Origin of the sequence: Halocatena halophila (assembly GCA_027563145.1) — an archaeon.
In the GTDB taxonomy this organism is placed as follows: Archaea; Halobacteriota; Halobacteria; order Halobacteriales; family Haloarculaceae; genus Halocatena; species Halocatena halophila.
On the sequence record CP071306.1, the window covers coordinates 1 to 56196 of the forward strand.

The 56196-nt window shown below is 57.7% G+C and carries 60 protein-coding genes and 1 tRNA gene (1 of these 61 only partly in view); 39 read left to right on the forward strand and 22 right to left on the reverse strand.

What is annotated here, in order from left to right; genetic code table 11:
- Positions 1 to 285 precede the first annotated feature (285 nt).
- The 4 genes from JXQ78_RS00005 to JXQ78_RS00020 all read right to left on the reverse strand — a co-directional run bounded on the left by JXQ78_RS00005 (position 286) and on the right by JXQ78_RS00020 (position 4113).
- Positions 286 to 1122 carry a carbohydrate ABC transporter permease gene (locus JXQ78_RS00005; protein ID WP_330631420.1) on the reverse strand — a complete coding sequence of 279 codons (837 nt, stop codon included), beginning with the start codon at positions 1120 to 1122 and terminating at the stop codon, positions 286 to 288.
- Entirely contained in the window at positions 1119 to 2021 is a 903-nt protein-coding gene (locus tag JXQ78_RS00010) for a carbohydrate ABC transporter permease (RefSeq protein WP_330631421.1), read from the reverse strand. Before JXQ78_RS00010 ends, JXQ78_RS00005 begins: the two co-directional genes overlap by 4 nt.
- Positions 2022 to 2026: 5 nt before the next feature.
- The gene (locus JXQ78_RS00015; RefSeq protein WP_330631422.1) at positions 2027 to 3313 is read right to left on the reverse strand and encodes an ABC transporter substrate-binding protein; all 1287 of its coding nucleotides are present in this window, start codon (positions 3311 to 3313) and stop codon (positions 2027 to 2029) included.
- Positions 3314 to 3480: 167 nt separating this feature from the next.
- Positions 3481 to 4113: an alpha/beta hydrolase gene (locus JXQ78_RS00020; RefSeq protein WP_330631423.1), complete on the reverse strand. Its 633-nt coding sequence runs from the start codon at positions 4111 to 4113 to the stop codon at positions 3481 to 3483.
- A gap of 273 nt (positions 4114 to 4386) precedes the next feature.
- On the opposite strand from JXQ78_RS00020, the gene JXQ78_RS00025 reads away from it, so the two are divergent.
- From JXQ78_RS00025 to JXQ78_RS00035, 3 genes are all read left to right on the forward strand, one after another.
- The gene (locus tag JXQ78_RS00025) at positions 4387 to 4662 is read left to right on the forward strand and encodes a hypothetical protein (protein WP_330631424.1); all 276 of its coding nucleotides are present in this window, start codon (positions 4387 to 4389) and stop codon (positions 4660 to 4662) included.
- Positions 4659 to 5096, forward strand: coding sequence for a type II toxin-antitoxin system VapC family toxin (locus JXQ78_RS00030; RefSeq protein ID WP_330631425.1), 438 nt, complete (start codon positions 4659 to 4661; stop codon positions 5094 to 5096). The genes JXQ78_RS00025 and JXQ78_RS00030 overlap by 4 nt, the downstream gene beginning before the upstream one ends.
- A 188-nt stretch (positions 5097 to 5284) precedes the next feature.
- Entirely contained in the window at positions 5285 to 5725 is a 441-nt protein-coding gene (locus JXQ78_RS00035) for a UPF0179 family protein (protein WP_330631426.1), read from the forward strand.
- Here JXQ78_RS00035 and JXQ78_RS00040 read toward each other — a convergent pair whose 3' ends face one another.
- The 3 genes from JXQ78_RS00040 to nikR form a co-directional block, all read right to left on the reverse strand.
- Positions 5726 to 6514, reverse strand: a complete 789-nt coding sequence (locus tag JXQ78_RS00040) for a M14 family metallopeptidase (RefSeq protein WP_330631427.1) — start codon at positions 6512 to 6514, stop codon at positions 5726 to 5728.
- Between the two features lie 128 nt (positions 6515 to 6642).
- A complete protein-coding gene (locus JXQ78_RS00045; RefSeq protein WP_330631428.1) occupies positions 6643 to 7122 on the reverse strand; it encodes a DUF309 domain-containing protein in 480 nt (159 codons plus the stop codon).
- Positions 7123 to 7124: 2 nt separating this feature from the next.
- The gene (gene nikR, locus JXQ78_RS00050) at positions 7125 to 7553 is read right to left on the reverse strand and encodes a nickel-responsive transcriptional regulator NikR (protein WP_330631429.1); all 429 of its coding nucleotides are present in this window, start codon (positions 7551 to 7553) and stop codon (positions 7125 to 7127) included.
- Positions 7554 to 7654: 101 nt separating this feature from the next.
- Here nikR and JXQ78_RS00055 point away from each other — a divergent pair.
- The 4 genes from JXQ78_RS00055 (at position 7655) to JXQ78_RS00070 (ending at position 10751) form a co-directional block, all read left to right on the forward strand.
- A tRNA-Leu gene (locus JXQ78_RS00055) sits at positions 7655 to 7738 on the forward strand.
- A gap of 105 nt (positions 7739 to 7843) precedes the next feature.
- A complete protein-coding gene (locus JXQ78_RS00060) occupies positions 7844 to 8680 on the forward strand; it encodes an MOSC domain-containing protein (protein ID WP_330631430.1) in 837 nt (278 codons plus the stop codon).
- A 43-nt stretch (positions 8681 to 8723) separates the two neighbouring features.
- A complete protein-coding gene (locus tag JXQ78_RS00065) occupies positions 8724 to 9518 on the forward strand; it encodes an inositol monophosphatase family protein (RefSeq protein ID WP_330631431.1) in 795 nt (264 codons plus the stop codon).
- A gap of 69 nt (positions 9519 to 9587) precedes the next feature.
- A complete protein-coding gene (locus JXQ78_RS00070; protein ID WP_330631432.1) occupies positions 9588 to 10751 on the forward strand; it encodes a DUF63 family protein in 1164 nt (387 codons plus the stop codon).
- Here the strand turns inward: JXQ78_RS00070 and JXQ78_RS00075 are convergent.
- The 3 genes from JXQ78_RS00075 to JXQ78_RS00085 form a co-directional block, all read right to left on the reverse strand.
- Positions 10748 to 12442 carry a YcaO-like family protein gene (locus JXQ78_RS00075; protein WP_330631433.1) on the reverse strand — a complete coding sequence of 565 codons (1695 nt, stop codon included), beginning with the start codon at positions 12440 to 12442 and terminating at the stop codon, positions 10748 to 10750. The genes JXQ78_RS00070 and JXQ78_RS00075 overlap by 4 nt on opposite strands.
- 103 nt (positions 12443 to 12545) lie before the next feature.
- On the reverse strand, positions 12546 to 13358 hold the full coding sequence (gene tbsP, locus JXQ78_RS00080; RefSeq protein ID WP_330631434.1) for a transcriptional regulator TbsP: 813 nt from the start codon (positions 13356 to 13358) through the stop codon (positions 12546 to 12548).
- Between the two features lie 79 nt (positions 13359 to 13437).
- Positions 13438 to 15087, reverse strand: coding sequence for a hypothetical protein (locus JXQ78_RS00085; protein WP_330631435.1), 1650 nt, complete (start codon positions 15085 to 15087; stop codon positions 13438 to 13440).
- 157 nt (positions 15088 to 15244) lie between these two features.
- Between JXQ78_RS00085 and glyA the strand changes: the two genes are divergently transcribed.
- The 4 genes from glyA (at position 15245) to JXQ78_RS00105 (ending at position 19160) form a co-directional block, all read left to right on the forward strand.
- Positions 15245 to 16492, forward strand: coding sequence for a serine hydroxymethyltransferase (glyA, locus tag JXQ78_RS00090; RefSeq protein WP_330631436.1), 1248 nt, complete (start codon positions 15245 to 15247; stop codon positions 16490 to 16492).
- Between the two features lie 101 nt (positions 16493 to 16593).
- Entirely contained in the window at positions 16594 to 17487 is an 894-nt protein-coding gene (locus JXQ78_RS00095; protein ID WP_330631437.1) for a tetrahydrofolate dehydrogenase/cyclohydrolase catalytic domain-containing protein, read from the forward strand.
- Position 17488: 1 nt separating this feature from the next.
- Positions 17489 to 18016 (forward strand): NUDIX hydrolase, encoded by a 528-nt coding sequence (locus tag JXQ78_RS00100; protein WP_330631438.1) that lies wholly within the window; start codon positions 17489 to 17491, stop codon positions 18014 to 18016.
- Between the two features lie 43 nt (positions 18017 to 18059).
- The gene (locus JXQ78_RS00105) at positions 18060 to 19160 is read left to right on the forward strand and encodes a hypothetical protein (protein WP_330631439.1); all 1101 of its coding nucleotides are present in this window, start codon (positions 18060 to 18062) and stop codon (positions 19158 to 19160) included.
- A gap of 239 nt (positions 19161 to 19399) precedes the next feature.
- Here JXQ78_RS00105 and JXQ78_RS00110 read toward each other — a convergent pair whose 3' ends face one another.
- The gene (locus JXQ78_RS00110; RefSeq protein WP_330631440.1) at positions 19400 to 20107 is read right to left on the reverse strand and encodes a DUF7117 family protein; all 708 of its coding nucleotides are present in this window, start codon (positions 20105 to 20107) and stop codon (positions 19400 to 19402) included.
- Positions 20108 to 20249: 142 nt separating this feature from the next.
- Here JXQ78_RS00110 and JXQ78_RS19165 point away from each other — a divergent pair, with 142 nt between their 5' ends.
- Both JXQ78_RS19165 and JXQ78_RS00120 read left to right on the forward strand, forming a co-directional pair.
- Positions 20250 to 20696 (forward strand): DUF7528 family protein, encoded by a 447-nt coding sequence (locus JXQ78_RS19165; protein ID WP_456237575.1) that lies wholly within the window; start codon positions 20250 to 20252, stop codon positions 20694 to 20696.
- A gap of 258 nt (positions 20697 to 20954) precedes the next feature.
- Positions 20955 to 21101: a hypothetical protein gene (locus tag JXQ78_RS00120; RefSeq protein ID WP_330631442.1), complete on the forward strand. Its 147-nt coding sequence runs from the start codon at positions 20955 to 20957 to the stop codon at positions 21099 to 21101.
- A 195-nt stretch (positions 21102 to 21296) separates the two neighbouring features.
- On the opposite strand, the gene JXQ78_RS00125 is transcribed toward JXQ78_RS00120, so the two are convergent.
- Positions 21297 to 21512, reverse strand: a complete 216-nt coding sequence (locus JXQ78_RS00125) for a hypothetical protein (RefSeq protein WP_330631443.1) — start codon at positions 21510 to 21512, stop codon at positions 21297 to 21299.
- 116 nt (positions 21513 to 21628) lie between these two features.
- Here JXQ78_RS00125 and JXQ78_RS00130 point away from each other — a divergent pair, with 116 nt between their 5' ends.
- Positions 21629 to 22576, forward strand: coding sequence for a beta propeller repeat protein (locus JXQ78_RS00130; protein ID WP_330631444.1), 948 nt, complete (start codon positions 21629 to 21631; stop codon positions 22574 to 22576).
- Between the two features lie 5 nt (positions 22577 to 22581).
- On the opposite strand, the gene JXQ78_RS00135 is transcribed toward JXQ78_RS00130, so the two are convergent.
- Positions 22582 to 22848 carry an amphi-Trp domain-containing protein gene (locus tag JXQ78_RS00135; RefSeq protein WP_330631445.1) on the reverse strand — a complete coding sequence of 89 codons (267 nt, stop codon included), beginning with the start codon at positions 22846 to 22848 and terminating at the stop codon, positions 22582 to 22584.
- Between the two features lie 209 nt (positions 22849 to 23057).
- Between JXQ78_RS00135 and JXQ78_RS00140 the strand changes: the two genes are divergently transcribed.
- On the forward strand, positions 23058 to 23345 hold the full coding sequence (locus JXQ78_RS00140) for a PadR family transcriptional regulator (protein WP_330631446.1): 288 nt from the start codon (positions 23058 to 23060) through the stop codon (positions 23343 to 23345).
- 43 nt (positions 23346 to 23388) lie between these two features.
- Here JXQ78_RS00140 and JXQ78_RS00145 read toward each other — a convergent pair whose 3' ends face one another.
- Complete coding sequence (locus JXQ78_RS00145; RefSeq protein ID WP_330631447.1) at positions 23389 to 24750, reverse strand: putative ATP-dependent zinc protease; 1362 nt, start codon at positions 24748 to 24750, stop codon at positions 23389 to 23391.
- Between the two features lie 121 nt (positions 24751 to 24871).
- Here JXQ78_RS00145 and JXQ78_RS00150 point away from each other — a divergent pair, with 121 nt between their 5' ends.
- Positions 24872 to 25900, forward strand: a complete 1029-nt coding sequence (locus JXQ78_RS00150) for a succinylglutamate desuccinylase/aspartoacylase family protein (RefSeq protein ID WP_330632836.1) — start codon at positions 24872 to 24874, stop codon at positions 25898 to 25900.
- Between the two features lie 188 nt (positions 25901 to 26088).
- On the opposite strand, the gene JXQ78_RS00155 is transcribed toward JXQ78_RS00150, so the two are convergent.
- Positions 26089 to 26523, reverse strand: coding sequence for a YdbT family protein (locus JXQ78_RS00155; RefSeq protein WP_330631448.1), 435 nt, complete (start codon positions 26521 to 26523; stop codon positions 26089 to 26091).
- Between the two features lie 196 nt (positions 26524 to 26719).
- Here JXQ78_RS00155 and sdhC point away from each other — a divergent pair, with 196 nt between their 5' ends.
- From sdhC to JXQ78_RS00190, 7 genes are read left to right on the forward strand one after another with little or no spacing between them, the layout of a single operon-like run.
- Positions 26720 to 27109 (forward strand): succinate dehydrogenase, cytochrome b556 subunit, encoded by a 390-nt coding sequence (sdhC, locus tag JXQ78_RS00160; RefSeq protein WP_330631449.1) that lies wholly within the window; start codon positions 26720 to 26722, stop codon positions 27107 to 27109.
- A gap of 1 nt (position 27110) precedes the next feature.
- Positions 27111 to 27482 carry a succinate dehydrogenase hydrophobic membrane anchor subunit gene (locus JXQ78_RS00165; protein WP_330631450.1) on the forward strand — a complete coding sequence of 124 codons (372 nt, stop codon included), beginning with the start codon at positions 27111 to 27113 and terminating at the stop codon, positions 27480 to 27482.
- Between the two features lie 3 nt (positions 27483 to 27485).
- Positions 27486 to 28349: a succinate dehydrogenase/fumarate reductase iron-sulfur subunit gene (locus JXQ78_RS00170; protein WP_330631451.1), complete on the forward strand. Its 864-nt coding sequence runs from the start codon at positions 27486 to 27488 to the stop codon at positions 28347 to 28349.
- 8 nt (positions 28350 to 28357) lie between these two features.
- Positions 28358 to 30184 (forward strand): FAD-binding protein, encoded by a 1827-nt coding sequence (locus tag JXQ78_RS00175; RefSeq protein WP_330632837.1) that lies wholly within the window; start codon positions 28358 to 28360, stop codon positions 30182 to 30184.
- A gap of 45 nt (positions 30185 to 30229) precedes the next feature.
- Positions 30230 to 31411 carry a bifunctional sugar-1-phosphate nucleotidylyltransferase/acetyltransferase gene (gene glmU / locus JXQ78_RS00180; RefSeq protein ID WP_330631452.1) on the forward strand — a complete coding sequence of 394 codons (1182 nt, stop codon included), beginning with the start codon at positions 30230 to 30232 and terminating at the stop codon, positions 31409 to 31411.
- Between the two features lie 53 nt (positions 31412 to 31464).
- Positions 31465 to 31737 carry a DUF7576 family protein gene (locus tag JXQ78_RS00185; protein WP_330631453.1) on the forward strand — a complete coding sequence of 91 codons (273 nt, stop codon included), beginning with the start codon at positions 31465 to 31467 and terminating at the stop codon, positions 31735 to 31737.
- A gap of 34 nt (positions 31738 to 31771) precedes the next feature.
- Positions 31772 to 32419, forward strand: a complete 648-nt coding sequence (locus JXQ78_RS00190) for a VOC family protein (RefSeq protein WP_330631454.1) — start codon at positions 31772 to 31774, stop codon at positions 32417 to 32419.
- Here JXQ78_RS00190 and JXQ78_RS00195 read toward each other — a convergent pair.
- Entirely contained in the window at positions 32405 to 32758 is a 354-nt protein-coding gene (locus JXQ78_RS00195; protein ID WP_330631455.1) for a hypothetical protein, read from the reverse strand. The two genes, JXQ78_RS00190 and JXQ78_RS00195, sit on opposite strands and share 15 nt — an antisense overlap.
- Positions 32759 to 33034: 276 nt before the next feature.
- On the opposite strand from JXQ78_RS00195, the gene JXQ78_RS00200 reads away from it, so the two are divergent.
- Genes JXQ78_RS00200 through JXQ78_RS00210 form a run of 3 tightly spaced genes read left to right on the forward strand, consistent with a single transcriptional unit; the run spans position 33035 to position 35826 of the window.
- Positions 33035 to 33451: a plastocyanin/azurin family copper-binding protein gene (locus JXQ78_RS00200; protein WP_330631456.1), complete on the forward strand. Its 417-nt coding sequence runs from the start codon at positions 33035 to 33037 to the stop codon at positions 33449 to 33451.
- A gap of 55 nt (positions 33452 to 33506) precedes the next feature.
- Positions 33507 to 34919: a sulfite oxidase gene (locus tag JXQ78_RS00205; protein WP_330631457.1), complete on the forward strand. Its 1413-nt coding sequence runs from the start codon at positions 33507 to 33509 to the stop codon at positions 34917 to 34919.
- A 28-nt stretch (positions 34920 to 34947) separates the two neighbouring features.
- Entirely contained in the window at positions 34948 to 35826 is an 879-nt protein-coding gene (locus JXQ78_RS00210) for an enoyl-CoA hydratase/isomerase family protein (RefSeq protein ID WP_330631458.1), read from the forward strand.
- On the opposite strand, the gene JXQ78_RS00215 is transcribed toward JXQ78_RS00210, so the two are convergent.
- The gene (locus tag JXQ78_RS00215) at positions 35740 to 36462 is read right to left on the reverse strand and encodes a hypothetical protein (protein WP_330631459.1); all 723 of its coding nucleotides are present in this window, start codon (positions 36460 to 36462) and stop codon (positions 35740 to 35742) included. The two genes, JXQ78_RS00210 and JXQ78_RS00215, sit on opposite strands and share 87 nt — an antisense overlap.
- 103 nt (positions 36463 to 36565) lie before the next feature.
- Here JXQ78_RS00215 and JXQ78_RS00220 point away from each other — a divergent pair, with 103 nt between their 5' ends.
- The 7 genes from JXQ78_RS00220 (at position 36566) to JXQ78_RS00250 (ending at position 43328) form a co-directional block, all read left to right on the forward strand.
- Positions 36566 to 37228, forward strand: a complete 663-nt coding sequence (locus JXQ78_RS00220; protein ID WP_330631460.1) for a V-type ATP synthase subunit D — start codon at positions 36566 to 36568, stop codon at positions 37226 to 37228.
- A 45-nt stretch (positions 37229 to 37273) separates the two neighbouring features.
- The gene (locus tag JXQ78_RS00225) at positions 37274 to 37684 is read left to right on the forward strand and encodes a DUF6276 family protein (RefSeq protein WP_330631461.1); all 411 of its coding nucleotides are present in this window, start codon (positions 37274 to 37276) and stop codon (positions 37682 to 37684) included.
- A gap of 24 nt (positions 37685 to 37708) precedes the next feature.
- Entirely contained in the window at positions 37709 to 38653 is a 945-nt protein-coding gene (locus JXQ78_RS00230; RefSeq protein WP_330631462.1) for an A24 family peptidase, read from the forward strand.
- 10 nt (positions 38654 to 38663) lie between these two features.
- Complete coding sequence (locus JXQ78_RS00235) at positions 38664 to 41825, forward strand: cell division protein (RefSeq protein ID WP_330631463.1); 3162 nt, start codon at positions 38664 to 38666, stop codon at positions 41823 to 41825.
- On the forward strand, positions 41825 to 42103 hold the full coding sequence (locus tag JXQ78_RS00240; RefSeq protein WP_330631464.1) for a DUF7854 family protein: 279 nt from the start codon (positions 41825 to 41827) through the stop codon (positions 42101 to 42103). The genes JXQ78_RS00235 and JXQ78_RS00240 overlap by 1 nt, the downstream gene beginning before the upstream one ends.
- Positions 42104 to 42180: 77 nt before the next feature.
- Complete coding sequence (locus JXQ78_RS00245; protein ID WP_330631465.1) at positions 42181 to 42519, forward strand: DUF7855 family protein; 339 nt, start codon at positions 42181 to 42183, stop codon at positions 42517 to 42519.
- On the forward strand, positions 42516 to 43328 hold the full coding sequence (locus JXQ78_RS00250; RefSeq protein WP_330631466.1) for a DUF7856 family protein: 813 nt from the start codon (positions 42516 to 42518) through the stop codon (positions 43326 to 43328). The genes JXQ78_RS00245 and JXQ78_RS00250 overlap by 4 nt, the downstream gene beginning before the upstream one ends.
- Here JXQ78_RS00250 and JXQ78_RS00255 read toward each other — a convergent pair.
- A complete protein-coding gene (locus JXQ78_RS00255; protein WP_330631467.1) occupies positions 43319 to 44194 on the reverse strand; it encodes a transcription initiation factor IIB in 876 nt (291 codons plus the stop codon). The genes JXQ78_RS00250 and JXQ78_RS00255 overlap by 10 nt on opposite strands.
- Positions 44195 to 44367: 173 nt before the next feature.
- Here JXQ78_RS00255 and JXQ78_RS00260 point away from each other — a divergent pair, with 173 nt between their 5' ends.
- Positions 44368 to 44886, forward strand: a complete 519-nt coding sequence (locus JXQ78_RS00260) for a DUF7858 family protein (RefSeq protein ID WP_330631468.1) — start codon at positions 44368 to 44370, stop codon at positions 44884 to 44886.
- Positions 44887 to 44912: 26 nt separating this feature from the next.
- Here the strand turns inward: JXQ78_RS00260 and JXQ78_RS00265 are convergent, their stop codons facing one another.
- Positions 44913 to 45575 carry an AAA family ATPase gene (locus JXQ78_RS00265; RefSeq protein WP_330631469.1) on the reverse strand — a complete coding sequence of 221 codons (663 nt, stop codon included), beginning with the start codon at positions 45573 to 45575 and terminating at the stop codon, positions 44913 to 44915.
- A 102-nt stretch (positions 45576 to 45677) separates the two neighbouring features.
- Between JXQ78_RS00265 and mutS the strand changes: the two genes are divergently transcribed.
- Positions 45678 to 48308, forward strand: a complete 2631-nt coding sequence (gene mutS / locus JXQ78_RS00270) for a DNA mismatch repair protein MutS (protein ID WP_330631470.1) — start codon at positions 45678 to 45680, stop codon at positions 48306 to 48308.
- Positions 48309 to 48313: 5 nt separating this feature from the next.
- Here the strand turns inward: mutS and JXQ78_RS00275 are convergent, their stop codons facing one another.
- Positions 48314 to 49498, reverse strand: coding sequence for an ABC transporter substrate-binding protein (locus JXQ78_RS00275; RefSeq protein ID WP_330631471.1), 1185 nt, complete (start codon positions 49496 to 49498; stop codon positions 48314 to 48316).
- Between the two features lie 178 nt (positions 49499 to 49676).
- Here JXQ78_RS00275 and mutL point away from each other — a divergent pair, with 178 nt between their 5' ends.
- A complete protein-coding gene (gene mutL / locus JXQ78_RS00280) occupies positions 49677 to 51653 on the forward strand; it encodes a DNA mismatch repair endonuclease MutL (RefSeq protein ID WP_330631472.1) in 1977 nt (658 codons plus the stop codon).
- Between the two features lie 6 nt (positions 51654 to 51659).
- On the opposite strand, the gene JXQ78_RS00285 is transcribed toward mutL, so the two are convergent.
- Positions 51660 to 52418: an SDR family NAD(P)-dependent oxidoreductase gene (locus JXQ78_RS00285; protein ID WP_330631473.1), complete on the reverse strand. Its 759-nt coding sequence runs from the start codon at positions 52416 to 52418 to the stop codon at positions 51660 to 51662.
- Between the two features lie 65 nt (positions 52419 to 52483).
- A complete protein-coding gene (locus JXQ78_RS00290; RefSeq protein ID WP_330631474.1) occupies positions 52484 to 53848 on the reverse strand; it encodes a hemolysin family protein in 1365 nt (454 codons plus the stop codon).
- Positions 53849 to 54380: 532 nt separating this feature from the next.
- Here JXQ78_RS00290 and JXQ78_RS00295 point away from each other — a divergent pair.
- The 3 genes in view from JXQ78_RS00295 to tatC are tightly spaced (at most 42 nt apart) and all read left to right on the forward strand, a layout consistent with a single transcriptional unit that may run on beyond the window.
- Positions 54381 to 54512, forward strand: a complete 132-nt coding sequence (locus JXQ78_RS00295; RefSeq protein ID WP_330631475.1) for a hypothetical protein — start codon at positions 54381 to 54383, stop codon at positions 54510 to 54512.
- 42 nt (positions 54513 to 54554) lie between these two features.
- Positions 54555 to 55295, forward strand: a complete 741-nt coding sequence (locus JXQ78_RS00300; protein WP_330631476.1) for a hypothetical protein — start codon at positions 54555 to 54557, stop codon at positions 55293 to 55295.
- A protein-coding gene (gene tatC, locus JXQ78_RS00305; RefSeq protein ID WP_330631477.1) for a twin-arginine translocase subunit TatC crosses the window boundary here: on the forward strand, positions 55292 to 56196 show its 5' portion. Its footprint extends 256 nt past the window's final position; the window shows 905 of its 1161 coding nt (coding positions 1-905); its start codon is at positions 55292 to 55294; its stop codon lies beyond the right edge, outside the window. Before JXQ78_RS00300 ends, tatC begins: the two co-directional genes overlap by 4 nt.

The following is a 56196-nucleotide window of genomic DNA, read 5'->3' on the forward strand; positions in this document are numbered from 1 at the left end:
CTGATGAATTCTCAACTGACCGACCGTGATTCAACATGAGATACCAACAGCTGTTTGCTAGATGCGGTTAGTCAGTTCTGTGAAGCTCGACCAACCAAGTGGGTTCTACAATACTAGAGCTACTAGTTTCATCCGTGCACTCCGGCTAGCCTCACGACGGATTTTTGAATCCGAATATGACTACGATAACCACCGCGAGCGGCCTTTTTCATCAACGTTTTTTCCGGGAAGGGTGAGCTATGCTCACCCCTCCAGCAAAAAAGGTTGGAATAAAAGGTTTTGGCCTTATTGCTTCACAGCCCCAGCCGTCATCCCGGACGCAATGTGCTCTTCGAGCACCGCAAACAACAGGAGAATCGGAAGAATCCCGAGTACCGACACCGTCAGCATCATCCGCCAGTCCGTCTGTAACGCGCCAACCATCGAGAAGACGCCCCGGGGGATATTGTACTTTGCACTGTCGGTGAGAAACGTGAGAACGAACAACAGCCGATTCCAGGCGTACAAAAACGTGTACGTGACGCTGGCGACCAGCGCCGGCTTTGAGATCGGCAAGACGATTTTGGTGAGAACCTGGCGCTGGGTTGCACCATCGATCCGCGCTGCATCCTCCAACGCGACCGGAATCGTCTGAAAATAGCCGTACAACATCCAGATGTTGAAGGGAAGCGTAAACGCCGCCGCCGGGATGATCACCGCCAGATACGAATTGAACAGACCGAGCTCGGTAATGACGTCGAACAGCCCAACGATCAACACCACCGGCGCAAACATCTGCACAACGAGCACCGAGAGCAGAAACGTCCGCTTGCCAACGAAATCGTTTCGGGCACAGGAGTAGGCCGCCGGGATTGCAAGCACGAGCGCCAACAACACCGTCCCAACGGAGATGATGACACTGTTGAGAATCCAGAGAACGACATCCGTGGATCCCCACACTGCTTGATAGGCCCCAATTGAGACGGCGTCCGGCGTCAGCGTCGCCGGTGTTCTGAACAGCTCCGCCTCTGACTTGAGCGTGCTCGAGAACATGACGTAAAACGGCAACAACACCACCCCGAGCAGCGCGATCAAGATTCCATACACCCGAACGGTCCGAAGGGAGTCCTGAATGGTAGTCACAGATCATCACCAGCGTAAACGCGAATATACACCAGCGCAAACATCAGCAACACGAAAAAGCCAATGACGCTGTAGGCCGCACCACGACCCATGGCGCCGTTTTCGAGCCCAACCTGGTAGATCTGGATGACCAACGTGGTGGTGGCGTTGAGTGGCCCGCCACGAGTCATCGTCCAGATGACATCGAAGCTCACGAACGTCCAGATCGTCGACAACAACGTGGCAATGAAAAGAACGCCTTTGAGCTGGGGCAGCGTGATATACCGGAACTGCTGATACCGATCTGCGCCATCAATGGAGGCTGCCTCATACAGCTCGACCGGAATCGACTGGAGCCCGGCGAGAATGATGATCGCCATGAACGGCGTGCCGATCCAGATATCGGCGACGACCACGCCCAACAGCGCAGTATCAGGATTACCGAGGATCCCAACACCCTGCTCAATGACTCCGAGCTTCAAAAGAGCTGCATTGAGCGCGCCGTACTGTGGATGCTCGATCCATCGGAATACAACGGCGGATATCGCATACGGAATGCCCCAGGGGATGAGAAACGCGGTTCTGAAAAATTTCTGTCCACGAACGTCTGCGTTGAGAGCAACCGCGATTAACAGTCCCAGCAGGGTTTTTCCCAGAACGCCGGCCAGCACCCACTTGCCGGTCCGATAGAGTAGATCGTAAAACGCCTGATCGGTCAGAATTGCTTCGTAGTGGGTCAGTCCCACGAACGTCTCCGTGGCAGTACTCGCTTGCGACTGATAGAGCGACAGCCGAAACGTCTCGACAATCGGGTAGCCGACGACTGCCAGCAAAAATACTGCCGCAGGTGCGATCAACAGATAGGCCCACCGGTGTTGGTGGACGTATCTGAGCCTCTGTGAGCGAAATACGCGCCCCATCGCGATCACCCAGCGTTCATCATCGACATGAGATCTTCTTGTGCTGCATCCAGGGCGGCCTGTGGCGATTGTTCGCCACCGACAGCCTGCTGAATCGCCAGCACCATCCGATCGTTGAACTCGTTGAAATTCGGCAGCTTCGGCCGAGTGCGGGCGTACTGACCGGCCTCGATGAATGGACCCCACACCGGCGAATCCGCAAAGTGCGCTCGTTCACCCACGGATTGCATGACCGGCATGAACCCCTTCTGGCTGGAGTACTCAAACCGCCGCTCTTCATCGTAGTAAAACCGGATTAGATCCTTTGCCAGATCCTTCGCCTCGCTCTGAGAGAAGATCACCAGGCTGTCGACGGTGTTTAGACTGTATCGCCCCGCAGGCCCCTCTGGAACCTGCACAATGCCAAACTCAAACCCTGCATCATTCTCCTGAATATTGAGACCGGCGTAGGCGTGGGCGATCACCATTCCAAGCGAGCCGCTCTCGAACAGCTCACGAATGTCCTGTCTGGTCGACGATAGCGGCGAGGGCTGTGTTACTCCGTGTTTTTGATGGAGATCAGCGTAGAACGACAACCCCGCCACGCCCTCCGGAGAGTTGACAACGGGAGCACCGTCATCGTCGACGAGATCTGCGCCGTGAGACCAGTGATAATGATAGTACTGTGACCCCGTCTCGATTGCGTCAGCTCCTGCCAGCCCCAGTGCGTGCGTGTCCGTTTCGTTCGTGATCTGCGTTGCAGCTTCAAGCATCTCATCCCAGCTGTTGAGAGATGGTTTCTCCGGGTCCAGTCCGGCGGCTTCGAACACATTCTTATTGTAAAACAGACATTTATTCGATGCCGCCCACGGAACGCCGTAGTATGAGCCCTCATACGTACACCCTTCAGCCATTCCCTCGTAGAACTTATCGTAGAACGACCCTTGCATCAGTTCATCGAGCGGCTCGATTGCCTCTTTACCCACGAGCTGTGGAATCCATCGAGCTGGCCAGCGACCGACATCTGGTGCCTGATCGCCATCCACTCGGTTGTTCACCGTCTGTTTCGCATTGTCCCAGGTGACCGAGGTCAGCTCGAGACTGATATCGTGTTCTTCTTCAAATGCCGCCGTGGTCTCATCGAAAAATCCCTGGATGTTGTCGCCGACCCCCATAGTGAGCAGTTGGATATCAGCGTCACCACCGTCTGAACCAACGAGATCACCCATACACCCGGCAATGAGCACGGCCCCGCCACCGCCAATAGCCTGGAGCAAACGACGACGATCGAACCGATTGGTATCTGTAACCATCCTACAAACATATATGAGCAAACCTATTTCAAAATATTGTATTAGTACTTATCTATCTATGAATTGGTTTCTATATGGGTGACAATTGTGTCCACACGTGATGAGGTGGTGGGAGCGATATCGCAGGGTATTCGATCGATGATTGAGTTGTGCTGGGCGGTCTCAGATTACTCGGGCAAAAATTCGATCGTCTCCTCGATGACGTGCTCGTAATCGCGCAAGAGGGAGTGATTTTCATCTGGGAGCACCACGAGTTCGCCGTTCGTCAATCCCGCAGCGAGCCGGTCGGCACTATCGACTGGAATGTTGTCGTCATCGCCCTGGAGAATGCGCGTTGGGATGTCAACGTCGAATTCCTCAGGAGTCACTGTCGACACGTGCTCCCACGCTTCATCGGGCACGTTCTCGGAGCCTTCCACGAGAACGGCGGGTGCCCACAGCACGAGTCGATCGACAGCTTCGGGGAGATGCTCTAAGGCAACCTTCCCACCAAGACTTTTTGCGACGACGGTGATCGTTGAGCAGCCTTGCTCAACCAGAAAATCGACGCTCGCGGCCAGTTCTCTTCGAAACTCCGCATCAGACTTGTGCTCAAGATCGCCAGGGAGCCACGTCTCGAATCGGGCGACGTAATTGCCCTGCGTGGCTGCGGCCCTGGAAAATCTGAGAAATACGTCACCGAACGGCCCGTGGCCAGCACCCGGAACGAGCAACACGCCACGATCTGATGGTTCTTCGGGCGTGTTCAGCCGTCCAGGATACGCGTTGTCTCCGACTGTCAGGGTAACGTCTTTCGACATCGTTTGAAAATCTACAAAGCCACAGCTACAAAATACTTTCGGATATCTTACATTTAGAGTTCCAAATATATAACGTTGTTGGCCATCCGAGCAACATGACTCTGTAATCGCCGTCCACGATGGGGGGATGTCCTCACTGGAATATCACCACTACCGTGGGAACAAAGTTACCCACGACGAACGAGGGTGTCCTCAAACGTCCGATCACCAGTCTTGAGTGGATTGCCTCCACATTGTAGAAACATTTACCCAGAAGAGGACACTACTATTAATATGGCAACATCGGTCAAGATGGACGACGATACCAAATCACGGCTTGAGCGCCTCCAGGCAGAGATCCGTCTGGAAACCGGCAAGCGAGTAACGCAACAGGAGATTTTGGCTCGACTTGTCGCCCGTGCGATTGAATCGAAAGCTGATCTGATTGATTCGTTTCGGGACAACCACGCTCCACTCGATAGCGATGCCCGCGAGCAGTTTCATTCGGGCATGATTTCATCGGGACGGACGACGACCGAAGACGACATTGATGACATTCTGTACGGATGAGTGTCTTCGTCGATACTGGTGTGTTCTTTGCACACCACGATACGGATGCGGAACGTCACGATGAGGCTGTCAGCGCGTTAGAAGCGCTCATTGAGGGCGCGTATGGACAGCCGTATACGAACGATTACGTTCTCGACGAAACTGTCACACTCACACGGGCTCGAACGAACTCCTACTCGGCAGCAGATACCGTTGCTTGCCGGCTACTCGGTGAGGATTCGTTTCCGGAACTGTTCGATCTCCTCGTCATCGAACCCGATGATATTTACCCAGTGCTACAGACGTTTCGACAGTTTTCCGATCACGACCTCAGTTTCACGGACGCGTCGATCATCCACCATTGCGAGAAACGAGATATCGACGCCGTGCTGAGCTTTGATTCTGATTTCGATGGACTCATCGAACGCATCGATCCAGCTTCGAACATCTACTGAGCGAGACCGGCTTCTGTCACTCAATCGCATCAACCGCTTTGGATCACTGGGCAAAACGATTCACACTGCGTGCATGGGGAACGATGTGCAGCGCAGAGCACACGAACAGCGGGATGGAGAGGTTGTTCTCGTTGATAGTCGCCTACCCGAACGGAAAAACGGTTGAATGTAGAGCGCATACGCGTGGTATGGCCGTCACACTCATTGGAACCCGACTCGCCGAGGAGGGTCACGAATTCGTCTATCAGGGCGAGGCCCCCGCGTGTGAAGGCTGTCCATACCGGAACCAGTGTTTGAACCTCACCGAAGGGGTCCGATACGAGATCACCGCTGTCCGCGATTCGAGTACGCTCGATTGTGGCGTCCACGATAATGGTGTCACTGCCGTCGATGTCGAACCGACGACCGTCGAGGCAAACGTGCCATCAACGGGCGCATACGCCGGCTCGAACGCACAGCTCGAAGGTTCGTGTCCCCACACCGACTGCCCGAGCCATCCATACTGCGAACCAATGGGCGTGACGTTCGACGAATCCTATCAGATAACGGATGTAATCGGCGAGCCGCCACACGATTTCTGTATGCTCGACCGCAACCTCACACTGGTAGAACTGGATCCCGACGCCTGATTACAGCGTGCCCGATCGATCGGCTGCGTAGCCCAGTTGGCGCTCGTAGCCGTGCGAGCTCATCAATACGGGATAAAACGGCTCATCCGCCTGGCGCTGTTCGTCATCGATCGTCACGAACGGCGTCCCGGGCTCAACACGCTCGAAATTCTCGACGTGAACGGAATAGGTTGATTCAGGATCTTTCGGAATTTGACGGCGCAGTTCATACACTGGAATTGTTCCAGGATTCGGCAACGTCTCTACGCCATCCGTGATCGCGCCGGTGGCGGTCAAAAATTCCTTGATCAGCGTGACCGCGTTATCGGCCGCGGTGGGTGACCCCTGCATCCCACACTCAACCTCGATAACGTCTACGTAACCGACCAGTGTGTTCTCAACGAAGCCTCCCGTCTCTACCAGTACGTCGATCGATAACTGCGGACAGATACGACGCGCGAGATGTCCGGTCTCATCGACGATCGCAAACGGCCGATTGTACGACTGCGTCGAATGCATCGACAACGTGGTGCAGTCGCTAATCTCAGCCAACAACTCGTGTGCAAGCCGCGTCTCGTAGGCATCGGCCCCCGGGTCGCCAGGAAACTCGCGATTCAAATCGGTCTCCGTATACCGGACTCCTCGCGAAAGCGCGCGCTCGTTGGCGATGATGAACTTCACCGGCCGATCCACCGATGGTGGATCGGCGAGCACTCGCTCTATCGCCTGCGCGCCACACGGCTCATCACCGTGTATCGACCCAACGACCGCGAGGTCTGGCTCCCCCTCGCCCAACTGTTCTACGCGCATGTGTTGGTGTACCACAGACCCCCTAATCAATCATGCGGTTTGTTGTCGCTCAACGCATATCCGATGATTGGAGTGTCTTCTGGGAGTTTAGGTCTTAATGTATCATAAATTTATCTATATCCGGCAAGCTACTCGTCGTCGGCGAACGCGAAATCAGCCGGTCCTGGTTCAGGCTGTATCCCGTCGAGGTCGATCTGTTGATCCTCGAGGACTGCTGGATCCTCTAGCGCTTGCGTGAGCATGATTCGGACGCCACGCACGTCGACCCCATAATAATCAGCTGGCGTGTCGGCGAGATACTGCAATGCAGTCGAGAACAGAGAGCGCATCCCGGCAGGATCGTCGAAATCATGATGTTTGTACGCTCCTGCGGCTACCTGTACCATCCCGTGGAGGAACGCGCTCTCGGTTGACCCTCGACCGTAGTTGTACCACTCGCCCTCGAAACAGTCGTGTGACTCGTGAAATGCGCCGCCGTTGTAGAGCCTGACGCCGTGAACGACGGCCTTGCGGAGCGAGGGATGGACCCAGCCACCACCATCAGGAGCCCAGCCGGTGGGTGAGCCCTGCAATGGCGGCGCAACGTCAGCGTCAGTGTGGTCGTCCATGCCTACTCGGTTTCGAGTGTGGGATCGAATGCATCGACTGGAAACACGGAGTAATCGACCGAGAGGGTGTTCTGTGTGGCACGAATTTTTCCAACGAACGTGGAGATCGATTCGAGCGTCCCCTCGAGGACGAACAGCTCCATGCAGTGTTCATCGCCGACGTGGTTGTGAATGTTCGAGGCGACCAGATGCTCGTGTTCGTGGCGTAGTTGCATCATCCGCTGTTCAACGTCGCTGGTTTCGTAGTTGAACAACACCGTGACGACGCCGAGCAGCTCTCGATTCTCAAGTTGCTTATCGTCAAACTCGCTGAGGAGATTCCGTGAGGCTTCGCGAACGATTTCACTGCGGCCGGTGTAGCCGTGCTCTTCTGCGAACGCATCGAGTCGTTCGAGCAGCGAGTCCGGCATAGAAACGCTAACGACGGTCATTATTCTCTAGTTTGGCGTGCGATTCTTAGACCTTCGTATCTCTGTGCTGTGAGGTCTGGTTCGCAACGTTTTAGCCATCGCGGCAACGAAGGATAATTCGTGCGAGGGTAGCCAAGTCTGGAAACGGCGGCGGACTCAAGATCCGCTCCTGTAGAGGTCCGCAGGTTCAAATCCTGCCCCTCGCACTCACACCAACTGAGTGCAGCAAGAACGCTCACGGGAGCCAGTTCTTGCCCTCGCAACAATTCTTCCAGCGTAACACTGAGTAGTGATACCCTTGAGTCTCTACCATGCAGCCAACGATCGCACGGCTCGATTGCTATCCTGTCAAATCTCTTGATGCGGTTACCCTTGATTCGGCCCGGTTGAGTACGGGAGGTGGCCTCAAACACGACCGAGCGTGGGCGATCGTTACCTCTCCGGCTGGAGAGCCCCTTCCCGAACATGATCCCGGAGCCGGTGGTGTGTATTGTAACGGCAAGCAAACGCCGGCCGTTCATCGACTGCGATCGACCGTGGATCTGGCGGCTGAAACCATCGCAATCCGAGAGACGACTGCGACGAGCACCGAGCAGTTTTCACTTGACGACACCACGGCGCTGAACGCGTGGCTGAGCGACTTCTTCGAGCAGCCGGTGAGCGTCCGACGAACGGACGACGTGGGCTATTTCGACGATCAGTCGCTCTCTGGTCCAACAGTCATTTCGACGGCAACGCTGGAGACAGTGGCCTCGTGGTTCGACGATATCAATGTCGCCGAGATGCGCCGGCGGTTCCGTGCGAACATCGAGATCGGTGGCGTGTCGCCCTTCTGGGAGGATCGACTGTTTGCAGATCACGGAGAGCATGTCGCCTTCCGCATCGGTGACGTGGCGTTCGAAGGCCACAATCCGTGCCAGCGCTGTGTAGTCCCGACGCGCAATCCTGACACTGGCGAACCGACGCCGGGATTCCGTGAAACGTTCATCAGGAATCGTAAGCGAACGCTCCCCGAGTGGGTGAGCAGTGAGCGATTCGATCACGCCTACCGGCTGATGGTCAACACCCGCGTGCCAGAATCAGAGTGGGAACAATCGATTGCGGTGGACGATCCGGTCGAAATCATCGGAATACATTCCACAGAGTGAATCGCCGACGGAGCTTTGTCCGAACGGACCCACAGCCCAGCGTATGGCAGATCGTACGCGACGAGTCGAAGTGGCCCTCCGTGTGGCCCAGGCAGGCGCAAGCGTGGCGATGGATTCCTATCGCGAGGAGATCGCCACCGAAACGAAGTCCGGACCGACCGATCTCGTCACAGAGATCGACCGCAACACACAGGCCCGTATCGTCGAGCTGCTTGGCGAATCGTACCCTGACGAGCCGGTCATTGGCGAAGAAGCCGACGCGCGCAAAACCGTCCCAGACTCCGGTGGAGCCTGGATCGTTGACCCGATCGATGGCACAAGCAACTACGTACACGGCACGAGAACCTGGTGTGTCAGCGTCTGTTGTGTGATCGATGGAGTGTGTGTCGCAGCGGTCAATTGCTTTCCGGCGCTGGGTGATACCTACGTCGCTGGGCCAGAAACAATCGCTCGCAACGACGAGCCCATCGGCGTGAGCGACACGTCGTCGCTGGCCGGCGCAACGATCACGCCAGCACTGTACGGCCACGACGGCCCATCGGAAGACGCAGCCGCCTTAGCGACGATCGTCGAGCAGTTCGGCGACGTGCGCTATGCGGGCTCGACACAGGCACATCTCTCCCGGGTCGCAAGCGGGGCCATCGACGTGGCCGTCTCCAACGTGAACCATCACCCCTGGGACACCGTCGCCGGCGCGTATCTCGTCAAGCGCGCCGGTGGCACCGTCACGGATCTGAACGGTAATCCCTGGGATTACACCGCGAAAAGTCTCGTTGCCTCAAATGGCGACCTCCACGAGAAAGCACTGGCTATCGTCGGAGCTGCCCTGGACGGATAACGTGTCAGTAATACCAACACTGTGGATCGGAACTGTAAACAAGCACCGCATCGGAAACAGGGCAACTGTATGGATACGACCGAGGACACAGATTCGTCGTCGCGAACCGAGCGTGCGTGGGTCGCGCTTGCGGTTGGTGGGCTGGCGGCGCTGATCGGCGGGAGCATCGCGTTCCCGAAGGCGGTGTACGATCGATTCATCTGGAAATTTTTCTGGGGTCCAGTGTACGCTGACGCACACAACGCAAGCTGTGCCGTGCGTCACGATGGCGGCGTCACACTGCTAGGAAATGAGGCGTGTCTCACAGCAAGCGGCACCGTCGCCGAGCCGGGCTACACGGTAGTGTCCGAGATCGGCTACGCCGTCGTGTTGATCTTCATGCTGGTCGGCGTGTTAATCCTGCTCAGACGGCTGGCAATCGGCCGCGATCGACGCCTCTTTTTCGGGCTGGTGCCGTTCATGTTCTTCGGCGGAGCGCTTCGCGTCGTCGAAGACGCGAACAACGCCGCAATCAGCGTCGGCAGTGACCCCCTCCTCGACTATCCGCTCAACGTGTTGTTCATCAGTCCGATCATCTATGGAGTGGTGTTTCTCATCACGCTCGGCTCAATCGGTGTCGGCCTCGGCCTCGTCAGGGCTGGTCGCATCGAGCGCGAACGGTACCCGCTCATCGTGGGGCTACTCGGAACGCTCGCCCTCGCGTTGTCGTTGCTGCTAACGGTCCTTGAGGTGGTATCGATTCAGGAACTGCGACGATCGATCGGCTTCTATCCACAGCTGCCAGCGGTCGTGATCGGTCTCTCAATCGTGCTGTCACTCGTCATCTACTGGAGTCTCGATCAGTTCGCCCCATCGGTCAACGAAGGCACGCGTCGGATCGGACTGGTCGTGATCTTCGGCCAGGCGCTCGATGGTGTAGCAAACGTCGTCGCCGCCGACTGGTTGGGCGCACTCGGGCTTGGCTTTCTTGGCTACGAGCCAAAGCATCCGGTCAACGAGTTCATCATCTCTACCACCAGCCAGCTGGTACCGCCCTCAATCGTCACTGCCATCGGCGAATCCTGGCCGTTCTTGCTCGTCAAGCTCATTGCCGCAGTCCTCGTCATCTGGCTGTTCGACGACCGGATCTTCGATGACAGTCCTCGCTATGCGCTCTTGTTGTTGATCGCGATTACCGCTGTGGGGCTCGGCCCCGGCAGCCGCGATATGCTCCGTGCTACCTTTGGTATCTAGGGGTAGGGATGGTGCTCGCGCTCGAGTCGTGGATCGAATCCAAGTGACTTTGGCACAGTACGGGCGCGATCGCCGAAATACGGTGAATCAATGAACAGCGGTTGGGCAGACGGAACGAGAACGCGAACGGCCTCGAATCCCAGCGTCCGGACATCCACCGTCGTGAGACTGGTTGCGTACGCCGAAAGATCCGCCGCGTGAAGCCGGTCGAGTAGCAAATCAACCGGCGACGCCGCTTGCTCCGGTGCAACGCTCGTGATCGGAACCGATTGATCGGGCGAGACGAATTCTGCAATTGTGGCGGGACGAGCGGCGAAATGACCGATTCTGCCGCCGGCTTCCGTGGCGCGTGATTGACCCATCCGTCGCAGTTCTGTGAAATTCTGTATCGCTTCAGTTCCTGCTGAGACGGCCGCCGCAATCGGGTCCAGATCGGCTGCCAGCCCGAGTGCGAACGCGGGCCACTCCTCATCCGATCGGTGCACCGCAACGGCCACAACCGGAATATCAACGTCCTGTGTCAACAGCGTCGCCGTCACCGACAGGCCAGTGGCCTTCGCACGACGCCGAAGCGTCCCAAACCGCTCGTCTTCGATCGAAAGCCCGAGTGGCTCATAGCTTGAGTACCACGCGATGATCGCCGCGTCGCGTTCGATGATCTCGGTGAGTCCGGCGACAATCGCCTCGGTGTGGTCGTTTCCGAGGCCAAGCCCGGTCGTGATCGTGGGTCCATCACTGTCGTACGGAAAGAAGACGTGCTCGGCCGGCAACGATACCGTCCGGTCTGTCCCGAGCTCTGTCCCCGGCACCCACTCGATTGGCTCAGTGTCGTTGTGGTCGCCTGGATGGACGAATGCCGACGGCACGACAGCGTTCGGTTGATCGACTGGTCGTCCGGAAACGAGCCCATCGCGCTTGTAAACGCCGGCGCAGTAGCGCTCGAGTGATTCGCCGAGTGCTTTCATGAACGCCTCGTTCCAGTCAAGGGCAACGCCGGCTGCCTGCTTGCTTGCCTGCTGGCTGCTAAATGCCGTCGTCGAACCGAGCTGGGTGAGATAATACGGGACCGGGAATGATTCAATCTCTCCAACTTCCGAGATGATTCCGAGCCGGGGATCGACCGCCCGCTCGGCACGTTCGAGCGATTCTTCGAGCGATCGGTCGAGGCGTTCGTCCGAGAGCATCCACCGCTGGTGGTCAGTGCACGAACAGCCGGGCACCGCCAACAGCCGACGCGTTGCGTGGGGCTGCTCGAGTACTGCGCCAAGCGGCGAGTCGTCCCCATCGAGCAATTTCACTGCCTGCGTACCAGCGAGCGCACCACCGAGGTGTGCCGTCGGGGGATGTACTGACGGAGACTGTTCGACCGTGTCGTCTGCTATCTGCGAATCGACTCGACGGTGTAAACAGTCGAAACACGGCGTTTTTGGACCAAATCCAGTCACAGCAAACGCCACAGATCCAATCCCAATTCCACCGACACCGCCGAGCTCGAGTGCGATCCACTCACCCGTGAGCTGCTCGCTCGCTCGTTCGAACCGCTCGTCGCCGACCGAACCGATGATTACTGAAAGTGCCGGCGACTCGATGGTCTCGACCGAGTCGTGACGCGTGACCGACTCACCGGATTCTGTGAGCGACTGGACAACGCTGTCGGCTGGAACACCACCTCCGACGATACTGATTGTCATACTGTAGGTCTCGAACCAGTGTCCCAAAGAAATGCGGATTCGGCGATCGAGGCCGGGTGAGTAATAGGCGTGCGAGTCACCCCACCGGCACTACGCTGTGTCGTTACGACGCAATCAGACTCTGGGCGACGTTCGCCAGATCGTCCGAGCTAGTTTCCTGGAGTCGGTCGTCGCCAAGAACGAGACGGAGACGTGGGCGACCAACGTCGATTGGAACCTTCTCAGTGTCGACGAGACCCATCTCTTCAAGACGGGTTTTCGTGCGGGAGAACGTCGCTTTGCTGGCGATCCCAACGTCCTCGCCCCATTTGCTGATATCGTACAGCAACTCTTCGTTTTTCGCAGCGACGAGCAGACTGATCGTCACTTCATCCAGGCCATCGCCGTTGCCACGAGCGGTCTCAAGCGAGGTCAGCACGCCGTCGAAGTCATCAGCAACGTCGGTACCGATCTCATCGGAGAGCGTCGATCGAACCTGCGTGATCGGTGGCGTGCGGAGCTTGAACGGAGCTGCGTCCTCCCAGGCGGCCGCGTACTGGTCACGGGCTGCCGAAACGAACTCGTCGTCGTCCGTAACGAGGCCGGCCACGTTCCCCCCAGCAGAAACGACAGCGGTGACGGCGTCGTCGGAGACGACAAGCGTGTTCGTCGGACCATCGTACGTCCGAAGTGCAAGCCGATCAGCGTCGATCATATCAGCCGCAGTAGAACCAACGATGAAATCATCGAGCACGTCCTTCAGCACTCGCTCGCCAGCAAGCAATCGAACGGAGACGTCCTCTGCCGATTCAATTGCTGGAATTGTCACTTCCAATATCTCACGGGATGGATTGATCAGATACAGTTCACCCGAAGCCTCACCGAGGACGGCCTCAAGTAGTCCTTCGACACCGGTTTCTAGTATGTTCGAACGCATCGGTGATGAATATTTATATCCTCTTCCTATTTAATATCTGCGTTATCCAAAAACCGAAGACCGTTTCGGCCTGAAAAAATTATTCATGGCTTGACAAAAACTGCCGGGCAAGGTCATCGGCCCACTCAAGCGATTCGTCGAAAATGACTGGACATTCGAGTGATTTGAGTACTCGTGGGATATCTTCTTCGGTTAGTTCCGTCGTCGCCTGTGTACCGGTCAGCCGCGGCCAGAGTTCGAACGGTGCAGTATAGCTCCCACCCGGATGTCTGTTGGCGGCGACGGAGTAGCTGAGTTTGTACGTGTTTCCCGTCTTTTTGAGGCGCGCGAGTCCGACAGTCGAATCGCTCAGTGAGTAGGTTCCATCACCGACGACCGCATAATCGGTGCTCATGGTGATCTGACGACGAGCGAGCTGCATCGCCCGTTCGATACCAAAGCCCGAAACGAACAGGCGTGCAAACGTCGTCCCGACCTTGATGGCTGGATTGTTGAGCACCGTCCTGAGCGTGACGCCCCCAGCGATTGCACCCTGTTCGACGAGTGCTTTACCCTGATAATACGATCCACAGGCGTTGAGAAAGAAGGTTCTCGTATTGATTGACCCGAGCGATTGGATATCGAGTGCACCGTCGGGACACTGGAGTCCATCTTTCTCACAGTGACCGATGAAATGGACGAAATCGTTCGTCTGCTCGAAGATTCCAGCGAGCTCGTTCACCGAGACGGACCGATAGCGGGTCGTTACCTGATCGTACTCGTCATACAGTTTCGCGACGGCTTCGTACTCGCCGTCCATCATCGAATCGTTCAACACGACGGTAATGTCGAGTGGCTGTTCGACAGGCGGTGTACCGAGACGGTTGCGATACGCTCCAAGCGACGGCGTGAACGCGTCGGCTGGCACTTCATCTGCGAGCCAGCCGTGAAGGTCGGCCGGCTGGAGCTTTGGCGAGACGATTTCGACCGTGTCCACCTCGCCGCGGTAGAAATCATCGAGCGCGCGATCCAACAGCTCGCTCTGATCTAGCTCGTCTGCGTCTGGCGGATAGATCAGACTCAGATCGTCGAGCAAAAACGGCAGACACGGGATCATGTCCGCAGTCGGTGTCACATACGTTGAGAGGTGCCACGACGGCAGATGCGACATGATCGTTGCCTGCTTTACGCTGAGATACGCCCGGAGGCGCTCGGTCGGCGTTGCTTCTCTGAGCTGCGTGCCGTCGAGGCCCATCGTATCGAGATACGACTGTTCGTAGGGGGGTTCTTCACCCGGCACATCGCGAACGAGACAGTCCAGAAAGAAGATCCGGCGCAACAACGCCGCGACCTCGTATTTCAGATCCGGCAGCTGTCCGAACGTTTTGCTCAGTCCTGGCGCACTCAGGCGCGGTGGGTCGTGACCAATTCTGACTGTCGCACCGAGATAGTACGCCAGGGGTGCCACGACGAACAACTCCGTATATCGCGCGGGAACGTCAATGACGATCTCCGTCTGTGGAACGAGTTGTCGCACGCGCGTCGGAATGTGCGTATCGGCCCCAAACTCTACGAGGGGCGGGTGCGTACGGTAATCAGGATGCGAACGCTCCGGACCAGTGCTGGACAGCCCCGCGGAGAGAACCGAGATGGCTGTTGCAGCGCCTTCTGGCGATTTTGGAACGGTGAACGTGGCCGGCGTAAACGGCTGCGTACCCGACTGGTTCCCTCCGAGGAGGCCCCGGCTCATACCAGTAACTGGTATTGTTAGAGAAATATATAGGTACCGACTCCGGAAGTATACTCGTACTACATGGGAATTAATTCTACATAAACATATGTCTGTCGTCACCGGCACCTGACGGCCAGACGAGCAACTTATAGTGACGCCAGCAACGATTTCGCACATGGAGTACGACACCGTCCGGGAGACGGACCCAGCGGTTGCCGACGCACTCGCGGGTGAACTCGAACGCCAACAGGAGACCCTGGCGATGATTGCCAGCGAAAACCACGTGAGCCCGGCCGTGCTCGAAGCACAGGGCAGCGTGCTCACGAACAAGTACGCCGAGGGCTATCCCGACGCGCGATACTACGGTGGCTGTGAGTACGTCGACGACGTAGAACAGCTCGCAATCGACCGTGCGAAGTCGCTCTGGGGAGCTGAGTACGTCAACGTGCAGCCCCACAGCGGTTCGCAGGCCAACATGGGAGTGTATCTCGCGATGCTTGATCCGGGCGATAAGATCCTTTCGCTCGATCTGACCCACGGTGGCCATCTGAGCCACGGTCATCCGAAGAATTTCGCGGGACAGCTCTACACCGTCGAGCAGTACGAGGTCAATCCCGAGACCGGTCGCATCGACTACGATGCGCTGGCCGAACACGCTAGTGAGTTCGAGCCGGACGTCATCGTCTCGGGCTACTCCGCGTATCCCCGAACGGTGGATTTCGAGCGGATTCAGGAGATTGCGAGCGATGTCGGATCGTATCATCTGGCAGATATTGCACATATTACCGGGCTCGTTGCTACGGGAGATCATCCCTCGCCGGTTGGAATCGCTGATTTCGTCACCGGTTCGACGCACAAGACGATCCGTGCGGGCCGGGGCGGCATCATCATGTCGTCAGAAGAACACGGGGATGCGATCGACAGCGCAGTTATTCCAGGGATGCAGGGCGGACCGCTCATGCATAACATCGCGGGCAAGGCGGTTGGCTTCGGTGAAGCGCTCACGCCAGCATTCGAGGAGTACGCCGCACAGGTTGTCGACAACGCAAGTGCCCTTGCCGACCGGCTCCAGGAGCATGGCCTGCATCTGGTGTCGGGAGGTACCGACACGCATCTCGTTCTCGTCGACCTCCGCGAGTCACACCCCGATACGACCGGCAAGGACGTCGAAAAAGCGCTCGAAGCTGTGGGGATCGTGCTGAACGCAAACACCGTCCCTGGAGAAACGCGGTCGCCGTTCGTTGCCAGCGGCATCCGCGCCGGAACGCCCGCGCTCACCACCCGCGGATTCGAGGAACCAGCAATCGAGACGGTTGCGGACTGTATCGCCAAGATCGTCGATGCTCCTGGCGATGCTGCGGTGCACGCAGAGGTTGCCGACACGGTCGAAACGCTCTGTGCCGAACACCCGCTTTACGAGTGAGCAGGTGAGCACCCCATGATCGTGCATAATTTAGCCTGAATTTCCCTCGGAATACGCATCCATTCGGGAGATTGAAGTATGATCGCGGTGGCGTTCCAACTATGACGCGAGTTCTCGATGGCAACGCAGTCGCCACATCGATTCGTGACGGGCTCTCTACGAGCATCGATTCGCTTGGTGAGCAGGGTGTGACACCGGGGTTGGCGACGGTGTTGATGAGCGACGATCCGTCCAGCGAGACGTACGTTTCGATGAAACAGCGCGACTGTGAAGAGGTAGGCATCAACGGAATCCACGTCGAAATCGACGTGGAGGCTCCTGCCGAGGAGCTATTGTCGACGATAGCGGAGCTCAACACCGATCCGGCAGTGAACGGGATTCTCGTCCAGCTACCACTGCCCGATCACGTTGACAAGCGTGCGGTGTTGCAGGCGATCGACCCGATGAAAGACGTTGACGGCTTCCATCCCGAGAACGTTGGACTGCTCGTCGCCGGCGAGCCCCGCTATAAGCCGTGTACACCACACGGCGTGCAAAAGCTGCTCGAAGCAGCCGATGTCGATCCCGATGGTGCCGATGCTGTCATCGTTGGGCGATCGGATATCGTCGGCAAGCCCCTGGCGAATCTATTGTTCCAGAAACAACAGGGTGGCAACGCGACCGTCACGGTCTGTCACTCGCATACGGATGATCTGGCGGCGAAAACGAGCGCGGCAGACATAGTGGTTGCCGCCGCCGGCGTGCCGAATCTGATCGACGAGACGATGCTCGCAGAGGGTGCGACGGTGATCGATGTTGGCGTCAACGCCGTCGATGCCGACACAGAAAAGGGCTACCGCCTCACTGGGGATGTGGATTTCGAGCGTGCAAAGTCGGTTGCGGACGTGATCACGCCGGTTCCGGGTGGCGTCGGGCCGATGACGCGCGCAATGTTGCTTTACAACACGGTGAAAGCGGCCGGGCTCCAGCACGACATTTCAGTCGACCTTCCGTGAGATGGACGCAACACTGACGCGTTCTGCCATTCGGGAACAATACGGCGAGGTGCCAGAAAATCACACCGAACGGACGCTCGATCCGGACACGTACGAGTCGCTCCAGAACCGGATCGAGAGACCGTGGGGTGTCGGTGGCCTCGTCTGGACGCCTGCTGCAGTGGTGTTGATCCACGAGGACGGCCAGTGGAAAGCCCCAGGAGGACGCCTTGAACGCGGCGAATCTCCAGAGGAGGGGGCCCACCGAGAGATCCGCGAAGAAACCGGACTCACCGTTCGCATCGACGGCCTGGCCGCAATCGATCGATTGTGCCACACGAACGAGGCGACGAACGAGGCGTTCGATTTTCACTTTCTCATGTTCGACTGCACCCCAGCATCCGATTCACTCTCGACGTCGCCGGGGCTTGCCGACGAGGAGATTGAAGCGGTCGAGTTCCACGAAACGCTCCCGGAAGAAACGTATCGTCGTGAGCTGCTATTCTCGTTGCTCGGAGATCGGTGGGAGGCCAGCAGCGAGTCGAGCTAACGGGGCGAACGCTTACTAGTGTCGGACAACGAACTGGATAGTAATGGATCTATCAGCTGAGAAGGATTCGTTCGGTTTGGTTCGATTGCGTCCACTCGGACTCGTTGGCGTGATCCTGGCTCTCTCGGCGGTGGGAAGCGTCGTTTTTGCTGTTGCGAAATCGGGGATCAGTACTCCCATCGCCGGCGTTACCCAGTCAACGATCGCTGCACTCGCCCTCACAGTTTGTGGACTGATGGTGCTCTCAGTCGGTGCGATCTGTGCGCGACAGCACTGGTCAGCGAGTGGCTCGCCCGAGGGCTGGCTGACGATCGTTGGCGTGGGGACGCTTTGCTGGGTGGCAGTCGTCTTCGGAGTTGGGGTGGCTGATCTCCAATCGTTGCTGGCGGGTGCCGTGCCCGCAACGCTGCTCCGTGTAATGCTCGTTTTCGTGTTTCCGGCTGTCGTCGTGGCCTGGCTCTGTGGGTTCTCCCTCGGAACAGGAGTGTCACCCCTCGCTGAGAAGACCATCGCTGCCAGCGTTGGTGGGGTAGCTCTCTGTGCAGGGCTGCTGTCAGTTGCCGTCATACAATTTACAATTGGGTCGGGGATGACGATGATGGCCAGCATGACAGGACGAACACCGCTCTGGTACTGGTTGGGAGTCGAAGCCATCGTTGCACCGCTGCTCCTTGGCGTCGGTATGGCGGTGCTGTTCTGTGGTTCGATCGAACAGCTGCTCAGTCGTGCGTACGGTCGACCGACTGCCATCGCCGGGATCACTGCGCTGGTGCCTGCCACAACGTTCGGTTCCATGCTACCGGGCGGATCGATTCTCGAAATTGCCTGTGCGGTCATCGCCTGCGTGCTGGCCATGGCACTTGAGCGTCGAGGTCCAGAGGATACTGGCGTCGGTCAGACGGTGTGGGCACTCGTAAGTGGGATCGCCGTGTTGCTCGCCACCTTCAGCACGCTCTTGTTGGTTGTCGCCACTGGGTTTCAGGACGGTTCACTGCTCGGGCTGCTTTCAGTTCTGGCGCTGGCCCTCGTTGCTGGGAGTGGAGCGATCGGCTTCGACCGAACGGGGTCGGTCTGGGTCGGGGCGATTCCGTTCTCTGTCTATCTCATCGTTACCGCGCTCGGTCTTCGCATGCTGGGATGGTAGGCGGAACTCTCGGAAGGCCCAGATTCCGACACAGATCGCTCCCAGTGGAATGAACCAGTAGCCTCCAAAGAAAATGGCTATGAACGCAAGTTCTGGAAGCTCTCTCCCCGCATCATAGAAGATTATTACCGAAATCACAGCACAGAAACAAAATAAAATCCGTAACAGACGCAGCCGCACTGGCGTGAAAAACGACATACGACCCGTTACTCGGCTACGAACAAGTAACTACTGTCGGCTCACACCAATTCGTCCAGCCGTTCGCGTGCGGTCTCGAGCCCATCAGATTCTTCCCTGATGTGTTCTCCGACCGACTGCACTGCCACAATCAGTGTCGCACCAACCGCTGGATCGACCGCACCATCGAGCGCTTCGATTCGGCTCCGGTGATCGTCGATCCGGGTGAGCAAGCGCCCGATTGCCGGATCGACTGTGTCCCCAAGTGCGGTTCGAATCGCGGAGCGATACGCATCGACCGACGCGGCGTCGGCCAATCCTCGAGGCTGGTGCATCGACGCGGGAACGTTGTCCGGATCAGGGCGCTCGCCGCTATCAGCGCCGTTGAGCAATGCATAGCAATAGCGCCGCTCGGAGTCATCGAGTGTTGTCCGTAGTTTGGCCTCTCTTGTGGCATACTGGAGTTCGGTCGCCCCCAGATACGTCGTCGACAGCGGTTCGAGCGAGCCTGCGTTGATAAAGCCAGCAGTGGCCCGATACGACCGACAGGTTGTAGCCGCGATCGAGAGCCCGGCCTTGAGGTCTTCCTCCTCGATGGCCTGGCGCGCGGGCGTGAGATCAAGCGAGGCCCGACCGGCAGTGTGCTCCGTTCGGTCGTCGAGCCCACGGCTGCGAACACTCCCACACGACGGGCAGGCGATCGACCCGGACTCGTAATACGACCACTCGATTCCGCAGTCGCGACACTCACGGTGCCCCCGGATTTTCATGGATGATATTGCCGGCGTGGACAAAAAAGGGGGTCGGCTCGTCCCCAACGATTTTGATCGTCCACCACGAGATACAAATCGATGACAGTACCACCCCTGTTGTCGCCGACGGAGGATAGAGGAAGCCACGAGCGCGTGGCTGATCGAGAAATTCTGCGATAGTCCACCAACCGTCGAACGCACGGGTGAGGTCGTCACCGTTGCGCTTGACGATCGCACCGCACAGCTCACGCCCAGTGGTGCTCGTGCGTTATATACCGCACTCGAACGGACGCTCTACCAGCAGGGTTCGTTCGTTCACACTGCGTTCGAACACCGACCCGATGGCTCCTACGTCGTCGAACGAAAGCGTGCTACTTCCAGTGGCCACCGGAAAGTGTTCGATTCATTCGAATCTGTCCAGCGACTGTACCATGAGATGGGCGAGACGTTCTCGGCGAGCGATCTCGACCGTCCGGGTCTCACCGGCGGACGAACGCATTTGCTCGTGCGACATTTCGCAGAGCATCCGGCGTTCGACTGTGAACTCTGCAGCCAACAACCACTCACCGTGGAGAAACGAACGGAGGTGTGTTCGGCAGACGACTGACCGGTGATATGGGATTATCGAGCAAAACTCAGGGCGGGCGGCCATTCGGAGTATTCGGGAATCGAACAATTTCGACCGTTACGAACCGTAGTCTCACGATGCTACGCTGGCGTGTGAATGAACCGAGTTTATCCCGCCCATTGGCCCCGTAACGGCCTGACAGACTGCTCTACACTGGACAGTTTCAGTAGTATCGACTGGACTGAAACCCACCAGTGAGACCACAAGTTTTTGGCGAACGCGGGTCCTAAACCGGGTATGCGATCCGAAGCGGAGATTCGTGAGCAATACGAGTATCTCAAAGACGAGCTCGACGATGAGGACATGCGACACGAAGGTGTTCGGCAAATGTTCACCTACTACCGTCGAGCGCTGGGATGGGTACTCGAAGAAGAGCACATGTAGGCCCCACACGTGCCGTCCTGGCACGCTCATGATCGCTAACCCGGTACATTTATACCAATAAAGCCACTTGGTTAGATTGACGCTTCGCTTGGAGGGCCGAAGCGTCAGCGGGGACCAATTCAGGGCGGCATGCCTTGCCGGGCGTTTTCATCCCGGCCGGGCTGCTTTCCTTTCTACTTCGAATACTTCAGAGAGTTACTGCTCAGCATCCGTTTCGAGTTGCGTGGCGACTCGTTCTGTGGCGTCTGCAAGCCGATTGACCGTATTCAACAGTTGCGTGAGCAGATACAGCACGTACAAAAACAAGAGTGATAGCAATCCTAGAAACACCTGTCCTTTGATCACTGCCACAGTCACAATGAGCACTGTCAGGAGCCCAAACAACGGTGGCTTCATCGAATCTCTAGCCATAGCAGCGACTCGGTGGGCGATCAGTTATTCTTTCTGTTCTGATGGGTAGTTCGAATTGCTGGAAATCGTTTGGGACACGGCAATCGTTTATCTTTCCGCACCACAACTGTGAACGTATGCTCCTGATCGGCAGCGACGACGGGGTGTACACCCAATTCGATGGGCACACCGAACAGACGCTAGATGCCGGTCGCGTCCACCGCCTTCGCACCTTCGATGGTGTGTCGGGCGCGTTCGCGGCGACACAGGGTGGACTGTATCACACGGATAATGGCACGGAGTGGCGAGAGCTCTGTGTGCCCCACGAACGAACGAACGCAGTGACAGTGAATCCGGACGCAAATGAACTGCTCGTCGGAACGAGTCCCGCACACATCTTTCGAGCATCGCTGTCGTCGATCGACCCACCCTCACCACCCACATGGACAGAACTTGATGGATTCCAGCAGCTCCCCTCGCGTGATGACTGGTGTCTCCCGCGCCACGAGAATCGAGCCCATGTCAGGGAAATCCTCGCCGATCCCGCCGGAGAAAACTGGCTCGTTGCCGGCGTCGAAGTCGGTGGCATCCATTGTAGCACGGATGGTGGTCGCTCATGGGTCGAGCGATCGAATGGTGTGGATCCCGACATCCATGAACTAACCGTTACCGGCCCGGCCGAATACGTTGCTGCAACCGGACACGGTCTCTACCGAACGCGTGATGCCGGCCAGACATGGAAGCGTCTCGATCAGAACGTCCGCCAGTCGTACTTCAGAAGTGTCTATTCGATCGGCGACAACGTCTATGCCGCCGGTGCCCTCTCGAATTCCTCGGACTGGGACGATCCAGACGCAGATCCCGGACTGTTCGTCGCAACCAACGCCGGCTCACTCGATCCGCTCAGCATTCCCGCTACCGACGAAATGGTGACGGGAATGACAGCCATCGAGGGTGAACTCTACGTCGCCACACACCACGGCCGATTGTTCGCACATCGAGGCTCCTGGAACGACGTTGGCGAGTTTCCCGTCCGCGGGCCACTGACTGGCCGTTACACACCCGTGGCCGCGCTCGATGCCTGAAAAGGTCACTCGATCTGAAACGCGCCACCGGTCTCACCGTCCGACCATTCGATCTCGAACTCGACGCTCATTTCGACGTCGTCACCCTCAGTCTCGCGCTCGACCTTTACCTCGAATTCTGCTGTCTCGGGCACTGTTAGCGTAATCTCCTCCGCTCCGTCTGTGAGCGTGAACGACTCATCAGCCGCTAACTTGTCAACGACGGATTGTAGATAATCAGCGATTGCTGTGCGGGACTGTTGGCGCTCAACCTCGAACAACGTTTCTTCCATGCCATGTTATCATTCCACCCGGCAATAAATTAGTCGACTCGCTAGAACAGACAAAACAAGCGACATGTTTAATACTACCTGTTTTCTAACACTCGCTATCGTTTTGAACGTCGAATCGAACGGTTGGGAAACACTCTCACCCGGAAACGGTTGTTAACCGATCGACACGCTTATGGCACCCAATAGGTAATATCCGTAAGTATACAGTCATGCACGATTTGACCGGTTTTCAACGGGATCTGCTGTATGTCATCGCGGGGAGCGATGAACCACACGGGCTCGCGATCAAAGAGGAGCTCGAAGAGTACTACGAAAAGGAGATTCACCACGGGCGCTTATACCCGAATCTCGACACGTTGGTCGAGAAGGGGCTGGTAGAAAAGGGCCAGCGCGATCGTCGAACGAATTTCTATACGGTTACACGGCGGGGGAACCGTGAGATCGATGCGCGCAACGAGTGGGAGGCGCAGTACATCGATCTCGAAGTCACGGCATAAGACCAACCAGGGGGTCGAACGAGGACCGACACACCCACAGGGGTTATTCTTCAGCTTCGTCGTCTGCGGATGGGGAGACACTATCGCCGTCAGCTCGACGACGGACGTTTACCTGATAATGTTTGAGAATATCGCGACCGAGCAACAGCGGATAATCCATGTGGCTTCTGTCTTCGACGCTGGCGGTGACGGTGTGCTGGCGTCCACCAATACCGATTACCAGATCGACGACAGGGCGTACCGTTCCACCTTTTACTGAGCCAGATTTCACCCGTGTTTTTGCTTTGATCGGGCCGGCTCCAATGTCAGCGGCGAGCGAGGTGTCGATCGATGTCCGGGTGGCACCTGTGTCGGATTTGGCCAGTGTGGTGGTCGAGCCGCTCGTTCCGCTGACGACAACCTCCTCGATGTAGCCGATGATCGATGCTGTCTCAGAACGAGATCGGTACCGATCTGGGATACACGATGGTGTCGAGTCATCGAGCGTGCTAGATAGTTCATGGACGCGTTCGGTGTCGATGGAGACTCCCCCTCGTTCGAGCGCAAGCTGTGCAATGTAGGGCGCAGGCGACCGTCCAGTGGCTGCGAACAGCCCCTTGAAGCCAGCAGTAGGATTGACCTCAAGGACGTACCATCGATCACCATCGCCAACGAGATCCACGCCGGCGTAGTCGAGATCCATCACCTCAGCAGTGTACAGCGCGATCTTTGCGGCGGGTTCCGGAAGAGTTGTGGTTTCGTCTTCGACGGTCCCACCGAGAGCAACGTTCGTCCGCCAGTCACCATCGGGCGCATACCGACGCATTGTGCCGACGATATGTCCGTCGACGATGTAGATACGGAGATCACTGTGTCGAGTGTCTTCTTCCTCGATGAGCGACTGTAAGAACGCCTGTCGGTTCCCAACCCGAGGATTCACCGGGTCAGTGAGATCGACCTTCCACGTGCCACCGCCGTGCGTTCCGATCGCGGTTTTGTACACGCCGATCGCTCCGAACCGCTCGCGATCGTCGTTGAGGCGCTCGTTCGACAGTGCGAGCAATGCATCGGGAACTGGACTGTCCCAGGCTGTGAGCTTCGTCGCTGTCGCAAACTTATGGACGGCCGTCAACACCGCCGCTGGTTGGTTTAACATCGGCCGAATCTCTGCGAGCGTCTGGGCCAATCCAAGCTCCTCAATCGGTGCCTCACTGTTCGACAACAACAATCGGTTGACGATCACGTCCACTGCCGGCTCCAGATCGATCGAACCATCATCGATGGCGATCGTCGTGTTTTCTCCACGGAGCCACACCGGCTCATGGCCGAGTGCCTCAATCGCATTCAGTATCGATTTCGTCTCCTTGCTGTTGTGTAATGCGAGTACGCCGACGCGGACGACGTCACTATCACCCCCGGAATTCATTCCTGCTACTATTAATGTATTTTTGTGTGAAAATACTGCCGGTTGGTAATATATTACTATCGTATTGAGTTATTCCAATGATAGATTTTAGTACCAATTCCCTGTGGTAGACTGTATGGGCATGAGCGGAGAGACGTTCACGTTTCAGGGTGGTTCGGTTGCGCCGGGTGAGGCGAAGAACTTCCGCTATACGGTCAGTGAGACGTATCTCGGCGATGCCGTCAGGATTCCGGTGACGATCATCAACGGCAAGAAGCCGGGGCCGTCGGTGTTTTTGAGCGCCGCTGCACACGGCGATGAACTCAACGGCGTCGAGGTGGTCCGTGAGATCGCCCAGACGGGACTCTCAGGGGGTGATCTCACCGACATTGGGGGAACGCTCGTCTGTTTGCCGGTGTTGAATGTTCCGGCGTTTATTGCCCAGCAGCGGTATTTACCGATCTACGACCGGGATCTCAATCGATCGTTTCCCGGGAGCGAAAGCTCGACGAGCTCAAAACGCATGGCACACCGGATCTTCACCAACTTCATCGCGCCGTGTGATCTGGGCGTCGACTTTCACACATCAACGCGGGGGCGAACAAACGTGGTTCACGTGCGCGCTGACATGTCCGACGAGGCAGTTGCCAGACTCGCACACGCGTTTGCCACGAACGTCATCATTTCGAGTGATGGGCCGACGGGCTCACTTCGTCGCGAAGCCTCCGACGCAGGAACGCCGACGATCACGGTTGAGATGGGCAAAGCCCACCGGTTTCAGCGTCCGCTCATCGATCGCGCGCTCGAAGGAGTTAAAAGCGTGTTCGCCGAGTTCGAAATCACTGACTCCGAACAGGTTCGCTGGCCTGGCTGGCGAACGGTGATTGCAACGAGCGAGGACAAGACGTGGCTGCGCGCCGACGTTGGCGGACTCGTCGATATGCATTTCGAACAGGGCGCACTTGTTCACGAGGGGGATGTCATCTGTACGATTACTGATCCGTTTCTCGTCGACACTGAATCGGTTACTGCACCGTTTACCGGCCTGCTCGTTGGCGTTCTCGAAAATCCGCTGGTCTATCCCGGCAATCCGATCTGTCATCTGGTGAAACTCACCGACCGGACGAAACGGGCCGTGCAGCTCGATCAGGACGCCGTTGATCGGTCTTGAACCCGCCAAGTGCGACCGCAGCGAGCAGTGTAGTGGTCCAAGCGTCGGTTCGTGGGCGTGCAGTGTCGCTATCCCCCAGCGATTGCCACGACCAGGAGTCAATCGACCGAGTCGTGTGCATACGAGCACCGGAAGAACAGAACCCTAAACGCGCGGCCCGTCCACACCGATAGGCTGTGACTGCCCAATCAGTGGGCAGCCCTTCGGGTTCCAGTACTGCGCAGTTCCTGGATATCGCTGGAGATGCGTTGGGGATTGCGAATGCCCCCAAGAACGACTGGACCGGTGTGACCGCTCACGGCGAACTCGACGTATCCCACACCCAGAAGGCGGCTCCCGTGTTTCGTGCTGGTGATGTGCTCGATCGGATATTCGTTCACGTTTGTCGTCCGCCAGGTCGACTCTTTTACGATCACGCGATCTGACGTCACGACATACCGGGTTCGTTGTCGGGCACGCCAGGGAAAATACAGAAACACGAGTCCAAACCCAACCGTGCAAACCCCAATGATCCCGATGAATACGATCGATTTCATCCAGTTCAGCCAGCTGGGCTTTTGATTATGCAAGATTTCTTCACCATCGTGCAACGCCATGCCAGCAACTGTCCGCTGAATATCCATTCACTACCAATCATACAGTTGTTTTGTTATGTGTTTCGCCCCAATCCAAAACCGTCTGAAACTGACGCTCCGTTTAATTGTGATATCGGGGAGCAGAATTTTATTTCAATTGGGTGTTGTTACTGATTGAACCGGATTCTGCGGCGTCTGCAGTTCACAAACTACTATATTGGGGGGTTCAAAGCCGTTAGTACACATGAGTCAGTCGTACGATCGCGGCCACATAGAGAGCTTCGGGCGCTGGACGGAGTTCTCCGCTGGAATGTGGGCCTGGGTGCTCCACAAGTTCACCGGCTGGGTCCTCATCGGCTATCTGTTCACGCATATCGCCGTTCTCAGCACCGCCATTCAGGGCGAAACGATGTACAATGGAACGCTCCAGGGGTTGGAGTCGCTGTTGATCGTCCGGTTTATGGAGGTTGGACTGCTCGCAGTGGCGGTCTTTCACATCCTCAACGGGCTCCGATTGCTGTTCGTTGATCTCGGGCTCGGCCTGGACGCACAGGACAAAAGTTTCTACGCCTCGTTGGTCGTTACAGGGGCGATTGCGATCGGATCTATTCCGACGTTCCTGGGGGGATTCTAAAATGGCTGAACACTACTCTTCGTTCTCCAGCGAGGACACGCGGTGGTTGCTCCAGCGCGTGACGGCAGTCTTTCTCGTTGGCGTCCTGGCGTTTCATTTCATGCTGTTGCACTTCGTTCACCACGCAGCAGAGATCACGCTGGCGGGCACGACGGCACGGATGAGTCAGCCGGGCTACTTCGTGACGATGGTCCTGTTTTTGATTGCGGCGACGTTCCACGGCGTCAACGGCGTTTACAACGCGCTCGTCAACCAGGGCATCTCGGGAACGCCACGCACAGTTATCAAATACGGCCTCACGATCGCGAGCGTCCTGTTGATCGCACAGGGAATCCGCGTTGCGTGGGTAATGACTGGCGGCAACCTCATCTGAACCATGAGCACGAACGTACCAGACACCGACACGGAGACGCATGCAGACACCGACGCCCAGCCGGCACCCCAACAGCGCCGTCTGGCGAAAAAACGCGAGCGACGCGAGCACTCGCCCCAATCGGAGACAAGCGGTGACACCGACCAGGAGACGGTCGAGCTGAAGGTGTTCCGCTACGATCCCGAGGTTGAAGGAAAGCGTGAGCCGCGGTTCGATGACTTTCACGTACCGTTCACGAAAGGGATGACCGTGCTCGATGCGCTGATTTATGCGCGCGACACGTTCGACTCCTCGCTCACGTTCCGACACTCCTGCCGACAGGCGATCTGTGGCTCTGATGCGCTGTTCATCAACGGCGCGCAGCGACTGGGCTGTCAGACCCAGCTGTCGGATCTCGAGTGGCCGGTCCGCATTGAGCCACTCCCACACCAGGAGGTCGTTAAGGATCTCGTGGTCGATATGGAGCACTTCTACGAGCAGATGGACGCGGTCGATCCGTTCTTCAAAGACGAGGACGTTCCCGACGGCCTCGAAGAACAGCGCCAGGACCGTGAAAATCGGGAGAAAATCAAGATGTCTACCCGGTGTATCTGGTGTGGCGCGTGTATGTCCTCGTGTAATATCGCCGCTGGTGGCAACTATCTCGGGCCGGCTGCGATCAACAAGGCCTACCGATTCGTGATGGACGAGCGCGAAGACGGCGACGTCACACAGGAACGCCTCGAAACGATTGAGGCCGAAGAAGGTGTCTGGCGCTGTCAGACGCAGTTCTCCTGTACGGAGGTCTGTCCAAAGGACATTCCACTCACTGAGCATATTCAGGAGCTCAAACGCGAAGCCGTGAAGAACAATCTCAAATTCTGGTAACAATGACACTGTATGAACATGACGTGATCGTCGTCGGTGCTGGCGGTGCGGGTCTCAGAGCAGCCATTGCAGCCCACGAGTCTGGGGCTGACGTGGCGATGGTGACGAAACTCCATCCGGTTCGGAGTCACACTGGGGCAGCAGAGGGTGGCATCAACGCCGCGCTCAAAGACGGCGACGACTGGCACGATCACGCCTACGACACGATGAAGGGGTCGGACTATCTCGGTGACGCCCCTGCCGTCGAGACGCTCTGCAAGGACAGTCCACAGGAGACGATGCAGCTCGAACACTGGGGAATGGCGTTCTCTCGCGAGGAGGACGGCCGCGTCTCCCAGCGTCCGTTCGGTGGGCTATCGTTCCCACGAACGACGTACGCGGGTGCCGAGACGGGCCATCACCTGTTGCACACGATGTACGAGCAGGTGGTCAAACGCGGCATTCAGGTGTACGACGAGCAGTACGTGATGGAGCTTGCGGTCACCGACGAGCCCGATCCCGAAGACCGCACCTGCTATGGCTGTATCGGCTACGACATCAAAACCGGCGAGCTCAATGGATTCATCGCGAGCGGCGGCGTGGTGCTCGCTACCGGTGGTCCGGGGCAGATGTTTGCTCACACGACGAACGCGGTGGCACAGACCGGCGATGGGCAGGCAATGGCCTACCGGGCGGGAGTGCCACTCCAGGACATGGAGTTCGTCCAGTTCCACCCGACGACGCTCCCATCGACTGGTGTGTTGATCAGCGAGGGTGTCCGTGGTGAGGGAGGGATTCTCTACAACAGCGAGGGCGAGCGGTTCATGTTCGAGTACGGCTACGCGAACAACGACGGTGAGCTGGCGAGCCGTGACGTAGTCGCCCGCGCGGAAGTGACCGAGGTCAACGCCGGTCGTGGCTTCGAGAACGACGCTGTCCACCTCGACATGCGACACCTCGGTGAAGAACGCATCACCGATCGTCTGGAGAATATTATCCATCTCGCCACCGACTTCGAGGGTGTCAACCCGCTCGAAGAGCCGATGCCGGTCAAACCCGGACAGCACTACGAGATGGGTGGCATCGAGACCGATGAAAACGGAGAGACGTGTATCTCCGGGCTGTACGCCGCTGGCGAGTGTGCCTGTGTGAGCGTCCACGGCGCAAACCGGTTGGGTGGCAACGCGCTGCCCGAGCTGATCGTCTTTGGTGCCCGCGCTGGTCGGCATGCCGCCGGCGAAGACACCGGCACACCCCAGATCGAAACCGGACCGTCCGCCCGTATTGAAGACGGCGATGTCGAACCGCCAGTCGAACTCGGCGCGGTCGAATCGACATCGCCAGTCGCCGATGGGGGCACAGCGGACGATTCGCCGCGGTCGGTCGTCGAGCAGACGCTTGAACAGGAACGCGACCGCGTCGACCGGTTGATGGAAACCGACGGGATCAACCACGCCGATGTGCGCTCGGATCTCCAGGAGACCATGACGGCAAACGTCAACGTCTTTCGCAACGAGGACGGCCTGAAACAGGCACTGCGCGATATTCGGGACTGTCGCGAGCGCTATCAGGAGGTTGGTGTTAGCGATCCGTCCCGGACGTACAACACTGATCTGATCCAGACGATCGAGACGCGCAATCTCATCGATCAGGCAGAAGTGCTCACGCTCGGTGCGCTTGCACGGACGGAGTTCCGCGGTGCCCACTGGCGGCAGGGCTATCAGGAACGCGACGACGAGGAGTGGCTCAAACACACGATGGTCGCCTGGAACAATGGCGATCCGGATCTCTACTACACCGACGTGTTGCTCGAAGGCGAGGACAAGCGCTACGAACCGAAGATTCGCTCGTACTGAACGCAGAACAGCAGGCATATCCCGGCGGCCCGCGGCCATTCTCGTATGCAGGCTATCGTACTCGCAGCAGGAGAAGGAACGCGAATGCGACCGCTGACTCATTCTACCCCCAAGCCAATGCTGCCGGTCGGAGACCGACCGCTCGTTGCACACACAGCGAGTGGTGCGATCGAGGCCGGGGCTGACGAGCTCGTGTTCGTCGTCGGATATGAGGCTGACACGGTGCGATCGTACTTTGGTGATCGCTATCAGGGAGTGCCGGTCAGCTACGCCGTTCAGGACGAACAGCTCGGCACCGCACACGCCGTGCGGTGTGCGCGTGAGTTCATCGACGGCCCGTTCGTGGTGCTCAACGGCGACGACCTGTACGACCAGGCGAGTCTCGACGAGCTGTTTGGCGGTGGCCCCGCTATCGGGTCGATCGAAGTGGACAATCCGTCGAACTATGGCGTCCTGTCGTTGAACGGCGAGACCGTCACGGAAGTGATCGAAAAGCCAGCCGAGCCTCCGAGCAATCTGGTCAATGCCGGCGCGTATAAGTTCCCGGCCACAGCGCGCGACGAACTCGACGTGGAGATGAGCGAACGAGGCGAGTACGAACTCACGGACGTGCTCGATGCCGTCATTGACACGCACGATATCAGGGCAGTCGTTCTCGACCGCTGGCTCGGCGTTGGTCGACCGTGGGAGCTGCTTGAGGCAAACGAGTGGAAACTTGGTGAGTGTAATCGTCAGATCAATGGTGAAGTCCACGACAGCGCCGAACTCCGGGGGCCAGTCGTCGTTGCAGACGGTGCAACGATCGATGCCGGCACCGTTATTGAGGGGCCAACACTGATCGAGTCCGGCGCAGAGGTGGGTCCAAACGCATACATTCGGGGCCCAACCCGCGTCGGGAGCAACTGTCACGTCGGCAACGGTGCGGAGGTGAAAAACAGCGTGCTGATGGCGGGTGCAAACGTCCCACACCTCTCGTATGTCGGTGACAGCCTGCTGGGTCCGGCCGTCAATCTCGGTGCCGGCACACAGGTTGCAAATCTCCGCCACGACGATGCGAACATCGAACAGACCGTCAAGGGCGAGCGCGTTTCCACCGGTCGGCGAAAATACGGTATCGTCGCGGGCGACGGCGCAAAAACCGGCGTCAACACATCGCTTGCGCCAGGTGTCGTGCTCAGTGCGGGTGCAACGACGCTCCCCGGCGAGCAAGTGCTGCGCGATCGGTGAGCTGATTAAACGGTTTCGACCGTCTGGATTCCTGCCAGCAGGACGACGTTCAAGTGGCTACCGTCCGTCGAACGATCGATGAAGTTTCGATCAGTACGAAGTCTCGAATCGACGGCATGGTGGCTGCGATGACGGTCGATCCGACCTCAGAGCTGGCCGAGAACGTCACTGAGACCCCCCACTGTGGGAGCTGTGAGACACCGGTTGGATACGATCCGGACCATCGGGTGGTGACGTGGGTCGAGGCCGATACCGTCCACACCGAGCATTTTTGCACGCCGGCGTGTCGCCAGGAGTTTCTCCAGGACAAATCTGGCTCCCAATGAACAACGTCACAACGGTCCAGCCCGAATCTGTAGTATGACCAATGATACTGATGGCCCCCCAGTCACAGCTACCCTTCCGGACAGCCCAATTCACACGACTGGCGTGGATCACATCACGCTGATCGGCTCGAACGAAGCCGATACGATCGCGTTCTACCGCGATCTTCTCGGTATGTCTCTCGTGCTTCGACAGCCGAATCTCGACGCGCCGTCGGTCACACACCTGTTTTTTGATACAGGTGATGGACGGCTGCTGTCGTTTTTCGTCAACGAGGATCGTACATCACAACAGACACCACAACGACCCGGAATCGGGGCCGTCCACCATCTGGCGTTCAAACTCGAACCAGAACGGTTCCGTGACGTAATGGCAGCGCTCGAGCGAGCAGACCACCCGTACAACGAGTTCGACAGAGGCGTGTTCCACTCGCTATACACGCACGACCATAACGGACTGGTGATCGAACTCTCCGTCGATCAGTACGACTTCCCCGAGGAAAAACGCGGTGTGGTCCTCGCAAAAGCCCAGCAGCTGCGGATCGAGGACGGGGCCGAGTATGCCACAGCAGAGCACCTGCGCGCGGCACTCGAAGCACTCGACATTCCCGTCGAACCGTACGACCTCCCCGAAGCCCCGACTGGTGCCGGTGTTGACGACGACACGACCTCAGGAGACGGGTGATCGTCGTCGCGGTGCCCGCCACATCTCGCGACTGTTTTTCTGTGCCGGCAGCTGGACGTCCTGTCGCTGGATGAAGTCCACGACGACCATCCAGTCGTGACACGTGGCACAGAGTGTCGGACGACGTGGCTGTGATTCGATCCGCGATTGCGGTCGACAGTTCTCCTCTTTGACGAGTTCGTTACAACTGGGACAGTACAGCAGCCCACAGCTGCTCCGAGTGACGATCGACCAGCGAACGGCCGAAATCGAACACTCGATTGGCTCTCCCTCCCGTGGCGTGATCAACAGTTGCACCGTCTGTGGCTCGGATTCGCTGTGTATTTCGTCCAATGTCATACTAGATCGCTCAACTCTCACGTCGATTGTTGCCCCCGTTTGTGGCAGAACCCTACCAGGAATATCGCAATGACATTCCGCAGAGTCGTATTCATTAGGCTATCGTAGAGGTAAATAATATTTGCCATGGTGAATAATCCTTCGACTTATTTCATTATGGAATGGCAATATTTTCATCTATCCTGTGTAGTAATATAGCTATATTCTCCAATACTCTGGATAGTTCGACGACGAATCGCCACGGTATAGTGGGCTAGCTTCCTACAGTTTGTATCCATGACGACACGCCGATCCGTGTTGCGACAGGTGGCCACAGTGAGCACGGGCACCCTTCTGGCGGGCTGTTTGGGAGAATCGAACGGCACTGACCGTGAGACCAACGAAGTCCTTGCGGGTCCCAATGGAGATTTCGTCTTCGAGCCAGAGACGATTGAGATTTCGACCGGCGACACCATCACCTGGACGTTCGAGAGTACTGGTCACAACGTTGGGGCAAAGCCAGAAGACAGTGATCGTGTCGAACTGCCCGCAGGGGCCGAACCCTTTGCGAGCTATGAGGAAAACAAAGTGTATCAGACGGTCGAAACGGGCAACACGTACGAACACACGTTCGAAACACCCGGCGAATACGTCTACGTTTGTGTCCCACACGTGGTCTCCGGAATGGTTGGCACAGTAATTGTTTCAGAATAACAATTAAACGATATAAAATTGGAAGTAGGAGGTACACGTTAGTCTGGGCAAACAGATGTCCCAGTCCAACGAACCATCCGATGGGTCTGTAAGCACCGGTGAGAACGGAGACGATTCGGCAGGGATCGACCGCCGGCGCTATCTCACTCTCGTGGGAGCGACCACAACAGCCCTGGCTGGCTGTTCGTCGCTGCTCGACCCCGGCGACTCGACTGATACGCCAGATGGGGAAAAGGGGTATCACGCCTACACGAGATCGGTGCTCGAAAACAAATATCCTGGCCTCGAACTGTTCTCGACCTCACCGCCAAACGGGCAGACTCGCGATCGAGCGTCGTATCTGTCGTTCGAGACGCCGGTGGACGCGGCGTACATCCGCAGCCACTACGATTCACCGAAGTTGCAAGAATCCGAGCACACGATCACGGTCGAGGGGAAAATCGAATCGCCGATGAAACTCTCGATGGAGGAGTTGCGCACTGGATTTTCGACGACAGAGGTTGCTCACACGATGCAGTGTGCCGGCAACGGGCGGCGGTATTTCGACCCGAGCGTGGGTGGCAACCAGTGGTCGTTCGGTGCGGTGAGCACGGCCGTCTATCGTGGCACACCGGTCAGCGAACTGCTCGAACGAGTGGGTATCGGCACAGATGCTGACGGCTATGTGGCCGTTATGGGCGCAGATGCGCCCGAGGGAGAGCCAGTGTACACCCGATCCATTCCGATCGCAAAGCTCCATCGCGACTGTGTACTGGCATACGAGCGCAACGGAGCAGTGCTCACCGCCGAACACGGCTTTCCGGTGCGGCTGGTAGTGCCGGGCTGGTACGGCTGCAACAGCGTGAAATGGGTCGTTCGAATGGTCGTGATGGACGAAATGATCCACGATGATTCTACAGAACAGTTTGACGACCCCGAACGGTACACACACTGGCAGCAGTCCTCCTATCGACTGCTCGGCGGGCAGAATACGGAGCCTCGCCAGCACGAGACGCTCGACACATACGACACCCACGCACAGATGGAGTCGGACGCGATCGAGCACCCGTACTGTTATGAGATGCTCGTCAAATCGCTGATCGCAAAACCAACAGATGGAGCCACGATCAATCGAAGCGATGGCCCCCTCACGATACGGGGTGTCGCCTGGGGTGGTGAGAACGAACTTGAGGGTGTTGCTGTCTCGACCGACGGTGGCGACAGCTTCGAGCCGGCGACGTTCGTAGGGGAAAATCGCGGGCAGGCGGCCTGGCGGGCGTTCGAGTACCAATGGGAGCCAACCGAGGGTGAGCACACTCTTGTCTCGAGAGCAACCGACCGGGCGGGTCGTACCCAGCCCGCGACGATCGATGGGCCCGAAGACACAGAACAATCGATTACTGACGGTCAGTTCCCGTGGAATCTGAAAGGGTATGGCGCAAACGCCTACATGCCCGAAGCGATCACCGTCACTATCACAGGCGAGTAATGAAAGCACTGGCTGTACAACAACATCAGTGACACAATCAGACACGATACGACACGAGAAGGTGGCCGATGGTCGGATTGCAGTGATCCAGCTCGCAGCTCCCGAGCGGAACAACGTTCTGGACATGGAGGTGATTCAGGCACTTGGGGCCACTGTCACCGCCGCCGACCGCGACGATGCGGTTCAGGGAATCGTCCTTACGGCCGACGGTGAGCGATTCTGTGCCGGTGCCGATCTGGAGTATCTAGAGTCAATCTCGTTCGAAGAGGGGCTCAGATTCATGACGGCGTACTTCGAAGCGCTGGATCTGTTGCGACAGACGAGCAAACCCGTCGTCGCTGGTGTGCATGGAATCTGTGCGGAGGGAGGAACGGAACTCGTTTCGGCGTGTGATCTGATCGTCGCCGACGAGACAGCCCGGTTTACCCAGCCAGTGGTCGGTGTTGGTGCAACGGCGGCCGGTGGCGGCGTCCAACTGCTTCCATTGATCGTTGGCGAGAAACGTGCCAGAGACCTGCTGTTGACCGGTCGCACGCTTGATGCAACTGAAGCGAAGGCGTTTGGACTGATCAACCGCGTTGTCCCCGACGGAAAGGCCACAGAACGGGCGATCGAGCTCGTCGAGATGATCATTGAAAACCACAGCCCGCAGCGTATCGTTCGATCAAAGCCATCCTCAAGCCGTGGACCAACTTCGGATTGCTCGGCCAGGAGATGGCCCGCGAACTCACCGCCGCTGTGTGGGATTCTCCGGAGTTTAGAGAGCGCTCGAGAGCGTTTCTCGCGGACGAATCGTTCGACGAACGCTCGTTTTCGGGGGTCAGACCGCCCGAGAATCGGTCCGAGTGAGACGGAGACTCTCTCTGAGTTCGCGCATGTCGTCCAGTCGGGCGTCGGTCACCAGTGATTCTTCGATACCGACAGCAACCGCATAGAGGACGGTTCCGTCTTTGACGAGCAATATCGTATCGTACAGTGACTGCCCCTTTCCCGAGAGTGTGGCCCTAAGCTCCATCGCCGGGAGCCCATCACCGAACGTCGTCCGTTCGCGATCGCCGATCTCGATCGACCAGCCAGCGTTTTCGACCCGTGAACGATAGCCGTACAACACGCCGTCGGCGAGCGTCTCGATCGAGGCCGACTCGTTGACATCAGTCACGACGAGAACCATCTCCCGGCCGCTGTCCCCGTTGAACATCACCGTGTCGGCACTGTCACTCGAACGGCGCCAGCCCCGCGGATAGTCGACGGTGTAACCGTACGTTGGACTGGTGTAGGTCTCTCGATCACTGAGAGAGATGCTAGTGCCAGTGTCTGTAACGGATTCGATTGTCGATGAGGGAGTCATCGTTTCGCCCATGGAGGCCGGCGTCGCAGATCGTGTCGTCTGTGGGGTCTGCGTTTCGGTCTCGGCAGTTTCTTCGGCTTCTGACTCCCAGACGCCGTCTTTTACGACCGAAAGACAGCCGGTGGTCGTACCGAGGAGACAAGCGGAGCCAAGGAGAAGCTGTCGCCGTTTCATCATCGTACTGTTGGTTACCATCTTATATCAGGATGGTCTTCTCGGTTGTGTCCGGACGCTTCTCGGAACTGGAGGCAACAACAACACGTAAGACTCTCCATCGGTAACGTCCGGATATCAAACCATGGCCACGGACGTCAAGCCGACTCGGAAGAATCTCATGGCGATCGAGGACCGCATCGAACTCTCCGAGCGGGGTCACGACACGCTCGAGCAGAAACGTGACGGACTCATCATGGAGTTCATGGACATTCTGGATCAGGCCCAGGACGTTCGCTCCGATCTGAGTGGTGTCTACGACGACGCCCAGCGGAAGATCAACATGGCACGCGCGATGGACGGCGACATCGCAGTTCGCGGTGCTGCCGCCGCACTCAAAGAACATCCGGAGATCGTCACGCAGTCGAAAAACATCATGGGCGTCGTCGTTCCCGAGATCGAATCCACGAAGGTGAAAAAGTCACTTGATGAGCGTGGATACGGTGTTGTCGGGACGAGCGCTCGAATCGACGAAGCGGCGGGTGCCTATGAGGATCTGATCGAACAGATCATTCTCGCAGCAGAGGTCGAAACCGCCATGAAGAAAATGCTCGAAGAGATCGAAACGACCAAACGCCGTGTCAACGCCCTGGAATTCAAACTGCTCCCCGATCTCTACGAGAGCCAGGAGTATATCGAACAAAAACTAGAAGAACAAGAGCGCGAAGAGATCTTCCGGCTCAAAAAGATCAAGAACAAAAAAGAAGAAGAGGAAGACGACGCTGTGGCCGTGGAATCGGTCGCCTGAATCCTGAGTAGGACGCCTTTTTGCAATCGCACCCAGATCGGTGCTATGCGCTGTTCGAACTGCGACTCTACTGTGGTATCGTTTTTGCTCGATCAAACACTCCGTACGCACGCACCGACGGACGCTGATGCTATCGGGCTCTGTCCGCGCTGTCTTACCCTCCAGGAACTCGACGATCCCACAAGTGTGTCCGATACGCCGTCGTTCAATCGCATTTCCGAGTCGTTTCCCGATGGGAAAACGGCACCACCAACTGCGCTGTTGCTTGGGTTGCTCGATTCGCTTGCGCTCAACCGGTCCTCGATCGAAACCCTGATCGAACGGATCGAAGCCGAGGGAACCGATCCACTGTTGTTGCTCGATCGGCTGGCAAATCAGGGAAGCGTCGCCCCTCGCTGGGACGTAGACCGGCGGCGACACCAGCTCGAACAGCTGCTCGAACGGCAGGATTTTTAACCGAAGACGAGACCAGCCCCCGCTGTGCTGGATCGAGCGCTACTCTGGTGTCAGCTTCTGGTTGGAGGCTGTTTCGTCGTTGCAGGGTGGTACGATCGCCGGAGCCGTCGGGTTCCCGACTGGCTCTGGTACTACGCACTGGTCCCCGCCAGTGCTGCGTTCACGCTCGAGTGTGTGGTTGGTGGCCAGGCGCTTTTTGGGCGAGCTCAGTTCGTTCGGGGCGTGAGCTCTGTCTTCCTTGGATCGATGCTTGGCTTTTGTTACTGGCGACTCGGGCTGTTCGGTGGTGCAGACGCCAAAGCAATCGCCATACTCTCGATTGCTTTTCCAACGACCCCGGTTGAGCTCCATCACGCGCTTTCCGTCCACCCGGTCGTCGCTCGACCATTCGTCATTGCGGTCGTTCTCAACGCGTTGTTGCTCTCGACGTGGTATCCGATCGCGCTGTTCGCGGTGAACTGTTGGCATCGACGAGTTACCACTGCGATGGTCGTCGGCAAACCCTGTGCGATTGGGACCGTCTGCGATCGCCACGGCGAACTGCTCACGGTCACCGACGGATGGATTCCACGCCCCGGCGTGGATCTGGATGCTCTCAGGTGGTATCTCGACTACTGGGAGCTTGATCTGGAGGTCCTCAGAAACGCACCCAACGAGCACGCACCATCCGTTCGGGGCGACCGATGGGGTGCCAAAACGGTCGTCGGGGCCGTTGAGGGCTCTCTCTATGGAACTAGCCCAGAGGCACTCCGCACCGCACTCGATCGATTAACTGATGGGCGCGACACCGTCTGGATTACACCAGGAATCCCATTCGTCTCCGTTCTTGCCGTTGGGCTGATTGTGACAGTCGTCTGGGGTGATCTGCTCGCACTACTCGGTGGAATAGAAGTAGAAATAATTCCGTCACATCAGCTCGATTTCCAGTTTCGGGCAGTTGTGCGAAGGTTCTTATTCGGAGATGCATAACCAGGAGTCGATGGCCCCCGCGGAGGACACCGAAATTATCGATCGCTTCGAGGAGTTCTACCGCACATACTACCGCAACGAGATCGGCGAGCTTGCACGAAAGTATCCGAACGAGCAGCGGTCACTCTACGTTTCATGGGATGATCTCTATCGGTTTGATCAGTCACTCGCCGACGACGTTCGCACGCAACCAGAACAGTATCGAGAGTATGCAGAGGAAGCGCTCCGCCTCTACGATCTGCCAGTCGATGTGAGTCTCGGCCAGGCCCACGTTCGCATCTACGACCTGCCAGAGACCACTGGTATCCGTGATATCAGATCACACCATCACGGCCAACTGGTGAGCATCCGCGGCATCATCCGGAAGGCAACGAACGTCAGGCCCAAAATTCAGAATGCGGCGTTCGAATGTCAGCGGTGTGGAATGCTCACTCGAATCCCGCAGACTGGTGGGAGCTTCCATCAACCTCACGAATGTCAGGGATGTGAACGACAGGGTCCGTTTCGGATCAACTTCGATCAGTCCGAGTTTGTCGACGCCCAGAAGCTCCGTGTTCAAGAGAGTCCAGAGGGTCTCCGTGGTGCAGAGCGACCCCAGAGCATCGATATCAACATCGAGGACGACATCACGGGCGAGGTGACCGCTGGCGACACCGTCCAGGTGACCGGTGTGTTACATCTCGACCAGCAAGAATCCCATGGCGAGAAATCGACGATGTTCGACATCTACATGGACGGTGTCACCGTCGAGATCGAGGACGACCGCTTTGAGGACATGACCATCAGCGAAGAAGAGAAAAAGGAGATCATCTCACTTTCCGATCAGCCGGATATTTACGATCGGATGGTCGACTCGATGGCCCCCTCGATCTATGGCTACGATATGGAGAAGCTGGCAATCATTCTTCAGCTGTTTTCTGGAGTGACCAAGCATCTTCCCGATGGTGTGCGGATTCGCGGTGACATGCACATTCTGCTGATTGGTGATCCGGGAACTGGTAAATGTGTAACAGGGGACACAACAGTGACGATGGCGGATGGCTCTCCGAGCGAAATTGGTGAGCTAGTCGAATCGCATCTGGATTCACCGCGTCCGATCGATGATGGCGTGTATCAGCCGGTTGATTTTTCGGTTCGTTCGATGACGCCATCGGGTGCGCTCACCACTCGGCGGGTAACGAAGGTGTATAAGCGAACCGCGCCCGAGCAACTGTACGAAATTTCCACGAGCGATGGACGCACAGTGACTGTAACTCCGTCACATCCGCTGTTCGTTCCGGGAGACGACGGGTTCGAGCCGGTCACGGCCACAGAGCTCACGGCTGAGACACCTATCGCCGTGGCCCCTCCAACCGTTCGAACGGACGGTGGCACGGTTGTCGATCACCTGACTGGAGAGCAGGCGGTTGCGACGGCAAGAATCAGCTCGATCGAGCAGATCGAACCACCAACACCGTGGGTCTACGATCTAGAGGTAGCCGGTACGCACAGCTATCTCACGAACGGTATCGTCTCACACAACTCACAGCTGTTGCAGTACGTCAGAAACATTGCGCCGCGGTCGGTGTACACCTCCGGCAAAGGATCCTCGGCCGCCGGTATTACGGCTGCAGCGGTCAGAGATGATTTCAGTGAAGGCCAGCAGTGGTCGCTGGAGGCGGGCGCGCTGGTGCTCGCAGACCAGGGTGTTGCGGCAGTCGACGAGCTCGATAAAATGCGGTGTGTGACCGGGGAAACGCTCGTTCGAACGGTTGCTGGCCCACAATCGATTGAGGAAATTGCCCAGAAAGCCCAACAAACGGGAACGATCGAACGCCACGAAAACGGTGAAACCATCCGCGGCGGTGATTGTACCGTGTGGACGAAAACCGAAGACGATCGGCTAGTCCGCCGTCCGGTGACTGCTGTCCATCGCTATGAGGCACCCGAGCGTCTACATAGAATCGAGCTCGAAACTGAGGACTCGATCGTTACCACGGCCGATCATCCGTTTTTCGTCCGTCATGGTGACCGCCAGATCGAACGGGAGGCTAGTTCGCTGTCGGTCGGCGATCGGATCGCCGTTCCGTCCGCCGGGGTATCGATCGAGACCGACGGCGGAGAAGTGATGGTCCCCCCGAACAGTACGGACGCGGGGCCTTCAGATGTGGTCTACCGTCGGGTGAACGCCACTGAAACGGTGACCGATCATGCGTACGATTCGGTGTACGATCTGACCGTGGCTGGAACCCACACGTTCGTGGCCAACGGGATGATCGTTCACAACTCCGAAGATCGGTCGGCGATGCACGAGGCCCTCGAACAACAGGAGATCAGCGTGAGCAAAGCAGGAATCAACGCAACGCTCAAATCGCGCTGTTCGCTCCTGGGTGCAGCCAATCCGAAGTACGGCCGGTTCAACGAGTATGAGGGCATCGCCGGCCAGATCGAACTTGAGCCGGCACTAATTTCCAGATTCGACATCATCTTCACGGTGACTGATAAGCCAGATCCCGAAGAGGACAAACAGCTTGCCGAGCACATCCTTAACACGAACTACGCCGGTGAGCTCAACACCCATCGGACCGAGACACAGACTTCCAACGTCACGGCCGCTGAGGTCGAGAACGTTACCGAGGATGTCGAGCCAGCGATCGATGCTGAACTCTTGCGAAAATACGTCGCCTATGCCAGGCGAAGCTGTTTCCCGATGATGACGGAAAAAGCAAAGGAGACGATCGAGGAGTTCTACGTCGATCTTCGCTCACAGGGCACTGATAGTGATGCACCCGTACCGGTCACCGCCCGGAAACTCGAGGCACTGGTGCGCCTGGCAGAGGCCTCCGCCAGGGTGCGCCTTTCAGATACGGTCGAAACTGAGGATGTCGACCGCGTGCTTGAAGTTGTTACCCACTCGCTCGAAGACATTGGAATGGATCCCGAAACGGGCGAATTCGACGCTGACGTGATCGAAACCGGACAATCAAAGAGTCAGCGCGATCGCATCCGAAATCTCAAGGGCGTCATTGCCGAGGTCGAAGAGGAGTACGATGTTGGTGCACCCCTCGAGAAGATTCTTGAGCGGGTCGAAACCGCTGGTATGGACCGATCGAAAGCGGAGTACGAACTCGAAAAGCTCAGACGTCAGGGTGACGTGTACGAACCCCAACCTGACACATTCAGAACGGTATAATGGACCGGATTTCAGCCCTCAGAAACGTCGAAGATGCCCTGCAGGACTTTGAAGACGGTGAGATTGATCTCATGACCATGGACGTTCGAATCAGATCTGTGATCCGAACGTACGCGACGAATTTTGGTACATACACTGCCTACCGGGCCATAGCACCACCAGCCGTTGAGGGTGTCATCGTAGCTGCAGAAACCCCCACGCGAGCAAAAGCCCAGATGGTATCGCTTGCTGACGCCGATGTCGATCAGTCCGATATCGAACTTGCTGATACAATTTGATAACTCGCATATCGAAGTTTTATTTTATATATCTTACAGACAATATTATATAATATGTCCGTAGGATATGTATCCATATGCTCCTGCTGGTGACCTACTCTCGGTCGGCTCGTCAGAGTCTCAGGAACGTTCGTCGATCGCATGAGGACGTGATCGTTCGGTGGTTTGGACGAGCAGCACTGTTTGTGCCGACCGAGTTCGGAGCGTTTCAGTGTCTCCGCCTTCGATCGAAACATCCGGAGACGGTACAGATCGAGCGCACTGAACCGTTTAACGAGTTCACAGCGGTCTCTCCCGCGGTTCGCACGGCGGTAACAGCCTATGTCAATCGAGAGCATCCAGCCACACCGTATCGGGCGTTCGCGTCTGGAACCGAGCATCCATCGATCGAAGAGATGGCCAATCAGCCGCTGTGAGAGTTCGGATCGGATCGTCGGTCTGGTTGGGCCCCGCGGTCGATCTACGAGCCGCGGAGCTGGCAGTTTCTGGCCAACAGGTGGCAAAGGCAGTCCACAGATCGGAGGCCATTGGAGAGATTTCCGTTCAATGCACACCACCGGATGCGTTTGGCCGCGAACTCATACACATTCATTCCGACCGTTCGATCTCGAAATCCCGGTTGCTCGCACTGGCCGCGAGATCCAGAGGGCTTCGTGCACCCCAGGATGAACAGCGCCTTGAGATTGAACGACAGTTGCGAGAGGAACCTCCAAGATCGGTCGATACCGCCCCACTGCGTGAACGGATCGCGACGCTGGGAGAAGAGATTACAGAACTCCGCGAACGAGTGATGCGATTACAGGGAGCGCTATCGGCGATGCGTACGGGCGATAGTGAGGACGAACAACGCGTTCGATCGACGCTTTCTGAGACCGTTCGCCGACTGAGCGAGCTCGAAACAGAACGTGAAGCTGTCAGACAACAGCTCGAGCAAGCACGGACCACGAATCGACGACGACGGGACGAACACGACGAGCGATTGCGACTGGAAGATAACGCTGCGAACCTGCGGCGTGCGGCGAACGAATGGCTCACGTCACGGATGTCTGGAGCGTACGCGCGTGCCCTGCACACGGCACCGGACGTTGCGTCTCGAACGGTTCGGGTTGCCCTCGCGATTGTCCGGGTTGGAGAGTGTGCCTCTCCTGTCGTTATTGAGGCGGACGCGTTCGATTCGTCCATGGCGGCGAGAAACTGGTTGGACACGCCGGTTATTCAGCTCTGATTCTGAAGGTCCTGGAGGTCATAATAGTTTGCCCGGATCGTAACGGTCGAAACGCCCCCAACGGCCGCAGCCTGATCCTGCGTGATCCGCTCGTGTGACTCGCGTGCCACTACATAGAGGCTAGCCACTGCAACTCCACTCGGATTGCGCCCACAGAGTTCGCCGCTGTCGATTGCAGTTTCGAGGAGTGTACTCGCCCGGGACTCGATCGTTGTCGAGAGACCCAGTTCTGTGGCATATCGCGGGAGATACTCTCGCGGGTCGATCGGTCCGGTTTGTAAACCAAGTTCCCTGTTGAGCGCCGTGTACGCGGCTTTGAGCTCATCCTTGGTGGCTCTGGCAGCTCCGATGATCTCATCAAGCGTCCGTGAGATCTCCGTGGTTCGGCAGGTAGCGTACAGACACGCCGCCGCAAAGCCCTCCAGGGTTCGACCGCGTATCAATCGCGCAGATTGGGCCGATTCGAATAACACACACGCACGATCCCTGATGTCTTTTGGAAGCCCGAGCGATCCGGTCAGCCGTCGGATTTCGGTGAACGCATACACCTGATTGCGCTGGGCTTTCGAGGAAAATTTCGCCCGGCTGTGTTCGCGACGCAATCTCGCGAATCGTCGCCGCTTACGACCGGTGAGACGCAACGAATAGCCAATCTCCGTGGAAAGCCCGCGATCGTGACGGGATCGAGTCAGCGGAGCACCGGTTCGAACCGAATCGGAGTTGTCTTCGAACGAGCGCCATTCAGGTCCGCGATCGATCCGATCCTCACCGAGGATCAAACCACACTGTTCGCAAACATGTTCGATTCCATCCTGTCGAACACGACTATCACACTCCGGACAGGCAGATACGCCTATTGTTACCATCACATATGAAAGAACGTCGCAATCGGTAATGAACGATGACTGATCTAGAACTGATCGCTAGTCAATTACACCGGATAACCTACCGGTTATTGGTGGGTTCATCAGGTGTGTCCGATCGACAAGATCGTAATATACAGCAAAACTATAAGTAGAAATAATGCAATTTATTAGCTGTGGGTCTCTCTGAAATCGCGTCCGGAATTACCATCACGACAGAACAGAGGACACGGTCGGTCGCCACCATTGATGTAACAAATTCATCATTGTATGAGCGAATAGCTCCGTTCGATGAGTCACTCCCGTGCTCGGTATCTGCAGCCGTTACGCTGGTGGAGACCTACGCGGCAGGAAACAGTGTTGGTGATAGTTCGCGCGAGGCTGGGCTGGTTCCGATTCGCGGCGCAAAAACCCTTCACCTACTTGGTGAGCCGATCACCGTGGTTTCACCGACTGAGCGTCGGGTGATCGAATCCTGGATCGACGCTGAAATTCTTCGTACAGAAGCGATGGCGTTAATCGATGTCACGCCCGCGGAGTTTTCGCTCGCCGTGTTCATCGCAACACACGATCCACTTCCTGGGATACGGGAGGCACTCGAACCAGTGTTGACACCAAAGTCAGTGACTGACGCCACAGTGACAAAACGTGATTCGCTCGCCGAAACGATGAGTGGACCGACCGATCTTCAGTGAACGAATACGGAACCATCGACCGACACCTACAGCTCGAGGGAAAACAGCTCACGGGCGATCATGGCGATTTCTGTCGCGTACGGGCTTGTCTCGGCATCTGCAGTTGGCGTCACTGCCGGATCGGTCTCTGTGGGTGGCCCGACACACAATGTGTCATCCGTGTGCTCACCAGTCACAACTACACGCGGATCGGTGACGCCGAGATCGGCCAACCGTTCGATCGCTCGGAGTCGACTGGCCGGTCGTCCAGCCGGTGTCACGACGAGAACCTGCTCTGCCGTCGTAACCGCAGCGATTGCCTGGTTCGCCCCAACCGGTGGACAGTCAACGAGCACAACGTCGCTCTCGCTGGTTGCCGATTCGATCAGCTCACCAAACCGCCGGGCGTTTGTGGGGGCTTTCGCCTGCGCGAGCCGATCGAACGGTCCGAACGCAGGACAGACCGAAAGCGTTCCTGCAGCCGTATCGATCTCGATGAGCCCTTCAGGAAGGGTAGCTTCATCACAGGACACTGCCATCATATCCGGCCCAATCGATCCCGAAACGTGATCGGCGAGTCCCTGCGTGGTGTATGCACCGTCCAAGATAATAACCGACAGCTCAGCACGGGTGAGCGTCGCGCCCAGTTCGAGTGTGGTTCGCGTCGTTCCCACACCACCGGCAGCACCAACCAGGGCAAGCGAGTCCATGGTCCTGGCTTGGCTTCGTGACTTTAGAAAAATGTTTGGGTCACTGTTTCGGTGAAATCTCAACCCATAGCGTTTTACCGGATGGCGCGCCACCGGACTCGTATGACTGCGGAGGGAATCGTCGGTGAGTATCTCGCCCTGAAACGGGAGACCGACGCTGATCTGCTAGCAATGCAGATGGGAGATTTCTACGAATTCTTTCACGAGGACGCCCGGACGGTTGGTAGAGAGCTCGATTTGAAGGTGTCACAACGATCGAGTGGTGGCAAAACGTATGATATGGCCGGCGTCCCCGTTGATGATCTGACGCCGTATCTCCGCGCGCTGGTCGAACGCGGCTATCGGGTTGCGGTGGCCGAACAGTACGAAACCGACGGCGGACACGCGCGGTCGATTGAGCGGGTGGTGACCCCCGGGACGTTGCTCACACCAACGACTGACGAGGCCCAGTATCTCGCCACAATCACCAGCGACGAATCCGATTCCTCCACCCAGTACGGGCTGGCATTTCTCGACAGCACGACGGGACAGTTCCACGTCACTGCGGTGATGGGTGAAGATGCAGTTCTCACGGAGCTGTATCGGTTTACACCCACAGAGATCCTTCCGGGACCCACGGTCCGGTCGGCGGACGAACTGTTAACGCGCATCGATGAGCGCATCGAAACCAACGTGACGCTGTTCGACACGGAGTCGTTCGCCGATGGACGCGCCACCCACGCCGTTCGCGAGCAGTTCGGCGAAATCGAGTCGACCATCGATATCGATGCTGCCTGTGCCATCCGGGCGGCGGGGGCTGCGCTGGTCTACGTCGAAGAAACTGGTACGGCCGTTCTTGGGGCAATTACTCGCCTTCGATCGTACGCGGCCGACGATCACGTCTCGATGGACGAGACGACCCAGCGGAATCTCGAGCTCGTCGAAACGATGACTGGCTCCGGTCGGTCGGTTGCAGATACGATCGATCACACCGTGACCAGCGCTGGCGGCCGGCTGTTAGGTGCCTGGCTTACGAGACCACGCCAGTCTCGTGGCGAGATCGAACGCCGGCAGGCTGCCATCACGGCGCTCTGTGAGTCTGCGCTCGTTCGTGAAGAGATTCGAGAGACCCTTGCCGTGGTGTCGGATCTGGAGCGGATCGCCAGCCGAGCCGTCTCTGGCTCGATCGGTCCGCACGGGTTGGTTCGGACGCGTCGCACGCTCGAATCGTTGCCAACGATCATCGATCGTGTTCGATCGACCGAGCGCCTCGCAGAATCGCCACTCGGTGCGCTTATGGATCATCTACAGGCACCGGCGCTCAAAGCGGTACGCGAAACGCTCGCGGCGGGATTGACTGATGATCCACCCAAAACGCTCACGCAGGGCGGCGTGATACGCCCGGGATTCGACGATGAGCTCGACGAGCTATGTGAACAGCTCAGCCAGGCCACCGAGTGGATTGACACCCTTGCCGAGCGTGAACAAGAACGCCACGGCATTAGTCGGCTCTCGGTCGATCGGAACAAGACCGACGGCTACTACATCCAGGTCGGAAAGTCAGAGCGAGATAGCGTTCCCGACGAGTATGAGGGAATTAAAACACTAAAAAACGCAGAGCGCTACGAGACTGACGCGCTTCGCGAGCACGAACGGACGATTCTCAGGCTCGAAGAACGACGCGGCGAACTCGAAGCACAGCTCTTTGAATCGCTTCGAGAGACCGTCGCTGACAGCGCGGGTGTACTCCAGACGGCGGGCAAAGCGCTCGCGGAGATTGATCTGCTCGCCGGGCTGGCACAGCACGCCGTTCGCAACGACTGGGTCAAACCAACGATCACCGAACCTGGCCCGATCGACATCGAGGCTGGTCGCCATCCAGTGGTCGAAAACGAGACCGAATTCGTGCCCAACGACCTGTCGATGACCGAAGACTGGCGGTTTCTGGTCGTGACTGGACCGAACATGAGCGGTAAATCGACGTATATGCGCCAGACAGCACTGATCGTGTTGCTGGCACAAATCGGCAGTTACGTCCCGGCACGATCGGCGACGATCGGACTTGTCGATGGGATCTTCACCAGGGTGGGAGCACTGGATGAGCTCGCACAGGGTCGCTCAACGTTCATGGTGGAGATGCAAGAGCTCTCGAACATTCTCCACTCGGCGACGAGCGACTCGCTCGTCATTCTCGATGAGGTCGGGCGAGGAACCGCAACGTACGATGGTATTTCTATTGCGTGGGCAACGACGGAGTATTTACACAATGAGATCCGAGCGAAGACTCTGTTTGCGACTCACTACCATGAGCTCACCGAACTCGCCGACCGGCTCCCCGGCGTTCACAACGTCCACATGGCAGCAGATGAACACGATGGGGATGTGACGTTCCTGTGGACGATCGAGGATGGTCCCGCTGATCGGTCCTACGGCGTCCACGTCGCCGAGCTTGCGAGCGTTCCCGAACCCGTCGTGGATCGCTCTCGGAGCGTGCTTGAGCGACTCCGCGCCGATAAGGCCATCGACGTTCGTGGTGCACAGAACGGCGACGGTGACACTCAACAGGTCGTGTTCGATCTCGGTTCTGGACAGTTCAAACGCGGTGCCGTCGACGATGCTCGGGCTGAAAACGGACACGACCCGGCTGTTGAGACGGTCGTATCCGAGCTCGAATCGGTTGATCTCGAGTCACAGTCTCCGATCGATCTCCTTGCGGACGTACAGCGGTGGCAGAATCAACTCGTCGATCGATAGACCGATCAGTGCTCTCCAGTGATGATCTGGGCAACCGTCGTCCGGTCGAACAGCCGTTCGCCATCAGGAATTGTCGGATACGGCTCGCCATCCGTGTAGGATGGCCACGCACCGAACTGCTCGGGATACAGCTGTTTGGCCGTCATTTCCAGCTGGAAGAGATTCATGATCGGCCCCTGATAGCGCATTCCCTGTGCGTAGATCCGTTCGTTCTGGACGGCCTGTAGCTTCTTGGCAACTGGATGTGACGAGAGCGTTGCTTTCGTCTCTTTGGTTGAGTAGTTTGGTGTCATCCCCCAGAGATGGAGGATGACGTCGGGGTCGGCTTCTGCCATCGCCTCATAGCCAACGGTTCCCCACAGCCCGCTTTCCCATTCCGTGTCTGCAAACGCATCGGTTGCTGCGAGCGGTCGCGTATCGGCGAGCCAGTAGCCTGGCCTGTTCAGGTGGTAGGTGTAGAAGTTTCCGTCACCGAGTGTGGCTCGAACCGCCGTCGGTCGCTCGGCTTTCGGCGGGAGGCGGTCCTCGATCGTCGAAATTAGTCCATCATATTCTTCTTTAAGTGCGGTGAATCGATCGTGTCTCCCCACGAGCTGTGAGACGGCCTCGAACAGCTCCCAGAGCGTGTAGTACTGGTAGTCCTCTCCGTATTCTGTGGGTGGTGTGGCGTGCGTTCCGCTGTAGAAGTTTCCGAAAAACGGCCCAACCGTCTCGGTGAGCTCGGAAATATCGGATTGTGACCAGCCCTTCTGGGTGGTAAGCCACGCCGGATCGACGAAGTGAACGTCGCTGTCGAGTTCTAGCAGTTGCTCTTTTGCGACCCCATCAGTCAGTGGATTCGTCAACGATTCCCACTCGAAAGAGACACCCTCAAGCTGGGAGTAGTAGTGATTCATCGTCGTTCCGGACATCTTCGGAACGTACACCGAGTTCACGGTGTCACCGAGACCAAGCGCAACGGCCATATCGGCGTACTGCGGATAGATCGTGAAGATATCCTCGGGAACACCAGAGAGTGACACGTCGCCAGCTGGCGACAGTGTTGCGGTCATTGAGGACGCCGATGTTGTCGTCGGGTTGTCTCCTGATTTGTCCCCACTCGATTGGTTCAAACAGCCAGCTACTGATGCACTCACGAGAACGCCTGCTCCTTTGAGAACGCTTCGTCTTGATGGGTAGCCCCCCTCCATATCCAGAAAGGAGCTCCAGGAGAAGTAAAGCCCTCTGAATTTTTGGCGAGCCTAAAAGAATGGGGCCTATCCCACAGGTCGTCGTGAGAACACTGGATTGATGGCGATCTGGCTGTTGAGACGGAGTAATGACTGGATTCGATCTGCGGTGTGTGTCGTCCGGCAGGGGGACTGAGCGATGACAGATCCAATTGTCGCACTTGACGACCAGACCGTCGATCGGATTGCTGCCGGAGAGGTTGTCGAGCGACCCGCATCGGTTGTCAAGGAGCTCCTAGAGAACAGTCTCGATGCGGACAGTTCTCGGATCACCGTGGCGGTCGAGGCAGGGGGAACGGAGTCGATTCGCGTGAGTGATGACGGCGTCGGCATGGACCGAGAGAACCTTCGTCGGTCGGTTGAAAAGCACACGACGAGCAAGATATCGGGACTTGAGGATCTGGAGGGAGGACTCCAGAGTCTTGGATTTCGTGGGGAGGCACTTCATGCGATCGGAGCGGTCGCTCGCGTTACGATCACGAGTAAACCACGTGGCGGGAGTCGTGGGTCGTCGTTGACGATCGACGGAGGCGAGCGCACCACGATCGAATCTGCCGGCTGTCCGGAGGGGACGACCGTGTCGGTCTCCGATCTGTTTTACAACGTTCCTGCTCGCCGAAAGTATCTCAAACAGGAGCCGACTGAGTTCGACCACATTCAACGGATCGTCACCGGATACGCCCTCGCCAATCCCGATGTGGCTATCACGCTCGAACACAACGGTCGCGAGCGATTCACCACGAGCGGTCGTGGTGAGCTTCGGTCGACAGTCCTGGCAGTGTACGGCCGTGACGTTGCGAGCGCGATGCTTCCGGTTGAAGCTGCGGGCGATAGCCTTCCAGAGGGGCCACTCGACTCGGTCACTGGACTGGTAAGCCACCCCGAAACGACTCGCGCGAGTCGGTCGTACTGTCTTGCCTTTGTCAACGGACGATATATCACCGCTCAATCCGTTCGAGAGGCGATTATCGATGCGTATGGCTCACAGCTGGCGGCCGATAGGTATCCGTTCGCGGTCGTGTCTGTCGCTGTCGATCCCGCCACCGTTGACGTGAATGTCCATCCAAGAAAACTGGCCGTGCGGTTCACCGACGAGCCAGCCGTTCAAAAACAGGTTTCGTCGGCCGTCGAATCGGCGTTGCTCGCAGAGGGTGTGCTCAGAACGCGTGCTCCTCGGGGGCAGTCGGCACCAGAGCAGGCGACGATCGAACCAGAAACCACAGCGGATTCCGAGCAGGATATCGAACAGTCACAATCCACTGCTTCGAGTACGGTCTCATCTACCGCCTCCGATTCCAGCCAGGACACCACTTCGACGGACTCCAGCCCAGCACCCCAGCAGGACGGAGAATCGCGTGGCCAACCTGGCCGGATACGAGCACCGACGACGCAGCTCGAACTCGACAGCGCACAGCAGAGAGACGAAAACGAAGCGTCCGAACCACTGAACGACGATCCAGTGGAATCATCCCCGTCGTCTAACACCGCCAACCCATCACCGAGCTCGTTCGATCCGACGCAGCTGCCCTCAATGAAGATCCTCGGTCAGCTGGATGATACCTATGTCGTGGGCACAACGGACAATGGATTGATTCTCATCGACCAACACGCTGCCGACGAGCGGATCAACTACGAGCATCTCCAGGACGAGTTCTCGGGTGAGACGGCGGTCCAGACGCTCGCCGAACCAGTCACCGTCGAGCTGACGGCTCGTGAGGCAACGCTGTTTGATCGGTATCGTGACGCACTCGCACAGGTTGGCTTTCACACCGACGGTGCAAACGATCGAACTGTCGTCGTCAACTCCGTTCCGGCACTGGTCGCTGACGCAGGCGGTCCCGAACTCGTTCGGGAGGTCCTTGGAGAGTTCGCGACAGAACACACGCCCACGACCGTCGAGACGATCGTCGATGCGTTGCTCGCAGATCTGGCCTGCTATCCGTCGATCACGGCGAACGAATCGCTCACGGACGGGAGCATTCTGGAACTTCTGTCTGCACTTGATGCGTGTGAGAATCCCTATGCCTGTCCTCACGGACGACCGGTGCTGATCGAAATTGATGAAAATGAAATTGAAACTCGGTTCGAGCGGGATTACCCCGGTCATCAGGGATGACTGTGGCTACGAGATCGAGTAGCCACCATCAACCCGAACCGCGTTGCCAGTCATATACGACGACTCCTCGCTTGCAAGAAATCGAATTACTGTCGCGACTTCCGACGCTTCGCCGAGTCTGCCAAGCGGATAGAGCTGTTCGTGAATCTGTCGTGCGCGGTCGGGATCATCACTCTCATCGAAGTATTCTGCCCCGACACCGGTGTCGATGAACCCGGGACAGATCGCATTGGCTCGAACGCCGGCGCGACCGGCTTCGGCTGCAACGGCGCGCGTAAAGCTCACCACTGCGCCTTTCGAAAGTGAGTACACCGCTTGTTTTGGGAGTCCAACGATTGCAGCCAGCGACGACACATTGACGATCGAACCCGAACCCTGCTCTTTCATGATCGGCAGTGCTGCCCGCGTTCCGTTCCACACCCCCCTGATGTTGACGTCCATTACTCGGTCACGATCTGCAAGCGGGACGGCCTCGGTAACTGCTGCATCGTGACCGATTCCCGCGTTGTTCACGATCGCATCAAGGCCGTATTCGTCAGCTGTCGCCGAGACGAGAGCAGAAAACTGCTCTGGATCTGTCACATCGAGCTCGTGAGAAACGGCATCATAGCCATCTGCGGTGAGTTCATCGGCGACCGACTGTGCTGCGTCGCCATCGATGTCAGTTACAATGACACGAGCACCGGCATTGGCACACGTTCTTGCCGTTTCACTGCCAATTCCGCCGCCGCCACCGGTGAGAAAGACTGTTTTATTCTCCAACATCTGTGACCATATAGAAGGATGGTCGGTTCGGGCAAAACCGTTCGGGTGACCGTCCCAAAGTGGTTTCACTCTATCGGATCGTTCGAGGTGGTGTCAGTCTCCGACTCGTCTGTACCGTCGATTCTGGTCGCGATGACGGTCGAGATTCGCGTCCCATCGATTTCATCGACGGTCAGGACAAAATCGTTGACTGTGATTCGATCTGCCGGTTCTGGGGCACGACCCAGTCGGTCAAGGACGAGCCCGCCGGTCGTCTCGAAGGTTTCGCTCTCGAATTCAGTTTCGAGCGTTTCGTTTAGCTGCTGGATCGGAACGCGTCCATCGATGACGTAGGCACCGTCGGGTCGCTGATTGATGGATGGCTCAGTTTCATCGGTGTCGAACTCGTCGCGGATGTCTCCAACGATCCGTTCGATAATGTCCTCGACAGTGACGATCCCTTCGAACGAGCCCCATTCGTCGAAGACGACTGCCATCTGGATCTCACGATCTTGAAGGTCAGAGAGCAGTTCGTCGATCGGTCGGTTCTCCGGAACGGTCAACACGTCGCGTGCGAGCGAGGCGGCGGTTATCGTGGAGGGATCATTTCGCGTCGACGCCCTGAGCATATCCTCGATGTGCACGGATCCGAGCACGGTTTCGCCGTTGTCATCGGCCATTACGGGATAGCTGGTGTGATTCTGCTCTGCCGTGGCACACAATAGCGTATCGAGTGACATCGAGCCTGCAACGGTTTCTACATCCGGTCGAGGCACCATGATCTCGCGAGCAAGCGTATCGTTCAGTTCAAAGACGCCCTCGATCATCGCCTCTTCATCGGGCTCAAGCAGGCCCTGTCGGCGTGATTGTGAGACCAGCGCGCGGATGTCCTCTTCGGTGTGCGTGTCTTCGGTTTCAGAAGCCGGTGGATAGCCGAGCATTCGGGTGAATGCGTTGGCTGTGCCGTTGAAGAATATCACACCCGGCATGAATAGATAGTAAAAAACCCGCATTGGCGGTGCGACGAAAAAGGAGATTCGCTCTGCATCCTGGATCGAGAACGTCTTTGGTGCCAGTTCACCGAACGTGACGTGGAGAAATGTGATGATGCCAAATCCTATTGCCTGGGCGATCAAATGCGAGGTACCCGTTGGAACGCCCTGTTCGAGGACTGGACCGAGCAGATCTGCAACAGCTGGTTCACCCAGCCAGCCGAGGCCAAGCGACGATATCGTAATCCCCAACTGACAAACGGCGAGATAGTCGTCCAGGTTATTGATGGCGTTCATGACGGTGGTTGCGCCAGCTTTGCCCGCCTTAACACGGGCACGGATCCGATTCGGTCGGACGCGGACGAATGCAAATTCAGCAGCAACGAACAGGGCGTTGAGACCGACAAGGACGAGTGCAAAGAGCAACCGTAGCACCGAGACAAAAACTGGTTCGGCCATCGTTACGTGAAGATGGAAATTGTGGGTGGTAATCGAGGACCAGCGCAGTGGACAGAAGTAAATAGAGTGGTTGCAGAATTCATTGAACGTTCTTTCAAACGTCGCCGTTGCATCCCAATGAAGCTACCGAGAGTCATCATTCGGATGTTGTGATTGACAGAGCAATCTGTGGGTGGTCATTCGTTTTCCGTACGAAGGTTTCGCTGGGGTGTCAGTAGGTGAGAAGGCTTACAATCGAGGGGGTACGATTGTACCGTAATGGGTGGAGAGGACGGTCGGAGATCCCGCGATAGATCCACGGAACGGTCCGATTCGTGGGGGGAGCGATCCGATGAAGAGGAGTCGGATCCGGAACGATTTGTATTTGCTGCGGGCTCAGAGGAGGATTCGGAGAACGGTTTTTTCGACGAGCCCGATTCGGACCGACAGCGGTCGCGACCATCTTCCTCGAGTATCCAACCGGATGAGGACACTCCGGGATTCGACGTGCCCGAGGATCCGTCCACATCGGCTCCATCGAACGATTTTACGAATGAATTCGAGCCCGCTTCGTCGTCGGCCGACAGATCGGCTACAGACCGATCGCGGTCGAGAACGTCGGAGTGGACGACTGACCGTTCGGATGGCTCCTCACGTGATGTTTCTCGGCCATCAGGGTCGATAACTGATCGGGGAACCGATCGTTCGGGTTCATCGGCCGGCGACAGTGGATTTGGATCTGGTACTGACCGATCGGACGATCGTTCGGGTTCATCAGCCGGCGGCAGTGGATTTGGATCTGGTACTGACCGATCGGACGATCGTTCGGGTTCATCAGCCGGCGGCAGTGGATTTGGATCTGGTACTGATCGATCGGACGATCGTTCGGGTTCATCAGCCGGCGGCGGTGGATTTGGATCGAGTTCTGACCGATCGGACGATCGTTCGGGTTCATCAGCCGGCGGCAGTGGATTTGGATCGAGTACTGACCGATCGGACGATCGCTCGGGTTCATCAGCCGGCGGCGGTGGATTTGGATCTGATACTGACCGATCGGACGATCGCTCGGGTTCATCAGCCGGCGGCGGTGGATTTGGATCGAGTTCTGACCGATCGGACGATCGTTCGGGTTCATCAGCCGGCGGCGGTGGATTTGGATCGAGTTCTGACCGATCGGACGATCGTTCGGGGTCATCGGCCGGCGGCGGTGGATTTGGATCTGGAACTGATCGATCGGACGATCGTTCGGGGTCATTGGCCGGCGGCAGTGGATTTGGATCTGGAACTGATCGATCGGACGATCGTTCGGGGTCATTGGCCGGCGGCGGTGGATTTGGATCTGGAACTGACCGATCGGACGATCGTTCGGGTTCATCAGCCGGCGGCAGTGGATTTGGATCTGGAACTGACCGATCGGACGATCGTTCGGGTTCTGACAGGGGGGAAGGCTATAGCATGGACGACATGAGTCCAGCTACAAGCCCCACAGCACGCTCGTCGGATTCCGGGTCGAGCACCGACTGGGGAAGTGAAGACAGAACCTCAGACCCATCGGACTCGGAGTGGGTTGCAGACGAAGATTCCAGCCCAGAGCCCCCTTCGGAATCGGAGCCATCAGATTCCGATGACCACGATCGACCGGAGCCTGTTTCGGATGTTCCCTGGAAACAGCGGGGATCAGGAAACCGCCAGTCCGACAGCGATGATGACGACCCCGAGGACGAACCTTCTGCCGAGCCGGAGTCGACAGCGTCCACCGCTACTACACCCACCCCAACGCCGAATTCGACTGGGAACGACGAATCAGCGCTTTCGGACGATCCGCGTCTGGAAGACGACGACATTGGTCCCGCACCCCCAGTTGCAGACGACGATGAGGATTCGCTGGTACTGAGTGGTCCAACAGAAGACCAGGAAATGCCGCTGAGTGCCCACATCGAGGAGATGGTCCGACGGCTGCTCATCGTCGTCGTGGTAATGGCCCTCGTCAGTGCAGCCACGTTCCCGTACGCGAACGGCCTCATCAACTTCATCTGGGACTCCATCCTTGCGGCCGGAACGAGTGACCAGGTCAAACCTCGCGTGTTCCATCCGCTGTCGCTCGTGATGGCACGACTGAAGGTCGCAACGCTTGCTGGTCTCGTGATCGCCCTGCCAGTGTTTGTTTACGAGACGTATCTGTTCATGCGTCCGGGGCTCTACCCGCGTGAACGGCGCTACTACATCGCCGCAATTCCGACCAGCCTCGTGCTCGCATCGGCTGGTGTGGCGTTCGCGTTCTATCTCGTCCTGCCACTGTTGTTTATTTACTTCCTGAACTACACGGAACAAACCGCCGACATCGCATTTGGACTCCAGGAGACGTTCGG

Coding starts and splice junctions, on each gene's coding strand:
- JXQ78_RS00010 (WP_330631421.1), bottom strand. CDS start 2,021: ATGGGGCGCGTATTTCGCTCACAGAGGCTCAGATACGTCCACCAACAC.
- JXQ78_RS00015 (WP_330631422.1), bottom strand. CDS start 3,313: ATGGTTACAGATACCAATCGGTTCGATCGTCGTCGTTTGCTCCAGGCT.
- JXQ78_RS00020 (WP_330631423.1), bottom strand. CDS start 4,113: ATGTCGAAAGACGTTACCCTGACAGTCGGAGACAACGCGTATCCTGGA.
- JXQ78_RS00025 (WP_330631424.1), top strand. CDS start 4,387: ATGGCAACATCGGTCAAGATGGACGACGATACCAAATCACGGCTTGAG.
- JXQ78_RS00030 (WP_330631425.1), top strand. CDS start 4,659: ATGAGTGTCTTCGTCGATACTGGTGTGTTCTTTGCACACCACGATACG.
- JXQ78_RS00035 (WP_330631426.1), top strand. CDS start 5,285: ATGGCCGTCACACTCATTGGAACCCGACTCGCCGAGGAGGGTCACGAA.
- JXQ78_RS00040 (WP_330631427.1), bottom strand. CDS start 6,514: ATGCGCGTAGAACAGTTGGGCGAGGGGGAGCCAGACCTCGCGGTCGTT.
- JXQ78_RS00045 (WP_330631428.1), bottom strand. CDS start 7,122: ATGGACGACCACACTGACGCTGACGTTGCGCCGCCATTGCAGGGCTCA.
- nikR (WP_330631429.1), bottom strand. CDS start 7,553: ATGACCGTCGTTAGCGTTTCTATGCCGGACTCGCTGCTCGAACGACTC.
- JXQ78_RS00060 (WP_330631430.1), top strand. CDS start 7,844: ATGCAGCCAACGATCGCACGGCTCGATTGCTATCCTGTCAAATCTCTT.
- JXQ78_RS00065 (WP_330631431.1), top strand. CDS start 8,724: ATGGCAGATCGTACGCGACGAGTCGAAGTGGCCCTCCGTGTGGCCCAG.
- JXQ78_RS00070 (WP_330631432.1), top strand. CDS start 9,588: ATGGATACGACCGAGGACACAGATTCGTCGTCGCGAACCGAGCGTGCG.
- JXQ78_RS00075 (WP_330631433.1), bottom strand. CDS start 12,442: ATGACAATCAGTATCGTCGGAGGTGGTGTTCCAGCCGACAGCGTTGTC.
- tbsP (WP_330631434.1), bottom strand. CDS start 13,358: ATGCGTTCGAACATACTAGAAACCGGTGTCGAAGGACTACTTGAGGCC.
- JXQ78_RS00085 (WP_330631435.1), bottom strand. CDS start 15,087: ATGAGCCGGGGCCTCCTCGGAGGGAACCAGTCGGGTACGCAGCCGTTT.
- glyA (WP_330631436.1), top strand. CDS start 15,245: ATGGAGTACGACACCGTCCGGGAGACGGACCCAGCGGTTGCCGACGCA.
- JXQ78_RS00095 (WP_330631437.1), top strand. CDS start 16,594: ATGACGCGAGTTCTCGATGGCAACGCAGTCGCCACATCGATTCGTGAC.
- JXQ78_RS00100 (WP_330631438.1), top strand. CDS start 17,489: ATGGACGCAACACTGACGCGTTCTGCCATTCGGGAACAATACGGCGAG.
- JXQ78_RS00105 (WP_330631439.1), top strand. CDS start 18,060: ATGGATCTATCAGCTGAGAAGGATTCGTTCGGTTTGGTTCGATTGCGT.
- JXQ78_RS00110 (WP_330631440.1), bottom strand. CDS start 20,107: ATGAAAATCCGGGGGCACCGTGAGTGTCGCGACTGCGGAATCGAGTGG.
- JXQ78_RS00120 (WP_330631442.1), top strand. CDS start 20,955: ATGCGATCCGAAGCGGAGATTCGTGAGCAATACGAGTATCTCAAAGAC.
- JXQ78_RS00125 (WP_330631443.1), bottom strand. CDS start 21,512: ATGGCTAGAGATTCGATGAAGCCACCGTTGTTTGGGCTCCTGACAGTG.
- JXQ78_RS00130 (WP_330631444.1), top strand. CDS start 21,629: ATGCTCCTGATCGGCAGCGACGACGGGGTGTACACCCAATTCGATGGG.
- JXQ78_RS00135 (WP_330631445.1), bottom strand. CDS start 22,848: ATGGAAGAAACGTTGTTCGAGGTTGAGCGCCAACAGTCCCGCACAGCA.
- JXQ78_RS00140 (WP_330631446.1), top strand. CDS start 23,058: ATGCACGATTTGACCGGTTTTCAACGGGATCTGCTGTATGTCATCGCG.
- JXQ78_RS00145 (WP_330631447.1), bottom strand. CDS start 24,750: ATGAATTCCGGGGGTGATAGTGACGTCGTCCGCGTCGGCGTACTCGCA.
- JXQ78_RS00150 (WP_330632836.1), top strand. CDS start 24,872: ATGAGCGGAGAGACGTTCACGTTTCAGGGTGGTTCGGTTGCGCCGGGT.
- JXQ78_RS00155 (WP_330631448.1), bottom strand. CDS start 26,523: ATGGATATTCAGCGGACAGTTGCTGGCATGGCGTTGCACGATGGTGAA.
- sdhC (WP_330631449.1), top strand. CDS start 26,720: ATGAGTCAGTCGTACGATCGCGGCCACATAGAGAGCTTCGGGCGCTGG.
- JXQ78_RS00165 (WP_330631450.1), top strand. CDS start 27,111: ATGGCTGAACACTACTCTTCGTTCTCCAGCGAGGACACGCGGTGGTTG.
- JXQ78_RS00170 (WP_330631451.1), top strand. CDS start 27,486: ATGAGCACGAACGTACCAGACACCGACACGGAGACGCATGCAGACACC.
- glmU (WP_330631452.1), top strand. CDS start 30,230: ATGCAGGCTATCGTACTCGCAGCAGGAGAAGGAACGCGAATGCGACCG.
- JXQ78_RS00190 (WP_330631454.1), top strand. CDS start 31,772: ATGACCAATGATACTGATGGCCCCCCAGTCACAGCTACCCTTCCGGAC.
- JXQ78_RS00195 (WP_330631455.1), bottom strand. CDS start 32,758: ATGACATTGGACGAAATACACAGCGAATCCGAGCCACAGACGGTGCAA.
- JXQ78_RS00200 (WP_330631456.1), top strand. CDS start 33,035: ATGACGACACGCCGATCCGTGTTGCGACAGGTGGCCACAGTGAGCACG.
- JXQ78_RS00205 (WP_330631457.1), top strand. CDS start 33,507: ATGTCCCAGTCCAACGAACCATCCGATGGGTCTGTAAGCACCGGTGAG.
- JXQ78_RS00215 (WP_330631459.1), bottom strand. CDS start 36,462: ATGGTAACCAACAGTACGATGATGAAACGGCGACAGCTTCTCCTTGGC.
- JXQ78_RS00220 (WP_330631460.1), top strand. CDS start 36,566: ATGGCCACGGACGTCAAGCCGACTCGGAAGAATCTCATGGCGATCGAG.
- JXQ78_RS00225 (WP_330631461.1), top strand. CDS start 37,274: ATGCGCTGTTCGAACTGCGACTCTACTGTGGTATCGTTTTTGCTCGAT.
- JXQ78_RS00235 (WP_330631463.1), top strand. CDS start 38,664: ATGGCCCCCGCGGAGGACACCGAAATTATCGATCGCTTCGAGGAGTTC.
- JXQ78_RS00240 (WP_330631464.1), top strand. CDS start 41,825: ATGGACCGGATTTCAGCCCTCAGAAACGTCGAAGATGCCCTGCAGGAC.
- JXQ78_RS00245 (WP_330631465.1), top strand. CDS start 42,181: ATGCTCCTGCTGGTGACCTACTCTCGGTCGGCTCGTCAGAGTCTCAGG.
- JXQ78_RS00255 (WP_330631467.1), bottom strand. CDS start 44,194: ATGGTAACAATAGGCGTATCTGCCTGTCCGGAGTGTGATAGTCGTGTT.
- JXQ78_RS00265 (WP_330631469.1), bottom strand. CDS start 45,575: ATGGACTCGCTTGCCCTGGTTGGTGCTGCCGGTGGTGTGGGAACGACG.
- mutS (WP_330631470.1), top strand. CDS start 45,678: ATGACTGCGGAGGGAATCGTCGGTGAGTATCTCGCCCTGAAACGGGAG.
- JXQ78_RS00275 (WP_330631471.1), bottom strand. CDS start 49,498: ATGGAGGGGGGCTACCCATCAAGACGAAGCGTTCTCAAAGGAGCAGGC.
- mutL (WP_330631472.1), top strand. CDS start 49,677: ATGACAGATCCAATTGTCGCACTTGACGACCAGACCGTCGATCGGATT.
- JXQ78_RS00285 (WP_330631473.1), bottom strand. CDS start 52,418: ATGTTGGAGAATAAAACAGTCTTTCTCACCGGTGGCGGCGGCGGAATT.
- JXQ78_RS00290 (WP_330631474.1), bottom strand. CDS start 53,848: ATGGCCGAACCAGTTTTTGTCTCGGTGCTACGGTTGCTCTTTGCACTC.
- JXQ78_RS00295 (WP_330631475.1), top strand. CDS start 54,381: ATGAATTCGAGCCCGCTTCGTCGTCGGCCGACAGATCGGCTACAGACC.